Below are 57,671 nucleotides of genomic sequence, written 5' to 3'. Positions count from 1 at the left end.
GCTGGGCGCGCTCACTCTCCTCGCTCAGCCGGGAGATGCCATAGCGAGCACGCCCACGCCGGCGGACGTGCCGCTGGAACTTGAGGCCGACCGTGCCGATATCGATGCCGCCCGCGGCATCAGTATCTACACCGGAAACGCCAGCCTAACGCACGGTGAGATGCGGATCACCGGCGAGCGGATGGAGGTCCACACCGATGGTGAAGGGGCCCTTAGTCATATTGTCGTCTCTGGCTCGCCGGCAACCTTCCGTGACCTCCCTGAAGGGCAGACGCGCCCTGTCGAGGCCGAGGCCAAACAAATGGAATACCACGCCCGCGCTCCAGAGCGCGCCTTCTTCCTCGGGGGAGCAAAACTCTGGCAAGGCGATGACACCATTCATGCCGAGACGATTCGCATCAACCTCGAGACACAGATTGTCGAAGCCCTCGGCAGCGAGCAGCAACGTGCCCGCACCACCCTCTATCCCGCCAAGCGCGAGGAGCGCTAGGCGATGACAAGCGTGCTGCGTGCCGAAGGCTTGAGCAAGCAGTTCCGCGGGCGCCAGGTGCTCACCGGGGCTGGCCTAGAGGTCGGCCAAGGCGAAATCGTCGGCCTGCTCGGCCCAAACGGCGCTGGTAAGACGACCTGTTTCTATATGGTCGTCGGTCTGATCGCGGCGGACTCTGGACACATCACCCTGGATGAGCATGAGATCACCCACTTGCCCATCCACGAGCGTGCCCGTCGCGGCATCGGCTACCTGCCGCAGGAACCGTCGGTCTTTCGCAAACTCAGCGTAACCGATAACCTACTCGCCATCCTGGAGCTGCGCTCGGATCTCGACCGCCACGGGCGGAACCGGGAGATGGAGCGACTGCTGACCGATTTCGGCTTAGAACACGTTCGCGACTCACTCGGCCTTTCGCTCTCCGGGGGCGAACGTCGCCGGGTCGAGATCGCCCGTGCTCTCGCCGCTGCCCCGCGCTTTATTCTGCTTGATGAACCCTTCGCCGGTGTCGATCCGATCTCGGTCGGTGATATCCAGCGCATCATCCGACGGCTTGCAGAGCGGGGAATCGGTGTTCTGATCACCGATCATAACGTGCGCGAGACCCTTGGCATCGTACAAAGAGCGTATATCCTGAGTGGCGGTCAGATGCTGGCCGCCGGTGATGCCCAAACTATCCTCGCTGACCCACGGGTCCGTGAGGTCTATTTGGGCGAAGACTTCCGCCTGTAAACAGCCCGCGACTGAAGTCGCAGGCTTTATCGTAGGACGAGGCTATGCCCACTTGCGCCGCAAGTGCTCACCGCCTCCCTTGCGGAGATTCCATGAAACAGACGCTGCAACTGCGCATCGGTCAGCAGCTAACCATGACGCCGCAGCTACAGCAGGCGATCCGTCTGTTGCAGCTCTCGACCTTGGAGTTGCGCACCGAGATCCAGCAAGCACTGGAATCGAACGTCATGCTTGAGCTCGACGAGGAACAAGAGTGGAGCAGCGACGACGCTACCGCCACCAGCGCTGAGAGCGCTGATGAGCGATCGGCAAGTGGCAGCGAAGTGATCCCTGAAGAGCTCCCCCTCGACACCCACTGGGACGAGATTTACGACACAGGCAGCCATCTGAGCCGATCCAACGAGACGACGAGCAGCGACGATCTGTTCGAAAACCGCACCTCGGAGAGCACCGGGCTGCGCGAACATCTGCTTTGGCAGATCGAGATGGAGCGTTTCGATGCGCGCCAGCGCGCCATTGCCGAAACCATTGTCGATGCCATCAGCGAAGAGGGTTATCTGACTCAGAGCCTCGACGAACTTCAGGAGACCCTGCCAGGGGCTTGGCAGGTGACTACAGCTGAGTTAGAAGAGGTCTTGCATCAAGTTCAGCGTCTCGACCCCACCGGCGTCGGTGCCCGCAGTGTCAGCGAAGCGCTGCGTGTTCAGCTCGAGCAGCTTCCCGAAGAGACGCCTTGGCGGACTGAGGCCCACGAAGTCATCCTGCACCACTTGGAGACCGTCGCCGCACAGCAGTACGAGAGCCTGCAGCGCTCCCTGAATCTCGATGCCGAGGCGCTCGATCAAGTCATCGAGCTGATTCGCAGCCTCGATCCGCGCCCCGGCTTGCAGGTGAGCAGTTCGACCCCCGACTACGTCATCCCCGATGTGACGGTCTTTCGCCACAATGGCGCTTGGCACGTCGAGCTCAACCGCGAGATGACCCCACGGCTGCGCATCAACGCCTACTACGCCAGTCTGATTCGACGCGCCGATCGCAGCGCTGATAACCACTGTTTGCGCACTCATCTGCAGGAGGCACGCTGGCTGCTCAAGAGCCTGCGCAGCCGCAACGAGACTCTGCTCAAGGTCGCCAGCGCCATCGTCGAGCGCCAGCAAGGCTTCCTCGAACACGGCGAGGAAGCAATGCAGCCGTTGGTGTTGCGCGAGATCGCCGAGACGGTCGAGATGCACGAGTCGACCATCTCCCGCATCACCACCAATAAGTATCTGCATACCCCACGCGGGACCTATGAGTTCAAGTACTTCTTCTCCAGCCATGTGGCCACTAGCGATGGTGGCGAAGCGTCAGCAACCGCAATTCGCGCTCGTATCAAGCGGCTGATCGCCGCGGAAGACCCCCGCAAACCGCTGAGCGACAGCGCCCTCGTACGAATTCTACAGGAAGAGGAGGGAATTCAGGTGGCACGCCGCACCGTAGCCAAGTATCGTGAGGCGATGGCAATTGCCTCCTCGGCACAACGCCGCCACACACCGCGCAAGCGCACCACCACAGACCGCTATCGGTAACGGGAGAGCGGACACCAACATGGACATTGAGCAACTGATTTCTCCGGAGCGAGTTCGCTGCCTAAGTGGCCTCGAAGATAAGGAGCAGGTTCTGCAGCACGTCGGCGAGCTCATCAGCATCGCCGATCCGCAGCTGACCGGTACCGAGATCTGCGACCGCCTAATGGCCCGGGAACGGCTTGGCAGCACCGGGCTCGGCCACGGCGTTGCACTGCCGCACGCCCGCCTTGAGGGTATCGAACGAGCCGCCGGCGCCCTCGTTCGGCTCGATCACGGCATCGACTTCCAGGCCTTCGACAAGACCCCCGTTGACCTACTCTTCGTGCTCGTTGTACCTGAGCACTTCACCGATGAACACCTGCAAATCCTCGCCGCGCTTGCCGAAATGTTCAGCGATCCGGAGTTGTGCGAGCGCCTGCGCCGAACGGAAAGCGATCGTGAACTGCACGCTGCTTTGAGCGAGTGGCGCCCGGCATCCGATGCCACATGAGCACAGGTTTGCCGGTCGACAACACACCGGTGGCGACCTCAAACACACCGGTAATCCCGGGCGTTCTACTAACGAGCGCTGGTCGCGGCGTGCTGCTGACCGGACCGAGCGGCTCAGGTAAGAGCGACTGCGCACTGGCGTTACTCGCACGCGGCTATGCGCTGGTTGCCGATGACGCCGTACACCTGGAGCGATGCGGCGATCGTCTGATCGGACGGGCACCGCCGACAGCTCCGGCTGTTAGCCAGAGCGGATGCGCCACGATGCACTCTGTACAGCGGCTTCATATCCGCGATCTCGGTTTCATCGACGTCGGCGCCTGTTTTGGCCGAGGGGCGATCGCCGAGTCGGCCGCTATCGCTCTTGAGGTTGTGCTGCAGCCTGAACGTGGTGAGACGCACCCCGACTCAACGCTCTACGGTCGTCACCAACTCGGCAACCGGCTCGGCATCGAGGTGCCGCAGTACACCATCACGGCGGCACCACAACGCCCTGTGGCTGCCCTTATCGAATTAGTCTGCACTCTGTACAAGGAGCACGCGTGGCCCCCGTCCGGCTAATCATTGTCAGCGGTCTATCCGGCTCCGGTAAGAGCGTTGCGCTGCATACGCTGGAGGACGCTGGCTTCTACTGCATCGACAATCTGCCCGTAAGCTTGATTACGGACTTTGCTCGCTACGCCCTGCGCAATCCCTCACAGACGACCGACCATCAATACGCCGTCGGCATCGACGCGCGCAATCCGCGCAGCGATCTCCAATCGCTACCGGAGAGACTCAACGCGCTAGAGGGGCAAATCACCCCTGAGCTGCTCTTTCTCTATGCCGACGACGCGATTCTCATGCGTCGCTACAGCGAGACCCGGCGGCGCCATCCGCTCGCCGACCCGGATCGTCCGTTGAGCGAGGCACTGCGCCGTGAACGCCAGCTGCTTGAGCCACTGCGCGAGAGTGCCGCCTGGAGCATCGACACCTCACACCTGAATGTCCACGACTTGCGGGCACTGATCTACGCGCAGCTCGCCGGCGAGCGCCCACAGCTTGCGCTCCTGATCGAGTCGTTCGGCTTTAAGCACGGGGTGCCGAGTGACGCCGACTACGTCTTCGATGCCCGCTGTCTGCCCAATCCGCACTGGGTCCCGGAACTGCGCCCTAAAACCGGTCGAGATCCTGAAGTGCGGGCCTTTTTGGCAGACTTCCCGGAGACGGCAACGCTCTATGGCCAGATCCGCGATATGATCACCCACTGGCTGCCCACCTATCGCGATGCGGGGCGCTGCTATCTGACAATCGCAATCGGCTGCACGGGCGGGCAACACCGCTCAGTCTACTTGGCCGAGAGGCTTGCTGCTGAATTGACCGAACACTGCAACCGCTTGACCCTACGCCATCGGGAGCTATCGTGAGTGTCGGACTGCTATTGATCACCCACCGCCATCTCGGTGTTGAACTCCTTGAGACCGCGACCAGCACCCTCGGCCTCTGCCCCCTACAGACTCGTTCGCTGGAAGTCTTCGCCGAGGACGACCCACAGATCCTCGTTACCCGCGCCGTTCATCTTCTCAGGGAAGCCGACGCCGGCGACGGTGTCCTGGTCCTGACCGATGCCTACGGCTCAACTCCCGGTAATGTCGCCGTTGCCGCTGCGGAAGGCCACGCGGCGCGCGTCGTCAGTGGCCTGAACCTGCCGATGCTGCTGCGGGTTCTGAACTACCCCGATCGCCCGCTCGCCGAACTCGCGCGCGCAGCCGCCGAAGGCGGACGCAACGGCATTCTCGATCTAGGCGAACAGGAGCCGCTCGGCTCATGACCCAACAAGAGACCGTCATCTGCAACCGCCTTGGCTTACACGCCCGCGCTGCGGCGCGCTTCGTCGCAATCGCTAGCGAGTACCGCAGCGAGATTCACGTCTCTTCAGGGGATCGGCGGGTCAACGGCAAGAGCATCATGGGGCTGATGATGCTCGCAGCGGGGGTCGGAACCCGCTTAACGATTGAGGCCGATGGCGCCGACGAGCAGGAAGCGCTGACCGCGCTCTGTCAGCTGGTCGAAGAGGGCTTCGGCGAGGCGCACTAAGGCGCGCTCACCTCGCACCCACGCCTACACACGCCTTCGCCTTATCACTCACCGGCCACTGTCATCTGCTCAAGCAGGATAGACCCGGTCCGGATGTTACCGCGCCGGTCGATATCATTACCGACTGCCTGCACCTTGGCGAAGAGTTCGCGCAGCTGTCCAGCAATCGTCACTTCCTGTACCGGACGCACGATCTCCCCTCTCTCGACCCAGAAGCCGGCCGCCCCTCGGGAGTAATCCCCGGTGACCAGATTCACGCCCTGGCCCATCAACTCGGTGACCACCAAGCCACGATCGAGCTGCTGCAACAGCGCGGCAAAATCGTAACCGCCCGGACTGGGTGCGACCTCGAGATTGTGCACCCCGCCCGCATTCGCCGTCGTCTGCAGCCCCAAGCGCCGCGCCGAGTAGGCATCCAGCACATAGCGCTGCAATACGCCATCGGCGATCAGCGGTGAGTCGGCAGTAGCCACACCGTCACCATCGAAGGCAGCACTGCCGAGGGCGCGAGGCAGGTGCGGGCGCTCAACCATCTGCACCCACTCTGGGAAGAGCTGCTGCCCTTGGCTATCGAGCAGGAAGGAGGCGTGGCGGTAAAGCGCCGAGCCCCTGACCGCACCGACCAAGTGACCGATAAGACCGCGCGCTACGGGCGCCTGGAAGAGCACCGGCACTCGCTCGGTAGCCAGCGGCTTGGCCCCTAAACGGGCCACAGTGTGTTCGGCCGCACGTCTGCCAACCTGCTCGGCATCCTCAAGATCGTCGGGGCTCCGCGCGACTGTGTACCAATAGTCGCGCTGCATATCGGCCCCGCTACCAGCCACCGCCACACAGTTGATGCTGTGGCGCGACTCCGGAACCGTCGCCATAAAGCCGTGGCTGTTGGCGAAGGTATGAATCCCGCGATGGGCACTGACCCCGGCCCCTTCAGTATTGCTAATGCGGGTATCAGCGGCGAGCGCCGCCGCCTCACAAGAGCGCGCCAACTCGACTGCATCATCGGCACTCAGCGCCCACGGATGGTGCAGATCGAGATCGAGATTGGCATCCCGGTCCGCCATCAACTCCGCCGGCGCCAGCCCGTTGGCCGGATCCGCAGAGGTAAAGCGGGCGATCTCGCAAGCGCCGTGAACCGCCTCGGCAATTGCACGCTCATTGAGCTCTCCTGCCGAAGCGCTCCCCTTACGCCCGCCGAAGTAGACCACCACCCCGAGGGTCCGATCGCGATGATACTCCAGAGTATCGATCTCACCCTTGCGCACGTTGACCGATAACCCCACCCCGCTGCCCAGGGTCACCTCAGCCTGATCCGCGCCCGCCGCGCGCGCGCGCTCCAGGGCAAACGCCGCTAAAGACTCAAGCTCAGCAGCCGCCGGCAGGTTGTTATGGTTGCCGTTCTCCGTCAAGCCTTTGTGCCCCCTACCGTCATACCGTCCACCTTGAGCGTCGGCTGCCCCACGCCAACCGGCACGCTCTGCCCCTCTTTACCGCAAACGCCGATCCCGCTGTCGAGCTCCAGGTCGTTGCCGACCATGCTGACCCGGGTCAGCACCTCCGGTCCGCTACCGATCAGCGTTGCCCCCTTGACCGGGTGCTGAATCTTACCGTTTTCGATCCAGTACGCCTCACTAGCCGAGAAGACGAACTTGCCGCTCGTGATATCGACTTGCCCGCCCCCAAAGTGCACTGCATAGAGGCCACGATCAACCGAAGCGATGATCTCCTGTGGATCACTCGCACCGGCGAGCATATAGGTATTGGTCATCCTCGGCATCGGCAGGTGCGCATAGGATTCGCGCCGCGCGTTGCCAGTTCGTGCCACGCCCATCAGTCCGGCATTGAGCCGATCCTGCATGTAGCCGGTCAACACCCCGTTCTCGATCAGCGTATTGCAGCGGGTCGGATAACCTTCGTCGTCGATACTCAGGGAGCCGCGGCGATCGGGCAACGTACCATCATCGACCACAGTACACAGCGGCGAGGCGACCCGCTCGCCGACCCGGCCGGTGAAGGCCGAGGTCCCCTTGCGGTTGAAATCGCCCTCCAGACCGTGCCCGACCGCCTCGTGCAGCAAAACCCCGGGCCACCCCGGACCGAGGACCACGGGCAGCGTTCCGGCTGGCGCCTCGGCCGCCTCAAGGTTGGTTAAGGCTTGTTGCGCCGCCTCCCGGGCGTAACCCTCAACACGCTCGGCAGCGGCCAACTGTGGGTAGGTAAAACGCCCGCCACCACCGCTGACACCGCTCTCCCGACGCCCCCCCGCCGCCGCCAACACCGAGACATTGATCCGCACCAGCGGCCGAATGTCAGCCGCCCACCCACCCGCCGAGTCGACAATCAGCACGGTCTCATGGCTGCCGGCGAGCGTCACGACGACGTGCTCGATACGCGGGTCAACAGCGCGTGCGGCCGCCTCCGCCCGATGCAGCAAGGCGACCTTTTCGTCGGCACTCAGACTGGCCAACGGATCGTCAGCAGCGTAGAGCGACCGCTGTGCGGCCGCGCTGAAGGCTTGTGACCGGCTCTGCTGTCCGCCGCTGCGCGCGATGGCGCCTGCGGCGCCAGCCGCCTCAAGCAGTACCGCCAGATCGACCTCATCACAGTAAGCGAAGCCGCTCTGCTCGCCACGGATTGCACGCACGCCGACACCGCGATCGATATTGCGGCTACCCTCCCGGACGATGCCATCCTCGAGAACCCACGCCTCGCGCTGGGCGGCCTGAAAGTAGAGATCGCCGAACTCGACTCCCGGGCGCAACAAACGGCCCAGAACGCGTTCCAGACTCGCCTCATCTAAGCCTGCTGGTTCGAGCAGTTGCCTCCTCGCTTGCTGCATCGGGTCAAGATTCGTCACGGCAGTATCGACATCCATATGTGTGCTGACCTAAAGCTTACGGTGCTCAAGCGCCGGGAAACGGCCGCGTATATCGTAAAGACGATTGAGATCGACCTCGGCGGTGACCACCCCGGCACCGGTTGCGAGACTCTGCATCACCCCACCCCACGGGTCAACAACCATGCTCTCACCGTGGGTCTCGCGCCCGTTAACGTGGTAACCCCCCTGGTCGGAAGCCACCACGTAGCAGAGGTTTTCCACCGCTCGCGTCCGCACTAGCAGACTCCAGTGCGCTTCCCCGGTCACAGCGGTGAAGGCCGCCGGCACGACCGCGATCTCCATGCCACGGCGCGCCAACTCCCGAAACAGCTCGGGAAAACGTAGATCATAACAGATCGCTATCCCGATGCGCCCCAAGGGCGTATCGAGCAGCAGCGGCTCGCTACCCGCCTCCTGAACCTCGGACTCACGATAGGCCTCCCCAGGAGCAACTTCGACATCGAAGAGGTGAATCTTCTGATAACAACCCAAACGCTGACCGTCCGGCCCGTAGACCGGCGCCGCCGCACGGATGCGATCGCCCTGCGCATTGCGCAGCGGGACAGTTCCGCCGACGAGAAAGAGACCGTGACGTTTCGCCTGCGCGGCCAGGAAGTCTTGAATCATCCCTCTGCCATCGTGCTCGGCGATCTTGAGCTTATCGCTCTCATGGTACCCCATAAAGGCGAAGTTCTCGGGCAGTGCGACGAGGCGGGCTCCGGCACGTGCGGCCTTGCCAATCAACCGCGCCGCCTCCTCTAGGTTGGCCTCAACGTGCGGCCCCGAAGCCATCTGAATAGAGGCCACGGTAAATCTTCTTGCTTCACTCATCAGCGTCTCTCTCCGCCTGGCGAATCTTTTTAGTTATGCATTATATCTTAATATTATGAGGTATAGTCTGTTCCACGCAGTCTTGCCGGGATTCAGTTCAGTACCCGATTCGGTACGCGGTCCACCCTGCGTGGTCCACCCTGCGTGGTCCACCCTGCGTGGCTGGCGCGGACGCCGCCGTGGCCCAGCCTGCGGTCCACGCGACGGCCTCGGCGCTGGTGCCGCCTCGCGCTCCTCAGCTTCCGGCCGGGGTGTCTCACCGGCACGCAGCCGCTGCACCTGCGGCGCCTCCCAAGGTCCGGTGACGTGGTAGCGCAGCGCCATCGCCCGGTCGACGTCCTGTCCGACCATCCAGTCGGCCAGCAGGCCGGCAGCACCGCCGACCCCTCCCCCGAAGAGGAAACCGACGATCGGCAACGTCCCGCCGACCCGCGGCTCAACCTGGATCTGCGTATCGTAAAGGCGCGCTTGCAGATCGACCGAACCACTGATCCAGATGGGTGCTAAAGGCGCCTCAATGCGAAAACGCTCGAAGTTCGCCCGCCCATCACGGAATACCACCTGCCCATCGACCCGATCGAAGAGCACCCCTTCAGCCAGAAGATCGCCAAAATCGAGCAGCACCCGCCGCGGCAGCATATTCAACCCCAGTAGGCCAGCTAACCGTCCGGCCCCCGGTTCGACTTCGCGAATCCGACCATCGCGCATCCTCAGCTCGAGTGCTCCGTTCAACATGGGGGCAGCGAAATCGAACGGTGCCCCGGGCCAAGTCACGTCGCCGTGCACCGTCGCCCGTGCCAAATCAACCGCGACCGGAGCCTGAAAGAGACTGAGCAAACGTCCGACATCGGGGGTGCGCAATCGCCCTAAGATGCGCGTCTGCTCAGCCTCCCAGCGCCCACTCATGTCGACCTCAAGGGTTCGCCCGCGCAACCTTGCGCGCTCTAGCACCAGCGCCCCAGCTTGCGGGTGCAGTTCGAATTCCACATCACCGGCGTGGCGCTCCTGCAGCCTGAAACTGCCGATCTGCCCGCGCACAATGGGCCAATTGGCCATCTGCGGCAAGCGGCGCAGCTGCGCAAACTCCTCCTCTTCAAGCACCGGCGACGTATCCGTTGCCTCCGGGAGCGGATAGGGGATATCGAGGTGTTCGAGAATAATCTCGAGGATAGCGTCCCGTTGCGGCCAGCGCGCCTGTCCGGCAATCAGGTCGCCGTCGAGCGCCAACCACGCTCGCTCACGATCGACCTCCGCCCGCATATGTTGCACCCCGTAGTGGCGCCCAAACAGCCGTGCCTCTGCAATGGTGAGCTGGCCTCGCCAAGGCCACAGAGCGGTCGTAGTCGAAGGGTGTAACTCCGTACTACCCCTCTTTTCGGTGCTGCCGGTCGGGTCGTGCGCCCCTCCGACGGGGAGATCGGCGCCCAGAATCGAGTCTCCATAGCGCCCCCACCACGTCCACCAAGCGTCCAGATCAGCCTCATCCACCCGCCCTGAGACGGTGATCCCGAGTTCGGGCAGCCGTGGGCGCCCGGAACCAAAATGGAGACCCACCGCCTCCGGCCACGCCGTCTCGGCCGGCCGGGCGTGGAGCGTGACCAAATCCCCCAAACGTCCGGTATAGAGTGAGAGCCCTTCTTCCCCAATCCACACCTCGGCACGCAGTTCTCGGGGCGCTTCACGACTCAACCCAAAGGGCGCGGGAAAATCGAGGCTGACACCAGCCAGGTCGGAGTCGATGCGCACTCGGGCACTGCGCGCTGTCAGTGCTTCGGCAAGCGGTGGCACAACGCCAACGACTGCCGCTGTGACCACCTCGGACACCCCAGAAGGCTCGGAAAGCTCGGAAAACTCGGAAGGTAGCGTCGTGAAGACCGGGGCATCGAGCTCAATGCGCCACGCTGCGGCACCGTCTAACCACTCCCATCCCCGCTCCAGCGGTCCAATTAACGAGACTGGCGAACCGAAGGCTGCCGCTTCGACGACGGTTCGCAACTGCCCTGCGCGCGTTTGGACACCGCCGGAGAGGGTCACCGGCTCCCCACCCCACTGCCCGCTTAAGTCGATCTCGTGCAGCCCCACGCGATCGAACTGCAGACGCCCCTTTAGCTGGCTGATCTCGACGTAATCTTCAGTGTGATCGTCTGTGTGCCCGTGACCGGCAGCTTGATCGCCACCGTGACGGCCAGAGTGACGGCCAGCAGTCACTCGAACCCCATCGGCCTTGACCTCGCCAAAGTAGCTTGGCTCCTCATCCAGTGCCGAACTCAGCGGCAGCCGCACCCCCAGATCGAGCGCCAACGGCCCCTCCGCACTCAGCGCCAGCGGCGGCTCGGCCAACCACTGCCGGGCGATCGGTGATTCACTCAAGTAGCAAAGGGCCGCCGCGGCCGAACCCTCGGCGTGACCGGTCAACTCCAACAGCGCTTCGCGCAACTCGGCGATCTGCAGTTCAACTCCGTAGAGCTGCGCCCCACAGCTTTCGCCGCGATGACCGAGCAGTTCTAAACGCGTCCCGTAAAAGCGCAGCTCGGCATCCAGACCGGTAACCGAGGGCCACTCCTCCTGATAGCGCAGAGTACCGTCACGCACCGCCACCCGTGCATCGAAGACGCCACGCTCAACCCCGCTAAAGGGGTAGTCGAGCGGATAGCCCTGAAAGAGCAATTCGGCGCGCTCGACCTGACCACCTAGCAGCGCCATCTGCAACCAATCGTAGACCGGCTCCGGCAGCAACACCTCCGGCAGGTAGGGCTTCGCGGTGGTCACGGCAACCGGCTCGAAGGCGGCGTGAATTCGCAACTGTGGGTCTTGCCCCGGGGTCAGGGTAAAGCGTCCACGCCCACCGCCTTGAAGGTCGCGGTTCGCCACTCGACTGCGCTCAAGCTCGATCCAGCCGCCGCCCTGCGGCAGCACTCCGCCGGAGAACTCTGCCTGCGCTGCGCCGATCTCAAGCGGCTCACGATAGAGCCGGGGCAACCCCAGTGGCTGCTCGGCCATCCACAACTCACCGAAGAGGCGCCGCCCCTCGAACACCGCCTCCCCCTGCACCCCGCTGAGCAGCAGATAGTCGCCGATATGCACCCCGCCGTCGCTGAGTGCAAGCTCTCCCCACACGGCTTGCGGCAAGCCGGCACTGAGCTCGACCCGGAGCTGTCCGCTCAACTCGCCACGCAGCCCGGCAAAGCGCTGCGCCGGTGTAGGGGCACGCAGCTGCTCATCGAGCCGGGCCGCCACCTCGCCGATCGGCGCCAGATCGAGTGCGGCAAAGCGGGCAAAGAGGCGCGCTTGCAGCGGATCATCAAGCGGCCAGTTTGCCCGTAGCTCAAGCCCCCGTCCAAGCACGGCCTCCTCCCCTGCCACGACCAGCCCCGCTTGGGCCTCGGCGCCGCGCTGCACGATACGGCCGCGGAGACCACGCAGCGGTGACGGCGCCTGTTCGGGCTGCAGCAGCCAGATCTCGGCGTCGGTCAGTTCGATCGCATCGGGCAGGCGCAGTGTCGCTGCCGGTGCCTCACGCTGCGGCAACCCACCGATGCGCACGCTGCGATCGTCCTCTACATGCACCGCCACCCGCAGCTGCTGCAGCTTAATGGAGACCGGATAACCACCGCGCGCTGCCGTAAAAAGCGCCCCCGGGCGTGGAGCGAGCTCCAGAGCAGCGAGCTGCAACATCTCGTGCACATCGTCCGGATCACCGAGGCGAACCCGCTGCAGGGCAAGAGTCGGCCACACCCCCTGCCAGCGCAGCTGCGCCTGACCGATCTCGACCGGTCGCTCAAGCAGCTGCTCTGCGACCTCTGTTAAGGGGCGTTCCAAGGCCACTTCGCCCCAAGCCAACAGGCGCACCGCCGCCAGCAACAGCAGCACCAGTGCGCCCAGCGTGAGCAGCGCACCCGCGAACAGCCGCAGCAGAGAGCGAATGAGTGCGAGCATGGTGTCGTACATCGAATTAGGCCGGCCCGGGCGGCCGGCGTCTAGTCAGACGGGAATCACATCGAACTGATCGGGAGCGTAGAGCGACTCGACCTGCAGCTCAATCGGTCGCTCGATAAACTCCTCAAGCTGCGCCAGGCTGTTTGACTCCTCATCGAGCAGGATCTCGACCACCGCCGGAGCCGCCAGCACGATGACCCGCTGCGCCTCGAACTGCCGTACCTCGCGCAGAATCTCGCGAAAGATCTCATAAGCAACCGTCTCGGCGGTCTTCACGCTCCCCCGCCCGCTACAGGTCGGGCACGGCTCACAGGTCAGTTGCTCAAGGCTTTCGCGGGTGCGCTTGCGCGTCATCTCGACAAGACCAAGCGCGGAGACGACCCCGACCTGGGTCTTAGCGTGGTCACGTTCCAATGCCTTTTCAAGCGCCCGCAGCACCTGTCGGCGATGCTCCGGCTCGCTCATATCGATGAAATCGACGATGATGATGCCGCCGAGGTTGCGCAAGCGCAGCTGCCGAGCAATCGCCTGCGCGGCCTCTAAATTGGTCTTGAAGATCGTCTCATCGACGTTACGGTGGCCGACAAAGCCACCAGTGTTAACATCGACCGTCGTCATCGCCTCCGTCTGATCGATGATCAGGTGCCCACCCGACTTTAAATCGACGCGTCGATCAAGCGCCCGTTCGATCTCATCCTCCACCCCGTAGAGGTCGAAGATCGGCCGCTCACCGACGTAGTGCTCGGCCCGATCGGCTAGATGGGGCAGCAGATCGCTACAAAACTCACGCACGCGCTGCAGCCCCTCGCGCGAATCGACCCGCACCCGCTCTAGATCGCGGGTGGCCAGATCACGCAAGGCGCGCAGCAGCAACGGCAGATCCTCGTGCACCAAAGTGCCCGGTTGCGCCCGCTCGGCGCGCATGCGGATCGAATCCCATAGTCGTAAAAGAAAATCACGGTCGGCCGCTAACGCGTCATCGCCAACCCCTTCAGCGGCGGTGCGAAAGATCAGCCCGGCCTGCGCATCCTCCTCGGCGCCGAAGTTCTGGGCTACGGCGCGCAAGCGCGCCCGCTCGCCATCGTCCTCAATGCGCGCCGAGACCCCCACCCCCGCTGAACTCGGCGTCAGCACCAGATAGCGCGACGGGACGGTGATCTGCGTCGTTACCCGCGCCCCCTTGTTGCCGATCGGATCTTTGATCACCTGCACCAGCAACGATTGCTGCTCGCGAATGAGCTGATCGATCGGGGGCGGCGTCTCGCCGGTATCACGGCGCAGATCGGAGACGTGTAGAAAGGCGGTACGCTCCAGCCCAGCATCAATGAAGGCCGCCTGCATGCCGGGCAGCACGCGGCGCACCTGTCCAAGGTAGATGTTGCCGACGAGCCCGCGGCGGCGGGCCCGCTCTAGGTGGATCTCCTGTAGAACCCCGTTCTCGACCAGCGCCACTCGCGTCTCGCGCGGCGTGAGGTTGATCAGCAGTTCCTGGCTCACTGCGCAACGTCCGCGGGCGCCGACCACAGCCCCCGCCACGGGATCGCAAACTCATCGAGCAGCAGCGTAGTCTCGTAGAGCGGCAACCCCATCACACCGGTATAGCTGCCCTCCAGATGTTCGATAAAGACCCCACCACGCCCTTGGATGGCGTAGGCGCCGGCTTTATCGGCCGGCTCGCCGCTGGCCCAGTAGCCTTGACACTCCTGCTCATCGAGGGTGCGAAAGGTCACCTGGCTGACCGAGAGCCGGGTCGCCTCGCGATCATCGACCAACGCCACACCCGTGAGTACGCGGTGAGTCGCCCCGGAGAGGCGCATCAGCATGCGCTGAGCATCGGCCTGGTCACGCGGTTTGCCGATGATCTCGCCATCGATCACCACGGCCGTATCGGCAGCCAACGTCGGCGCTCGCTGCTCGGTGGCCGCAAAGCCGCGCCGCGCCTTCTCCAAGGCCATGCGCAGCACGAACATCTCGGCCCCCTCATCGGGCTCAGGCTGTTCGTCGACTGGGGCAACGACGGTCTCGTAGCGGACCCCGATTCGCTCAAGCAGCTCCCGACGACGCGGCGATTGAGACGCAAGAATAATGAAGGGCTCCATGGTCATCGTCCTTCTTATAGGCTAGGTAGGTCAGTGTTCACGCCGGCGGCGCGCGCGCGCTCCGACCGGTTCGACAACCGGCCTAAGCGCGATGATACGGATGGCCGCTAAGCAGCGTCCAGGCGCGATAGACTTGTTCGGCGACCAGCAGACGCACCAGCATATGCGGCAACGTCAAAGGGGATAACGACCAGCAGGCGTCAGCGCGCGCGTGCGCGGCACAACCCAGGCCGTCGGCCCCGCCGATCAACATCGCCACCTCACCCCCCTGATGGCGCCAGCGCTCGAAGTGCTCCGCCCACTGCTGCGTACTCAGCGCAGCACCGCGCTCATCGAAGACCACACAAGGCCGATCCGGTGGCACTGCGCGCAGCAACCGCTGCGTTTCGTACTCAGCGGACGCCCGATCATTACTGCTGCCACGCCCTGCGCCGGCCGGAACCTCCGTCAAACGCAGCCGCCACCCCCGGCCAAGTCGCTCGCTATACGCCTGAAACCCCTCGCGCACCCAGCGCGGCGGCTTCGTGCCGACGGCAATCAATTCGATGCGCACGCCTAGTGCACATCCGTATCGACGGCCGGATCCATCTCCCAGATCCGCTCCAGGCGGTAAAATTCGCGGCTCTCCGCGGTCATGACGTGGACGACGGCATCGCCAAGGTCGACCAGCACCCACTCGGAACCGGGCTCATCCCCTTCGATGCCGAGAATATGGATCCCGTACTCCTTGGCCCGATCGATCACATTGCGGGCAATCGCTTGGATATGGCGCCCGGATGTGCCAGTCGTCACCACAATCAGGTCGGTCATCGGCGTGCGCTCGCGAACATCGATCACGACCGTCTCTCGGGCCTTGATGTCATCGAGGGCTTCGCGGACGATGGTCTCGATTGCTAATACGCTCATCAGTGGATCTGCACTCGTCTTTGCGTCCCCATCCATAGGGTCCAATGGTTCATTCAGTCACACAACTTGTGGGTAGCCGTACAGCGCCTCGCCGACGATGCGTTGCCGCACCGGCTCCGGCAAGAGGTAGCGCACCGAACGACCACTGGCCAGGGCGCTGCGAATCGCCGTCGCCGAGATCGCCAGCGGCGTCACCGGGTGGAAGTAGATCCGTCCCGGTGCAGCAGTGTGCAGGTGTTGGGGATCGCGACAACGCCGTACCGCCACCTCGGAGGCCAAAGCGGCAGGGAGCGGATGGTGGCTCCCGGGACGCTCGGTGACGACCAGGTGAGCGTAGTCAAAGAGTCGGCGCCAGCGCGACCACGCCGGCAGGCCCACGAAGCTGTCGTAGCCCAGGATCAGCAGCAGCACCGCCGGCTGCCCCGCCGCTTGCTCTTCGGCAGCGATTGCTGCCCCCGCCGCTCGCTCCTCGGCGGCGATCGCAGCTAGGGTGTCGACCGTGTAGGAGGGGCCGGCACGCTCAAGCTCGCGGGTATCGAGGGTGGCGATCGGATGCCCAGAGAGGGCCAGGGCAATGAGTTCGGCACGCAGCTGCGCCGAGAGCCGCGGGCGCGCTCGGTGCGGCGGGGTACGCGCCGGGATCAGCCGCAATTCATCGAGCTGCAACGCCTCGGCGACCTCCTCGGCGGGGCGCAAATGGCCGAAGTGGATCGGATCGAAGGTCCCACCCAGGATACCGATTCGGCGCACGCGCTCAGTCGCCATGCTAACGGCGCACCTGCCCGTCGCCGAGGACGATGTACTTCTCGGTCGTCAGCCCCTCGAGACCGACCGGCCCCCGTGCGTGCAGCTTATCGGTGCTGATGCCGATCTCCGCCCCGAGTCCGTACTCGTAGCCGTCGGCAAAGCGCGTCGAGGCGTTGACCATCACCGAGCTGGAGTCGACCTCACGCAAGAAGCGCTGCGCCTTGGTGTAGTTCTGCGTCACGATAGCCTCGGTGTGGGCCGAGCTGTAGCGCTCGATGTGGGCCAGTGCTGCATCGAGATCGTCGACCACGGCGATGCTCAGGATCGGCCCCAAATACTCCGTCGCCCAATCCTCCTCGCTCGCCGGGTGCGCCGTCGGGACTAGGGCGCAGGTCCGCGCACAACCGCGCAGTTCGATACCGGCGTCGGTCATCTGCCGGGCGATCTCCGGGAGCATCCGCTCGGCAACGGCGGCGGCGACGAGCAACGTCTCCATGGTATTGCAGGTGCCGAGGCGCTGCGTCTTGGCGTTGACGGCGATCGCCACCGCCTGATCGAAATCGGCCTCATCATCAATATAGACGTGACAGATGCCGTCGAGGTGCTTGATCACCGGCACCCGTGCCTCGTTGCTGATCCGCTCGACCAGTGACTTACCACCGCGCGGCACCAGCACATCGACATACTCCGGCATCTGAATCAGCGCCCTGACCGCATCGCGATCGGTCGTCGCAATCACTTGCGCACCGTCCCCTGGCAAGCCCGCCTGCTCAAGACCGGCGCGGACCTGCTCGGCGATCGCCCGATTGGAGCGAATCGCCTCCGAGCCGCCGCGCAGGATCGCTGCGTTCCCCGATTTAATGCAGAGTCCGGCAGCGTCGGCCGTCACATTCGGGCGCGACTCGTAGATGATGCCGATCACCCCGAGCGGGACGCGCATCTTACCGACCTGAATCCCCGAGGGGCGAGCGGCAAGATCACGCACCGCACCGACTGGATCGGGCAGTGCGGCGATCTCACGTAAGCCGTCGGCCATCGCCTGGATGCGCTCCGGAGTCAGCTCCATTCGGTCGATCAAGGCCGCCTCAAGACCGGCTTCACGGGCAGCGGCCAGATCCTCGGCATTGGCCTGGGCGATCGCCTCGGCGTGGGCCTCGATGCGCGCGGCCATGGCGTGCAGAGCGTTGTTGCGCGCGGCGGTGGAGGAGCGCGCCAAGAGACGACTGGCTGCGCGCGCGCGCTGACCGACCTCGTGCACCATCGCGGTGATCGAGCCTGCAGCGGAAGTTTCAGTACTCATGCACCCTCTCCTGAGTTATCGATTTGCTACCTTATTCAGCCACCTTATTGATTCGGCGACCTTTCAGCTACCCTTCGCAGTCGCTGCACAATCGCCCTGGGCGTATGCTGGACTTATGCTGGGCTTATGGTAGCAAAGCCGCCGAGCCGCCCCCCCACCCCAAAAAATAAAATTCAGCCGAGCGCTCGCGCCAGCCGCAAGACCAGCGCACGCAGTTCCTCTTGCGGACGCCCCGGGGGCACCCCCTTGATGGCGCAATCGACGCGGTGGCAGCGGCGCAACAGCTGCCGCCAAGTCGCCAACGGCAACCGACGCGCTGCCCGCTGCAGCCGCTCGGCCCGCCACCTCCAGATCCGCTCACGCGTCAACACCGCCTGCTCGGCACCAGCGGCGAGGCGCGCGGCCACCCGAATATCGCGCGCCAACGCCCAGAGGATCAGCTGCGGCGCCACCCGCTCGGCGTAGAGACCGTTTAAGATCCGCTGCGCCCGCACCAACTCGCCGGCGAGTGCGGCATCGGCCAAGTCATCGACGCCGTAACGGGCGCTATCGGCCAGGGCCTGCCGCGCGGTCGGACCATCGACCGGCCCCTTACCGACCAACAGGCGCAACTTCTCGATCGCCTGGTCAGCGGCCAGCAGATTGCCCTCGGCCAAGTCGCTGATCGTCGCCACCGCCTCACGCTCGGGGATCAACCCAGCGGCGCGCAAACGCTGCTCAACCCACTGCGGCATTTTACCCGCTGACAGCGGCCAGCAGTAGACAAAGATTCCGGCCGCGGCCAACGCCTTCACCCACGCCGACTCCCGAGCGGCCCGTTCGAGCCGGCCACAAGTCACCAGCAGCACGGTGTCGGCAGGCGGCTTCTTACAATAATCCTGCAGTGCCGCCGATCCGGCAGAGCCCGGTTTAGCGCTCGCCATACGCAACTCCAGCAGCCGCCGCTCGCCGAAGAGCGACAGGGTCGCCGCAGTATCGTAGAGTCGTCGCCAGTCGAAGTTTGTCTCGACCTCAAGCACTTCGCGGGCGCTATACCCAGCCTGCCGTGCCGCAGCCCGCACCGCGTCACCCGCCTCGCGCTGCAACAGCGGCTCCTCACCGGCGATCAGACAGACCGCCGGGAGCTGCGTTTTAAGCCGCCGATAGAGTGCTTCGGGATGCTCGGGTTTAGACACGACCTAGAGCGCCTGGATGCGAAGCAAAATCATGCGCAGCGCATCGCGGCGCAACTCCTCTTCGAGTTCGTCTTCACGCTGGCGCCGGGCATCGGCCCCGCCGGCCGGCTCAGCAAAGGTCCGGGAACTCTCAAAACGTTGACGACTCAGGCGCCGCTCGCCGTCGACAGCGCTGACGCTGTAGTCGATCCGGTAGTAAAGGCGGTAGTCCTGGGCATCGCCACCGACGCCGACCGCTCCCGTCTCACGCTCCCGCTCCTGATCGTGGAGGGTCAACACCCAGTCGGCCTCGCCACGGCTTGAAACGTAGCGACCGCCGGCAAGTTCAATGGCACGCCTTGCCTCGCTGTAGAGCGAGGCGCTGCCGACCTCATCAGCGAGATAGACGCCCTGGCCGTCGAGCGATGCCCCGGCACCTGAGCCCCGCAGCTGCCAGCCACAAGCAGTCAGCCACGGCAGCGCCAGCGGCAGCAGCAGCAACGCCACCGCCATGCAGCGCCACCCTGCACAGCGATCGGCACCACCAGCGCTACGGCCAAGGCCGTCGCCGCCAATTCTGCCTCGACTGCCTCGACTGCCTCGACTGCTATCCATCCTACTGCGCGACCACATTGATCAACTTCTCCGGCACCAGGACGACCTTCTTGATCGCCTTCCCTTCGATAAAGCGCTGTACGTTCGCCTCGGCTAGAGCGGCCTCGCGCGCCGTCGCCTCATCGGCGCCGACCGGCAGGGTGACGTGGCCACGCAGTTTGCCGTTGACCTGCACCACCAGCTCGACCTCGGCCCGTGCCAGCGCCTGCTCATCGGCCTGCGGCCACGGCGCATCGACCACCGGGGTGGTATGGCCGAGTGCCGACCACAGATGGTGGCTCAGATGCGGGGTGATCGGTGCGAGGATCAGCACGGCCGCCTCCACCCCCTCGCGGACGATCCGCCGCGTCACCGGGTCGGCCTCCCCCACCGCCTTAGCGAGGGCGTTAGAGAGTTCCATAACGGCGGCGATCGCCGTGTTGAAGGTAAAGCGCTTACCGATATCGTCGCTCGCCTTGACGATCGTCTCGTGGACCTTGCGGCGCAGTGCCTGCTGCTCACTATCGAGCGAGGCCGTGCTGAGCGGCTCGCCATCGGCCGGCAGATCACCGTGCGCCAGGTGATCGCGCACCAAGGCGTAGAGACGACGAAGGAAGCGCGCCGCCCCTTCGACCCCGCTATCAGACCACTCGAGCGACTGTTCGGGGGGGGCGGCAAACATGGTGAAAAGACGCACCGTATCGGCGCCGAAGCGATCGACGAGGGCCTGCGGGTCGACCGTATTGCCCTTCGACTTCGACATCTTCACGCCCTCTTTGAGCACCATCCCCTGCGTCAACAGGCGGGTAAAGGGCTCATCGGAGTGCAGCAACCCCTCATCGCGCAGCACCTTATGGAAAAAGCGCGCATAGAGCAGGTGCAACACGGCGTGCTCGACACCACCGATGTACTGATGCACCGGCGTCCACTGATCGGCGCGCTCATCGAGCATGGCCTGATGCTGATCGGGGCAGGCGAAGCGGGCGAAGTACCACGACGACTCCATAAAGGTATCGAAGGTGTCGGTCTCGCGCTCGGCCGCCGCCCCGCACTGCGGGCACGTCGTGGCGTAGAACTCCGGCATGCTGCGCAGCGGCGAGCCGCCCCCGCTCAGATCGACTTGCTCGGGCAGCACCACCGGCAACTCCGCCTCCGGGACCGGCACGATCCCGCAGTGCGGGCAGTGGATCATCGGGATCGGCGCCCCCCAGTAGCGCTGTCGCGACACCCCCCAGTCGCGCAGTCGGAACTGGATGCGGCGCTCGCCCTGACCGGCGGCCTCGAGCCGTTCGGCGATCGCCGCGCTCGCACGCTCCGACGGCATGCCGCTAAAGGGCCCGGAGTCGACGAGCACACCAGGGGCAGTAAAGGCCCCTTCGCTGATATCGAGATCGCTGCCATCCCCCGGGTAGACGACCGGCTCGATCGGCAGCCCATAGGCGCGCGCAAAGGCCCAGTCGCGCTGATCGTGCGCCGGCACCGCCATCACCGCCCCCGAGCCGTAGCCCATCAGCACGAAGTTCGCGACCCAGATCGGGATCGGCTGACCAGTCAGCGGGTGGATCGCCGTTAACCCAGTATCGGCGCCACGCTTTTCGCGGGTCGCCAGATCCGCCTCGGCAGTACCGCCGGTGCGCGCCTCGGCGACCAGCTCGGCGATCTGCGGGTTGCTCTCCGCCAGCTCAAGACTGAGTGGGTGCTCGGGCGCCAACCCCATATAGGTGACGCCGTAGAGCGTATCGGGGCGAGTCGTAAAAACCGTCAGCTGCTCGTCACGACCGGTGATGGCAAAGCGCAGCTCAACCCCCTCCGAGCGGCCGATCCAGTTGCGCTGCATGTTGCAGACCTGTGTCGGCCAGCCGGGCAGCGCATCGAGCCCAGAGAGCAATTCATCGGCGTAGTCGGTAATGCGCAGAAACCATTGCGGGATCTCACGCTGCTCGACCAGCGCCCCGGAGCGCCAGCCCCGCCCGTCGATCACCTGCTCGTTGGCCAGCACCGTCTGATCGACCGGATCCCAGTTGACCACGGCCGTCCTCCGGTAGACCAACCCCTTTTGATAGAGGCGAATAAAGAGCCACTGCTCCCAGCGGTAGTAGTCGGGATCACAAGTCGCCAGCTCGCGCTGCCAGTCGTAGCCAAAGCCGAGGCGCTGCAACTGCTCACGCATCGCGGCGATGTTCTCGCGGGTCCACGCTGCCGGCGCCACACCGCGCTCAATCGCCGCGTTCTCGGCCGGCAGACCGAAGGCGTCCCAGCCCATCGGCTGCAGGACGTTATGGCCCTGCATCCGCTTATAGCGGCTGACCACATCGCCGATGGTGTAGTTGCGGACGTGGCCCATGTGCAGCCGCCCACTCGGATAGGGAAACATCGAGAGACAGTAGTACTTCGGACGCGGGTCGTCCTCGTGGGCGCGGAAGGTCTGCTTCTCCTCCCAGTAGGCTTGCGCTGCGGCTTCAATGCGGTGCGGTTGATACTGCTCTTCCATTGCGTTGGGTTCTCGTGCGTTGGGTTCTCGGCTTACGCTTCTCGGTGTAGTGTCGGTGTAGTGGAAGTGTGGTGGTGAGTGTGAGTGACAAGGTGTCGAGCACCTAAGGATAACGCACGGCGAGTTGCAACCGAAGGGAAGGGATCGCAAAACGTGATCGGTATACGCGATCGGAGCCTAGCACTGCAGTGCGCTTCGCCACATCGCCGCGTGCACCACGTGCCAGACGCGAGGTGCACACTGCAAAGCGCCCGGTGCAGCGTGCTGCAAAGTACCAGCCCGCAACGCGCCAACAGCACCGTGCCCGGTGCAACACGCTTCGCCAGAGTGGTATTCTTGCTAGCTAGGGGCCTTCGCGACAAAAGATCAGCGACCCGCGCCGAGGGGCGCGGCTTGATTCGAGCAGCCCACCCGATTAGCGCCCCGGAGCGGTCTGGGAGCCGTTGCAGGAGGAATCGATAGATGACGGACGTCGGATCACCCGATCAAGAGCGCCTACGCACCGGCTACGAGCGCATGCTGGCACATCTGCGCGAGCGCTTCGCCGCCGCCGATAAAGAGGTCCCCTCCTTCGCCGAGGCGGTCACCGAGACGCAACAACAGATGGTCGAAGCCGGCGAACTCAGTGCTGCAGAGGCGGAGCAGGTCGCCCGCTACCTACGCCGCGATGCCGAAGAGGCCGGGGCGTGGCTGGCGCAGCGGGCCGACGACGATCCGCACCTCGGTGACTGGCTGCGCATGGATCTGCAGATGCTAGAGAGCTGGCTATGGGACGCCTTCTCCTCCATCGCCGATCGCACCAAACTGGAGCTGCAAGGCTTTACGACAACCGGGGAGCCGAGCCTCTATCACACCGGCGAGGTCTGCGGCCCGGGCACTCTACAGTGCCTCGCCTGCGGGCGCGAGATCACTTTCACCCGTCCCGACCCGATCCCGCGCTGCCCCGGCTGCGAGCAACGTGACTTTGTGCGGATCGGCGGTGGCAGCGATACCGGGGAGACGGCTTAAGACCTCCCCGGGACGGCATTAGACGGTGGCTGTACGGGCATGGATCGTCCGCCCAATCCCTTCTCAATTCGGCGTCAGCCGGTCTGTGCCCGCATGGGCGTCCAGTCGCCCTCGTGCAGCTGGCTGCCCCGCCGCGGGCGCCACTAATCAACCCCACAGAACTATCAGTTTTTCTGATCGCCAGCGTTAGAAACTCGCATGGTTCGCGCATCGTGTTACGATTTGCGCGGTCGCAATCTAGCGTGCCTGGACGGCTCGCCCGCGTACTACAGCAGACGGGCCGGGCTCAAACTGCTCCTCGCTGTAGAGTGTTTTAGGCTCCGGAACGAAATGAAGGGAATCGCATCGTAAGCGCTATAGGGTAGGCCGCCATGCTGCTCACGCTCTCAAGGCTGCGGCGCCTTACCGTTCGCGCCCGCATCCTCATCCTGGTCACCCTGCTCCCCGCCGGTCTCCTCACGGCCGGTCTGATGGCGACGCTAGACGCCCGCAGCCAAGCCATGGCGGAGCGGAAAAATGCCGCCCGTTACGTCGTTGAAAGCGCCGCCACCCTGGTGGAGTCGTACGCAGCGCGTGCCGCCCGTGGTGATCTTACCCAGGAGCAAGCCCAGAAGCGCGCCGTAGAGGCGATTGAGGCCATGCGCTATAGCCACTACGACGATGGCTCGCGCGAGTATCTGTGGATCAACGATCGCGAACCCCGCATGATTGTTCACCCGATCATGCCCGAACTCAACGGGCGCTACGTCGGCGACTTTCAAGACAGCGCCGAAAACCGCCTCTTTGCCGCCTTTGTCGAGATTGTCGACGATCGGGGCAGCGGCTATTACCGCTATCGTTGGCCGCTGCCGGGCGATCCGAACGGTCGCGAAGCGGAGAAGATCTCCTACGTACAGGGGATTGATGCGTGGGACTGGATCGTCGGCTCCGGGGTCTATGTGGAGCGCATCAACCAGGCGGCGTGGGCCTTTGCGGCACGCTTTGCCGGCGTAACCGCGGCGCTGACTGCCCTCTTTCTCGCCGGTGCGCTGCTCATTGCACGCAGCATCACGCAGCCGCTGCGGCGTGCCGAATGCGGCGTCAAAGAGATGGCGAGCGATCTGACCTCTTCACAGCACCTGAATGCGCACGGCAACGATGAGATCACCACCTTAGAGCGGGGGGTGAATCAGCTCATCACTGCGCTGCGGCAGAGTAGCGAGGAGACCGAGCGGGCCCGCCGCACAGCCGAACGCGCCAGCCAAGCCAAATCGGAGTTTCTCTCGGTGATGAGCCATGAGCTGCGCACCCCGCTCAACGCCATGCTCGGGTTCGCTCAACTGCTGGAGCGGGAGGGGGAGATATCATCGGCTCAGCGCCGCGAACACGCCCACCACATCTTCAGAGCCGGCAGCCACCTACACGACCTGCTCGGTGATATCCTCGATTTCGGTGCGCTTGAGACCGAAGCGCTGACGCTTCACGCCGAGGCCGTAGTCATTGCCGCGCTCTGCGAGGAGAGTATAGCGCTACTGCGCCCTGTCGCCGCTGAACGCGGGATTGAGCTTCGCCTTAGCCTCCCAGAACGGCCCGAGACTCTTGTCCACGGCGACCCGGTGCGTATCAAACAGATCCTCAGCAACTTGATCTTAAACGGCATCAAGTACAACCACCGCGGTGGCCACGTCACCCTACGCTGCCGCGCGACCGATCAGGCAGCACTTCTTGAGATCGAAGACGACGGCGACGGTATCGCCCCGGAGATGCAAGAGCGCATCTTCATCGCCTTCGACCGCGCTGGCCGTCAGCACGGCAACATCCCTGGGGTCGGCCTTGGGCTAAGCTTCTCGAAGCAACTCGCGGAGCGGATGGACGGCGATTTGGAGCTATCCAGTAGCACCGCGGGGCGCGGCAGCACCTTCTGCCTGCGTTTGCCGCTAGCGGCTAAGATCAGCGGCGATGGCCAACCGGTCACCCACACCGCCCCCTTCACCGCTACCGATCATCCCCGCGCAGACCGTAGTGATCCCTCCCCAAGGCCGATCAGCGTAGAGGGATCGCGCACCGCCCCCAAGTGGACAGCCCGATCCGCCCCCTTGCGGGTATTGCACATCGAGGATCAGGAGCTCAATCGGCTGCTGGTCCGCGGACTGCTGAGTAAATACCCTACAGTCTGCCTCCGTGAGGCGGATACCGGCGCCAGCGGCCTAGCGGCACTACAACGCGAAAAGCCGGACGTGGTTCTGCTCGATCTGCACTTAGGAGATTGCCACGGTACCGAGATCCTCTGGGCAATTCGCCGCGATCCGCAGCTAGCCGCCATCCGAGTCATCGCGGTTACTGCCGACACCCGTAGCATCGACCCCGCCGCGGCCGCGGCATTCGATGCCGTAATCGGCAAGCCCCTCCAACTCACCGACCTCGAACAAGCCCTGATCTTCGATACGCCGTCGATCCCGGGGCGCTGAGCACCTGGCATTCGGCAGCGGGGGGGTGATCATCGCTTGGTCGACTTTGCCAAACAGCACCCAGCGTTTGTCCTTCGGGACTCTGCCACACTGCAGAAGCATGGCGGTGGCGAGGGCTTTTCCTGGGAGCGCCGGCGTCCTCGCCGGCATTCTTCTCATGCATGCCGGCGAGGACGCCGGCGTTCCCAGGCGGCGACCGCTACCCTCCGCTCAGTGGCGGGCTTGTGGACCAGTGAATGATCAAGGCCGCAGCGGGCAGCGGGAGTAGGAAGTTTGGAGGCTTTTTGGCAAAGTGGACCCAACGATGATCGCCCCATGGGGGTGTAATGGCGACGCGGACGGAGTGTTGAGGGGCGGATGAACAAAATTATAGCAAGGGCAGTACCGGAGGTAAAACCTGGGCGGGGCTCGATAACGGGCTTTGCTGGCTTTGCCAGCCTTACTAGCTTCGGAGACTCCGCCAGTTCAACCCTCTCAACTCGCTCCATCCGCCATTCAAGGGGCGCCGTAGCAGCCATGGTGCTCGGCTGGGCGCTTGCTGGAGCGACAGGCTGCGAAAGCCTGAGTGAAAGCCTGGGGCTGTCACAGACCGAACGTGACGCCGAGCAGACGGCCGCCTCAACCCCGCTGCCACCGCTCGATCTCTTCGCGATGACCGATCCCGAGCAACTGCGAGTCGCTGAACGCTTGAGTGAACTCGAGTTCGGCCCGCCGATGCAGATCACCGCCTTCTACCCTAATCAGGCCAATCGGCTGTGGCTGTCGAATGCCGGCGAGGGGGCTCAGCCACGCAGCGGCTACCACGAAGGGGCAGCAACGGCAGGCCACGAGGGGTGGCAGACCTTCGAGCCCGGCAGCCCAACCGGCTGCTGGAACTGCCACGCCGACCCGGAGTACGGCCACGGCGGGATCGCCGAGGAGTGGGAGTGGGCCGCGTTCAGCCCCTTCGAGATGGATGTCGATCTCAACGCAGCAACCACGGACTACGACAAGCCGGGCACGCGATCGCTGGAACTGCGCGCCGCGCGCGACGACGACTACCTCTATATTCACGCCTCTTGGCTCTCCACGACCGATGCCAGCGGTCGCGGTAGCGGCGAACCGGGACCGAACATCACCCACCAGACCTATCGCTGGAGTGCCGATGCGCAGGCCTTCGGCGATCGAGGGACGCAACGCAACGCCGGCCCTGAGCGCGCCGATCCGGTCAGCCCCGACGATCTCGCGGCACACGGGCGTTTTGACTACGAAGAGCGCTTTGTAGCCATGAGCGCACCGGCGGCGCAGCCCGTAACCGACGCCTTTGCCGGGGGCGAGAGCGGCAACTTCAACGCCCACGGCTGTTTCATGGCCTGCCACAACGATCTGCGCAACATGCCCGGTGCCCACGAGCCGAGCGCCGACGACGTCGCCGGCACACTCCTTGAGGGACGCTCCGATCTGCGCCACTACACCCTCAATAGCCGCAACCTAGAGGGCCAGGAGCCCGATGCCTATCAAGTCGCCGAGCGGCTGGCCACCCGCTACGCGGGCAACAACACAGAGGCGCTTGCCGACTCGTTGGCGCAGGGGCGTTTTCTCGATCTCTTCCAAGTGCGCACGGGGCGATCGGCGCCAATGGGTCACGCCTCGGCAGACTACGTCTACCACTATCGCCTGGGCAATAACGCACACGTTGAAGCGGATGAACGATTCGCCGCAAGCGGCCGCAGCAACTGGCGTAACCAGGACCCCGGCGATGGGGTCGAGGGCGACGGTTACCTTCGTTACCTCTACGACCCGCGGGAGACCGGGTTTTGGGGGCTCAGTGAGGACGATTTCGCCGAGCAGCGGCGTGAAGGAGCGGGGCCGCTGATCGTCGAACCAGGCCACCCACGCAACAACGCCATCGATCTGGCCAAGGATGACCACCTGATCGCTTGGGACGGCGAGGCGTATATCCTGCAGGAGGACTTCGGCCCCCACGGGAGCGCCGGTGACGCCTTGAGCGACGTCCTAGAAGACGGAATCTTGATCCCCAGGCGGGTCCTGCAGGAGGCCGAGGGGGCGCAGAGCCGCGCTTGGGCCTTTACCGGCTGGAGCAAGACTGACGACGGGACGGGCCGTTACGACGTCGTCGTGGTGCGCCCGCTCGAAGCCAAAACGCGCGACGGGCAACTGATCACCGATCACGACCTGGGAGAGGCGCTCGAGGAGGCCGGACTGACCTTCGGCTTCGGCATCCACGATGATCACGTCGGAAATCGCAGCCACTACGTCACCCTTCCGGTCGGGTTGGTCGCCGAAGGGAGCGAAACCGCTTACTTAGAGGCCGTAGCGTCGCTCTACGACACCGACCCCGACGGTCTGCGCGGGCGGCTGCCGCTGATTAGGGTCGCTAGAAACGAGTGAGCGTGACCCGATTAGCGCTCACGCGACTCCCGAAGCGCCTCAAGAATGTTTGAGGTCGTGACTCCCGTGCTTACTCCAGGCACGTCAAACGGTGACTTTGACTCCTTGCGCTTCGCGCGGAGTGAAAATGTGCTGCCGTCCTTTCTCCTGATCTCCACCTCTTCTCGCTGAGCTAGGGCCAGCAATTTCGACAAGTTTTGCCGGGCTTCAGAATACGTAAACACCCTCATCATGTTGACTCCAGTAATGTGACCCCGATCTCTGCTGCCACCTGCTTTATACGGCGATCAAGAGTCAGTAATGGGCACGATCGTTCCCTTGCGCATTGCAGGAAATATGCGTCATAGGCGTAAATACTTTGCTCCAGAGCAAGCCGCAGCGAACTATGTATGTCCGTGGACACCAACCGAACAGGGATGCGTCCCACCGACCTCTCAGCCTCCAGGGCCTCTGATTCGGTAAGTTGGCGTCGCTTAACCATTGCCGAAAGCGCGTTCCCGACCTCATACGGCAAGATTTCAGGCGCCAACGCCGACACACCGGTCGTGAGCGTGATGATCCGGTCTTTCTCTGGCTCGTTCAGAGCAACCGCAAGAAAGATGTTCGTGTCGGCGACGATGTCCATATAGACAATTGTACGATAGGCAGTTGGACTGGCCTAGGCCTACCGTGCCGAACTGTGCGCGATGCGCTCGCCGCGCAGGGCGATGGCGGTCTCGCCGCTGACCACGATGCGCTCACCCCAGATGCACAGCGCCCCCGTCGCACTCACGGTGACGCCGGCCGACTGCGCAGCATTGGCCAGCGTCACCGTACCTTGGATGCTCGTCAGTGCGACCCCGGCGCCGGCCCGCACTACCATGGCACCATTTGGGGCTGCGGCAGTTACGTCACCGGCTGTAGCAGTAAACTCCATCCCGTGCTCAGCGTGCCCGCTTACGCTGTCGCTGACATCGACGGTGAGCGCACGGCCGCTGCGCCACGCCAAATCCTGCCCGGCGCTGCCGGTGACGCCGACGCCCCCAGTGGTGACGCTGCCAGCGGCACTGCCAGCGAGGCGATAACGGACGTTCGCTGCCGATTCGTTATACGCCGAACCGTTGTGGAGCTGCAGGTGTTCGCAGCCTGTGACCCGCAGCTGATAGTCACCACCACACGACTCGCTCTGGTCGATCGCACTCTCCAGCCTCAGCGCACCGTCGCGACAGCGCAGGTGCACGCGATCGGCACCCATACCCTGACCGCCCTGCCCTCTCTGACCATCCGATCCGCCCTGCCCCGCCGCCATCTCCAGGCAGTTCGCCTGCTGCGGGCCGTGGAGCAGTAGCCGTGAGCCGGCGGCCGCGGTCAAACCGGCACCGTGGAGGCTCAACCCCTGTCCAGCCGCTGTGACATAGCCGCCATCGCGCCCATAGCTGCGACCCGCCAGGTGCCGCTCTTGATCGGTCGGGATCACCCCTAAGATGATCGGCAGATCGGGGTCGTGATTGAAACAGGAGACGAGGATGTGATGACCGGGCAGCAACGGCGTCTGCCAGCCGGCCCGCTGCACCGCCGGGGCGGCGTAGGGCACTAAACGTGGCAGCGCCGCCCCGGCGACAGCGGCCTGGGTAACGGCAGGCGGCACGCCTGGCAGACGCACGGCAACACCGCCGTAGCCGGTCGGAGCGCCGACGACCTCAGCCTGCATCACCAGCGGGCGCGGCTGTGGCGGCGGCTCGGGTGGACGGTAGTGCAGCACTTGCGCCGCATTCAGCTCCGGGAGAGCGGTGATCTCGGCCGTGTAACAATCACCCACAGCGCCATCGATGCGCAGTCGATGGCGCACCGCCGTGATCAAATGACGCCCCTCGACACCTGACCGCAGCGCCCCGGCAGCATCGTCGCACTCTCCTTCAATACAGACGTTCAGCCCAGCGCTAAGATCGGCACACGGCCCCCAGGCATGCACTTGATAGGCGGCGGCCTGCGCCCGCTCCGCCCGCACTCGCTGCAGCCAGACCGCCTCTTCGTAGCAATCGGTGCGCGCCGCAGCACGCATCTCGACCGCCGCCGGCGTCGGCGGGGCACGACGGACAAGACGCACGCCGGCCAGGTCGTAGCCTGGATGCGAGCGATTCGCCACAGCGCCCTTTTCCTCACCAGAGGCCCTTTCACCGCCATCGTCTGCAGCCTCATCGACTCCGACCAGCGCCGCTGCAACCGCCCCCGGAGGGGCAACCCGCAGCGGTCTGCGGCGTACCGGCAAATCGGCCGAGTCGACGACGAAGCGCAGCCGCTCATCTCCATCGTCGCTCAATTGATCGCCCGACTTGCAAGCCGATCTGTCGCCCCATTTCTGGTCCCATTCCTGGCCCAATCCATGGCCCGATTTTTGGCCCGATTCGTCTCCCAGTCCACCGCCCGACACCGCTTCCTGTCCAGCACATTGCCCGGAACCTGAAGCACCAGCACCTGACCCAGCGCCAATCCACGCATAATAGATACCGAGTCGCGCCAGGAGTCGCTGCAGCAGCGCCCAGCGGCTCTCGTCGGCTTGCAAGACGTAGCGACGCGCGGAGAGCTCAGGCGGCACCCGCCACTCGATCGCCGTCTTCGGGTAGCCGACCTCCGCCAGCACACTCGGCACCCAGGTGGCCAGATCGACCGGGCTATAGAGGCGCTGCTCACTCGCGCCATCAAGCAGCACCAGACGCGGCTCGATGATCGCCGTGAAACGACGCGCCGTGCATCCCGAGGCAGCAGCAGTATACCGATGGGGCTGCTGCCCCGTGAGTGGGCCAAGGGCCAACTCAGGCTCGCTGTCACCACTGCACCAGTAGGTCACCACACCGCTCACCTGGCGCTGACCGCAGTCGCCGTTGCCCCAACTCAGCAGCGCCGGCGATCCCACGACCGACTCTGTGGGCACCTTCGCGGACGAAGCCCCGGACGAAGCTGCAGACGAAGCCGCGGAGAAATCCGCGCAAGCGCCGCTTTGATCAGACGGCGCCCCCGCCAGCGCGTCAGCCGCCGCCAGCACGCCGGTCACCCGATAGTGAAAGGGCTCTCCCAGCGCTTCGTAACCCTCCATCGTCTCTACGGCGTAGTGCTGCTGACCGATGGTCAACCCTCCCCAAACCTCTGCTGCCCGCCTCACGCCCCGTTCTCCACAATTTCGTCGGCCTGCAGCACGATCTGCTGCTGAGCGCTCAGCGTCACTTCGAGGCCGCTGATCCGTATCTCACCGTCGGCCCCGATATAGATACCGCCGTGGGCATTGCCGATCGTCAACACTCCGTCGCCATCACTGATCACCGCCACATCGTGCGCGGCGCGCAGCGACAGATCGCCATCCGCCGCGGTAATCGCGAGATCGCCTGCTGCGCTTTGCAGACTCACGCCCTGACCGGCCTCGACGTTCACGGTTGTCGCGGCTGACAGCGTCGCTGCACCCGCAGCGGTCTGCCACGTCAAATCACCCGCTGTCGTCGTCACCTGCCAATCGCCGGCCGCCTGCCACGACAACGCACCACCACCGACCTCGACCGAGTAATCGCCACCGATCTGTGCCGTGTAGCTGCCAGCAACATCGAGCCGTCGATCAGCGCCACACACCACCGCCAGCGAACCGCCACAGCTGAGTGCTAGATCACCCTGCGGGGCGCGCAGCACCAACCGCGCTGCCGATCCCGTAGCGGACGACCCCGTAGCGGACGCGCCCGCACGCCCTGTTTGATTCTCGGTCTTGGCGGCTGTGTCACCGCTCTTAGCGCCCGTCTGGGTGCCCGTCTTACTGCCTATCTCGCCCTCCGCGTTGTCCTCGCCGCCCACCTTACCGACTGGCCTCTCTACCACCTCTGCAGCGATCGCCTCCCCAGCAACCTCACTCAAATCGCCACCCGCACCACCGGCCTCCATCAGCAGCTCCCCGGCGCTCGCCGCGGCAACCAGATGTAGCCGCTCGCCGCCCGGTCGATCGTCGCAGCTGAGCCGATGCCCAGCCGGGGTACATAACAGGTGCTCGTAGGGATTGAGGCCGGTGACCGGTAGCGGCTGCTGTTCACTGCCGAGAGCCCCGAGGACCACCGGCTGTTCGGCATCCCCGTCAAGGCCGGCGACTGCGACCTGGGTTCGCGGCAGCAACGGCCAGTGCATCCCGTAGCCGCGTCCGCCGTACGGCTGCAGCGACGGCACCGGGGGACTGGCAGTAGCGGGCGAAGCGTCGCTGCCGTCCAAGGCAAAACGCAGCCGATAGGCACCACTGCGATCGAGATGGGCTTGCCCGGGGGTCGTCCCCTCGATCTCGGCCAGCATCAAGCCACCCTGTACCGGAGGTGCGTAGTGCGCCCCGCGCCTTGGAGCCGCCACAAAAGAGGCTCGCCACTCCTGCTCTGGGTCCACCCCCGGATTCAGCCCCGGACCAAAACCTCTCCGGAGCGACGGCAGCAGAGCCATCACCGCCAGCGCCGATTCGCCGGCAAAGACCGGCAGCAACTGCGCGCGACAGACAAAACTCGCTCGTCCACAACCGGTACCGCCGTGCATGGCGGCCGCCTGATCCCCGGACTGCGCGACGTGAAGGACGCGGTAGGAGTCGTTGAGCGACGGATCTGGATGATCGGTCAACTGCAAGATCATGCCCGGTGCCAAACAGCAGTTGGTCTCGATCTCGACGCCGCCTAGCGTCTGCGGTGCATCGCCCGTCACCGCCAGTGCACTCCAGCGCCGCAGTGCATAAACACTCTTTCCGACCCCTTGCACTTGACCGCTGTGGCGATGGTACGACAGCGCCACCGTGCCACCCTCCAACGCAGTGAGATCGTCACCAAGCACCACGCTGACCCCCTCCTCCTGCTGCCGCAGCAGCAACCATAGGCCGGCCTGCGCAAGGAGCCGCTGCAGCAGTTCCCAGTCGCTTTCGTGGCTCTGGATTGAGAGCGGTCGTCGCCGCTCCTCGCCCGTGACCACGCTGACGACCTCTGCCCACGACGGCAGCCGTTCGGTGAGCAGCTGGCGTGCCGCTTCACTGGCCGTGGCGTTGCGCAGCACGCGCTGAGGAAAGTGACCGCAGAGCGCGTACAACGGCGAGCGCAGCTGCAACTCCAAACAACTCAGAGCGGTCGGCTGTGCAACCTCGGTACAGGCGGTGATGAGACCGTGAATGACGGACGGCTGCGGCGCTAAAGCGACCGCAAGGCTGGCCCTCTGCCCTAGCCACCCACTCGGGTCGAGCAGGTGGTTACTGGCGATCCGCACCCGATAGCAGGCGTCGAGATCGAACCCGGCCTCGCCGGCAAACAGCTCGACCTCGACATGATCGGGCGGCACGCCGGGGAGCTGGATGCGAAAGCGTCGGTGCTCGTGAGGGGCGGTGAGGGCATTGAAAGCGGTGGGTGTAGTAGGCGCGGCAGGTGCGATAGGCGATGCAAGACCCAGATCCATGGGGTGTGACTCCTTGTGATTCGAGAGGCATTCTTAATGCAGCCGTTGATACTAGCAGGAGCGCCGGCGTCCTCGCCGGCATTCCTCTCAATTTCTGCCGACGGGGACGTCGGCGTTCCCGGGGAAAGCGCTCGACCATTGCCATGCTTCAGCAGTGTGACAGCGTCCCGGAGGGCAAAAATTGGGTACGGATCAAAGCGCGTCGATAGACGGCGCCGCTACGCTCACCGAGACAGGTCGTAAAGCCGAGCCCGATTGATGCACCGGCAACTGCGCTTGATGTATCCGAAGCAGGTGTATCCGGAGAATCCCCTAGGCGCCAGCGCCGACAAGGCCCCGCTGGTGCTCTGGCAACATATTCGACTGCGTTCGTCGCCCCCAGATAGCGACGCAGGCCGTACCGTAAGCGCTGAAACGGCGTCCCTTGCGGATGGAGCATCGCCAGCGCTGCCGGATCGGGCAGTCTCACGTCGATCCGCGGATACCCGCCGGCAACCGCGACGTGCTCCCCCAAGGCGAAGTCCTCACCGAGGGTGAGGCCCGTCTGCGCACCAAGCACCCTACGCGCACCCAGGGCCGTCTGCACACCTGGGCGTGATCCCGCTCGATCGCCTCTGGACGTGATTCCACGCCGATCAGGCCGGCCTCCAGAGGCATTTGCAGGCACTGAAGGCACCGCCTGGCGCTGAACGCTGCACCCCGTTACGGTGACATCCAACACCCCACTCAACCGCTGTACCAGACGGCGCAGACCGGCGGCGGTTGGCCGCCGCTGGTGGAAGAGATCGAGCCCTCCGGGGGCCTCCGGAACCGCACCGAGGGAGCCACCCAAGGTGGCCAGGGCTCGCATCCACGGCGGCTGCGGTGCTGTCACCGTACCTAATGCGCCGAGTGCGCTGGATGCGCCTGGTGCGCCTGGTGCGCCTGAAGCGCCTGAAGCGCCTGAAGCGCCTGAAGCGCCTGAAGCGCCTGAAGCGCCCAGCGTGGGCCGTTGATCGACCGCCCGCCAAGTGGTGATCAAGGCAGCATAGACTGCATCATTGAGCCAATAGAGCAGATCGCGCACCGCAGCTCCGGTCGGATCGTCGCTCAGCGCCCGTTCTAACCAATAGTGCGGCAGTGGAGAGTCGCTGCCACAAAGCGCGAAACAGTTCACTTCCAAGCGCCAACGAGCGGCTGTGGCAGCCGTTGCCGGCATCAGGCTCGTGCGGCGAACTTCGCCGGCGGGGAAGCTGAGCAGCGGACTCGGCTGCACCCGATAGGAGACGCCAGCATCCTCGAAGAGGCGCACCTGCGCCCGCAACGTCTCAAGCTGCAGGGCCGACGGCAGAGGGCCGGGATCTGAGCCGAGGGCGACACCACCAGCGGCGTTGACACCGGCGCCCGCATCCGCATCAGCGCTCACGCCCAATAGGGCCGGTAAAAGCGCGGCCAACTCAGGAGACGCTGGTACAGCGCTCGAAGAGGTCATCGTAGGTACCGCAGCATCGGAAGATAGCACCGGATAGATGACCTCAGGCCGGAGCGCCTGTCCGACCACCAGCGCATCGCCACTCTCGGTGCCAATGCTGATGTCGGTGCCGGTGCCGGTGCCGGTGCCGGTCACTGCCGCAGTGACCGATCGACTCCCCAGAACAGCACCACCCCCCAAGAGGTTCGACTCTTCCCCACGCTCACCTGTCATCGCTCCGACGACCTCCTGCACGGGGTGCAGGTGTGCTATTTCCAAGTGTTCACCCGGCATCGGTCCAGCACTCCGCCTCGCCGCTCGGGGAACCGATCAGCTGCAACTCGACGTAGCGACCGAGCGGGGCCCACTCACAGAGCACGGCGTGCAGCCGCTCACCCAGCAGCAGTACCCGTGAAGGATCGGCGAGTTGGCGCTCATCGTAGGTCAGCCGCACCACCACCCCCTGCTCCAGCACCCCACGTCGCCAACGACTCACCGGTGCGCACTCGGCCGCCCCTAAGGCGGCCACTGTCCCCCGCGCTGCGGCGTTAGCACTGCGCAGCAGCTGTGCCACCAGACCGCGCAAGTGCAAACCGCTCGCCAATCGCTCCAAATCGGCCCGCAGCAAAACAGCCAGGGCCTGGACCTCCGCCGCTGTGGTCGGCGCCGGATAGAAGGGGGTTGGCCGACGCAAGTTGGTCACCGTCACCCCTTCAGCGACCCCCGGCCCCCAGCTTGTCACCTCCCCTCGCCCAAGATGCAGGCGCGGTAGCGGGCCGTGCGAGCAGAGCACCGAGCAGGAGAGCGTCTGCGTCGCAGCGGCAGCCGGCAACTCAATCAGCGGCTCGCCGAGACCACCGCCGCGATCGCGCCGCATCACTCGAAAGAGTGCCGCCTCACTCGCCCCGCCCAACCCCCATGAAGCGATCGGGGTATAGGGAAGCTGTGCCCCACTGTTGGCATCACGACCCTGCACCGAGATCACACGGTGGACGACCCGCGCCCCAGGACCATCGCCGTGGCTGCGCACCGGGGCCAAACGCATCCCGGGGGCTAGGCGCACCGGTTCGGCCTCAACCGGCCACAGATTGACCGCCGGCACACAGCCGTAACGCAGCAGATTGGTGCGCTGCGCCGCGGCGACGGGCGCAGCACAGGCGAGGTCCAGGACGATCTCAATCCCCGCGCAGGCGCTCGGATAGTCGAGCGTCTCGAGTCCATTCAGGTTGACGAAGAGCAGCTGCTCGCTGGCGTGAAAGAGATCTTGCAGCCGTCCCAGGGCGGGGTTTTCGGCCAGCGGCGAAGCGGCCAGCTGACCGCGCTCATACGGCAGGGCGGCGGTGACAGGGGCGGCGACGTGCAGCTGCTGACTGCCAAAGCGGCCAGCAGCACCGCTGTAACCACCGGTCGTGCCCTCAGCGAACGAACCAGCGCGCAGACCAGGGAGCGGGAACGGATGGACAGTCACCCGCTCGACCTTACGCAGCAAGGCAGCGCGCAGCGCCTCGGCCAGCGCCGGCTCCGCATCGATCCACAGCGGAAGCTCGCGCAGCGCCTGCGGCTCGGCAAAGAGATTAGGGTGGCCGTGCAGGCGCAAGTGCAGTGAACTCCCCCCGGTCGGCACGTCAATCCAGCGCGACTGCTCAAGCGTCAAGGCACGAATATGCAACGGGCGCAGAGTAGCAAACGGGATCCTGACCCCACCGGCGGCCGCGATCGGTTCAGAGTAAGCCAGTGCCCCGAGCGGCACCTCGGCCTCGGCCAACCGCTCAGGATCGAGCCCGACTTGCAAGACGGTCGTACTCGGATAGGGCTCGATCAGCTCGGGGGCGATCTCCTCAAGGAGCTGCTCATGAACCACCGATAGCGACTGTTCGACCTCCTGACGCACTCCGGCCGTCAGATAGGCGACCCCTTCGAGGAGGCGCTCGACGTAGGGGTCGCGATCGTGCACCTCATCAAGGTTGAGCATACGCGCCTGCTCCGGGTGGGCCCGAGCCAACTCGGCCCCGCCCTCAATCAACCGCCGCATCTCCTGCGCGAAGGCCTCTTGCATCCTCATTTAGTGCGCCTCCGCAGCGGTTTTGCGGTTGTCACGAGCGGTTACATGATCGGTTGAGCTCAACGCCTGCACGGAGCCGTTGCCGCAGAAGCCGAAGCACGCTCCGAGGGTGGTGTCGTCGGACAACTCAGCGGTTACGACGATCTCGACGACGTGCTGCCCCCGCGCCCGCGGCATGCGAGCGAGCACCTCAACGCTGCGCACCCGCGGTTCAAAGCGCAAAATGAGCGCCTGAATCTGCGCTGCGAGCCAGGGCGCTCGGTAATCGAAGTCGGCATCAATCGCCGGCGGCGCCGCAACACCGTACTCCGGCATGTGAACCAGACTGCCGCGCCGCGCGCTGAGCAGGCGTTGAATGTGGTGGTGTACGCTCGCCCCAAGACCGGGCAGCTCATCAGGATCGACGGTTTCAAAGATATCGAGCAATCCGGCTCCGCTCATTGCGCCTCCTTGGCATTGGCAACCTTGGCGTTGGCTGTCTATCTGCGCGTTGTCTGCGCTACTCCGCTACTTCGCTGCTTGCACTCGCCGCTGTTTCGGCCGAGAGCCCCTTCATGAGTGCGGGCCTTCCACCCGCCGGGCCTTGCGGCTCTGCTCCGCTCCGCTGCATTGCGTTGCATTGCGTTGCGTTGCGTTGCGTTGCGGAACTCACCACAGCACCGCTTTACAGCACCGCTTACCGTCCTTCAGTCCACGAGTCGGAGAACTCGATGTTGCCGTCGATGTAGGCCCAGGTAATGCGCCCGTAGCGGATCGCCACTTGCTCCATGTGCGGGAAACGCTCCTTGTCATACTCCTTGACGTTGTGCATCACCGGCTTGACCGAGGTGATCTTGACGTCGTTGAGGGTGTGGCGGAAGTACTCTTTTTCATTGCCGGTCTCATCGATCTGATACCAGCTCAGCACCAGCTCCTCGAGCGTCTGCCCCTTGCTGCACGCCTTGTAGAGGTAGGGCGAGGAGGCATCGAAGGCCTTCGTCAAGACGAACGCCTCGTGTTTGCGGGTACCGGTCAGCGCCCCAGTATCGTTATCGGTCGGGATGCGCAGTTCGTGTTCGAAGCCGAGCACTTCGATACTGCCCTCACGATCCATGACGCTGACCGAGCCCTCGATCTCGTTGCCTTGATCGTCCGTGAGCCACATATATGCAGGCATTGCCATTTTTTACTGCTCCTTCCGTGTGCGTTCCGTGAGCTTTCCGTGGGTGCGATTCCATCGCAATTGATGTTGCCTTCGTGTAGCGAGACCGGCGGCCGGCTTCAATCTCAGCTTCAGCTTCAGCTTCAGCTCCAGTACCAGCTTCTCTTAAGCCACTCCCTGGCCAAAGTCAGCCACTCCCTGGCTAAAGAACGTAAGCCCTCGCCCGCCGCCGGATCTCGCCTCTTTCGAGCAACCGGCCGGTTAGGCCGGCAGCTGCGAAACCAGTGAGAGCTTCAGATCGATACCCTCAATTTGAAAGTGCGGCATCACCGCCATGCTGACCCGGAAGAACCCTGGGTTCTCCGCGACCTCCTCGACCTGGACGATCCCTTCCCGAAGCGGCCGAGTCGCCACCAGAGTCGGATCGGGGTTCTGCATCTTGGTGACCAGGGTCTGCAGCCAGTCGTTCAGCTCGTGCTCCAGGTCCTGACGGCTCTTCGCCGTGCCGATGTTTTCGCGCTGGAGCACCTTTAAGTAGTGCGCCAACCGCGAGACGAGAAAGATATAGGGCAGGCGGGCGTTGATCCGGGCGTTCGCCGTCGCGACCGTATCGGCGAACTGCGCCGGCCGCTGCGCCGAGTTGGCCGAGAAGAAGCAAGCGTGGTCACTGTTCTTATAGAAGCTCAGCGGGATAAAGCCCTCGTCGGCCAGCTCGAGCTCTTTATTCTCGGAGATCAGCGCCTCGGTCGGGATCTTGATTTGGGTCCCACGACCTAGATCGAAGCGGTGCAGCGGCAGCTGCTCAAGCCGCCCACCGGCCTCGGGGCCGCGGATGTTAACGGTCCAACCGTGCTCCTTAAACGAGCGCGCCATGTTCGCAGCGAAGGCGAAACTGGCGTTGCCCCACAGGTACTTTTCGTGATCGAGACCGCTGACCGTCTCGGTGTAGTCGAAGCTGCGCACCGGGTTGTCCTCGCCGTAGGGCAGTCGCAGCAAGAAACGCGGCAGGGTCAAGCCGACGTAGCGCGCATCGGCGGTCTCCCGGAATCCGCGCCAGCGCGCATACTCGGCCTTATCGAGGTAGCTGGAGATATCGGGGATCTTGACCACTTCGTCGATCGACGGCTTACCGAAGAACGACTTCCCGGCGGCGGCGATAAAAGGGCAGTGGCTCGCCGCGGCGATCCGCGACAGTTCGCTGAGCAGGGTAATATCGGCCGCTGAGCAGCCGATCTCGTAGTCGGAGATCATCGCCGCGACCGGCTCGCCGCCCGGGGTGTCGTACTCCTGCACATAGACGTGCTGGTAGAGACCCGACTGCGTAATGTCGGTGACATCCTCGAGTTCCTCGACCAGATCGGCCTTGGAGAGATCGAGCAGTTCAAGCTTGACGTTGGCCTTCGGGTCGCTGCGCTCGACGAGAAAGCGCAGGCTGCGCCACGCCGCCTCGATCCGCTGAAACTCGGGGTGGTGGAAGACTGCATCGAGCTGTTCGCTGACCGCCGCATCAATCCGGGCGATGTACTCATCGAGCAGACTCTTATCGATGCGCTCGACCGGCGAGGCACTCTCTCCGGCGAGATCGAGAAAGACGTGCAGCGCCGCCGTCAGCCGGCTCTCAAGCGGAATATCCGCCATGACGGTGGCGTCTTTGAAGGTGCCGATCTCGAGGGTACCGGTGACCGGCTCGATGGCGGCGAGGGCGCAGAGGCGTGAGTAACTGGCGACTGGGTCAGTGGCGACTGGGTCAGTGGCGACTGAGTCAATGGCGACTGAGTCAGTGGCGACTGGCACACTCGGCTCCACCTTGGCCATCGTTGTGGCTGTGGCCGTAGCCGTCTCTGCTGGCGCCATCACCTGAGGCGCAGGGATTGCGGTAGCGGTAGCGGTCGACTGGGGCGGTGCAGGGCTCGCCAAACGGCCTTCCGGATGGGGTGCTGCCTGGCTCAGGGTGCGCTCGGCGGTCAAATCCATGACGGTGCTCTCCGTGTTCATTGCGATTGCGGAAGAATGTCGGTGCTTGCGGGCAGATCGGCGCTCGCGGGCGCATCGCCAGTGTTGGCGGCAGCGGTGGTGTTGGCGGCATTGGCGGCAACGGTGGCACCGGCGGGGGCAGCATTGCCAGCAGGGGCAGCAGCGTCAGCGACGTCAGCAGGGTCGGTGGTGGCCGTTGCATCATCTGGCGCTGCGGCTTCACCCCCCGGCCACGCAGCACTCTCCAGCGGTGCAATGCGCATCAACTCGCCGCGAACCGCTGCCAGCTCCTGCTGATTGCGCACGATGCGTTCAAGCTCACGACGAAACTTGGCGTTATCGAGGACGTTGGAGCGCAGATCTTTAAGCAGATTGCGCATCGCCAACAGGTTATCGACCTGCGGAATGGCGCGGGCGACGGCCTCCGGGCCGAAGGCCTCGAAACGGTCAAAGGTCAGATCGACGCCGACCTGGCTGCCATCCTTGGCAAAGGTGTTGTCGACGCGGATCTGTAAACGCGGGCAGAGACTGGCCAGCACCGCATCAAGATTGTGCTTATCGACCCGGATGCGTTCGCGCTCGGCAATCCGGCCTTCGGCCCCGCCGTTGCTGTAGTCGCCCAGCAGCAGCAGCTTCAGCGGCAACTCGAGGGTCTTTTTCGCCTGCCCACTTTGGACGTCAACCGTGATGTTGACGCGTGATTTCGGAACTTCCTGTTGATAACTGCCCATCGGGCTCACCTCTCCTTGGTGGTTTGCTACGCGGTTCCTTGGGGTCCTTAGTTGGTGCTGCACCGCTACACGGCTACACGGCTACACGGCTACACGGCTCCTTGGTAGGTGCCACCACGGCTCGTTGGTTAACGCTGGATAGTGCCATACGCCTCCTCAAGCCGTTGTCACCTCAATGCGGGCCTGGACGTGCAGCGTCAGTTGCGCGCCCTCACCGGCGGTCAGGGTTGCGGTCGCCGGCACACTCGTCGGGTGCACGGTTGAACTCGCCGCTGAACTCGGACTAGAGCCCGGATTTGGGCCTGGGTTTGGGCTTGAGTTTAGGGTTGGGGTCAGATCCGGAGCTGGATTGGCTGTCAGCGCTGCAAACCACGCCTGCTCGCCCGCCGGCAACAGCGGGGTGCCGTCGACGAAGGTCAGTTGTACCAGCTCCGGAAAGCGCTCGGCGAGCCCGCGACTCTCATGGCGCAACCGGGCAGCTAGATCGGCGCGCTCCATGCCTTGCGCGGCCCGCTCAGCTGCCGCCTGGATGCCCAAGTGGAGATGCCCGCCCGGTTCCAGAAAGGCGCGCTCAGCCGCTAAGAAGGCGCCCTGCCAGTCACGCCCTTCTAGGGCCGTATGAATCGCCTGCAGCGAGGGCGCCCGCGGCGGCTCGAAAGGCAGGCGGCCGGCGGTGGCCAGCGCGCCCAACTCCCCTAAGCCGCCCCACTTCCAGGCACGGCTCAGCGCCACCATGCGCCCCCACTCTTGACGCTCGCGCAGGTAGTCGAGGATGACTCGCAGCTGTCTTCCCAAGCTGCGTTCGCTGTCAGGGGGCTCGTCCGATTGACCAATCGACTCTTGCGACGACTCTAAAACACTCTTTGCGCCGATTGCGGAGCCCTGACTGGTTGCCCTGCCCGCTGCCCCTTCGCCACCCCCATCCGGCTTGCCACCGTCCGGTTCGCCACCAGCACCGGAAGCGTCGACACTCGCAATGTCACGGGGGTTACTGGGGTTACCGGGGTTACCGGAGGCAAGAGGGGCACCAGAAGAATCGCCCGAAGCACTCCCTGCCGCAGACCAGGCCGATTGCGCAGAGAATGAGGCTACAGCGGCAGACTCGCTTGCCCCCCTCATCCGATCGACTGCCGGCGCGCTGCGGTAGCGCGCAATGACATCACGCAGCGCCCTGAGGCTTGGCGGCTCTGGCGACTCGGCAAAGTGGGTGGCAATCACTTGCTCCACTGCCGCCACCTCGCTGCTCAGTGCCGCCAGTTCGGCACTGCTCGCCGCCTGCTCCGCCGCCTGCCTCAAAAAGGCGAGCAAGCGCTGCTGACTCAGCCACTCGATCGCCGCCCGCTGCCCCTGTTCACGCTGCGGATAGAGCTCAGCGGCAAAGCGTACAAGGGTCTCGCGCAGAGCTGCCAAACCGGCTCTCAGCCCAGTCACGCCGTGCTGCTGGAGCGCACTCAGACAGAGATAGCCGAGCACCCGCAGATCTTTGCCCTCCGTTGCCAGCAGGGCGATGGCCTCCTCGGCAACCCAGGCAAAATCGGTACCGTCGAGACGCTGCAGCTCCTGCTGCAGACGCATGAAACGCAGCCCGTGCTTCGGATCGCTAGGGGCCGCCGCCACCCCCGCCGGTAAGGGTGCCAAGACGGCAGCCGGCAAGTCGTAAGGGCCAAAACACTCTTGTGAGTCGGTTAGGATCGTTGTTTCCATGCTCTTCACCGCACCACCCACCCCGGCAGCGTCCACCGCGACCTGGCCAAGGCGGCACTGCCGAGCGCCATCCAGGCAAGTAGAGCGTAGAAGTGCGAGAGCAGGATGAGAAAAGCACGGGGGAAGCTGCGTAGCGGCAGCAGTCCGCCTAAGAGAGGTATCGGACGCATGAGGCGTTCCATCGCCATACTCCTTGATCCTTGATCTTCACCGATCCTTGATCGGTTCACGTTCCCTGGCCGATCTTCCTGATCTGGCCCGAAAGGGACGGTTCACAAGTGTAGCCGCTAACCTGCAGCTGTCAAGCCTCCCGTTAAAGTGCACCGATACGCCTTAGCGCGTCCGCGCGGCGTGACTTGTTATGGATCTGGGGAACCGGGTGGAACCGGGGGCCGGGGGGAACCGGGACAAGCAACCCTGATACCACCGAACAGCCCGGGGGCGGCGCTCAGGCGGCCCCGTATCCGCCCCCACCGGGAGTCTCGATAACGATCTGGTCACCCGCCCCGAGCTCCCGGATGGCGGTGCCCGGCAGCTCCTCGACGCTGCCGTCGCTGCGCTCGACGGCATTGCGCCCGCACGCCGCGTCTCCGCCTCCGGCCAGCCCGAAGGGCGGCACCCGACGCCGGTTCATCAGCGTAACCACCGTCATCGGCTCGAGGAAGCGCAGCCGCCGGATTACACCATCCCCGCCGGGATACGCCCCGGCGCCGCCGCTGCCGTGGCGGATGGCGAAACGCTCGACGCGCACCGGGTAGCGCCACTCGAGGACCTCCGGGTCGGTCAGGCGCGAGTTGGTCATGTGCGTGTGCACCGCCGAGCTGCCGGCGAATCCCGGCCCGGCCCCGGCACCGCCACAGAGGGTCTCGTAGTACTGGTGGCGCTGGTTGCCGAAGGTCAGGTTGTTCATGGTGCCCTGGCTGGCGGCCATTGCCCCCAATGCCCCGTAGAGGGCATCGGTGACCGCCTGGGAGGTCTCCACGTTGCCAGCGACCACAGCCGCCGGATGGCGCGGGTTGAGCATCGAGCCCTCCGGCACGACGATCTCCAGCGGTTGCAGGCAGCCGTCGTTGAGCGGGATGTCGTCATCGACCAGCGTGCGGAAGACGTAGAGCGTCGCCGCCCGGGTGATGGCCAGCGGCGCATTGAAGTTGCTCTGCGTCAGCTGCTCCGACGTCCCGGCAAAGTCGATACGCACCCGGCGGGCGGCGTGATCAGGGCGCACCGCCACGCAGATCTGCGCCCCATTGTCCATCTCGACGGTGAAGTCACCGTCGCTGAGCCCATCGATGATCCGGCGCACATGCTCAGCGGCGTTCTCCTGGACGAACCCCATGTAGGCCTGGACCACCGGCAGGCCGAACTGTTCGACCATGCGCCGCAGCTCCGTCACGCCCTTCTCGTTGGCAGCGATCTGCGCCTTCAGGTCGGCGACGTTCTGCGCCACGTTGCGCGCCGGATACGGCCCGGCGCTCATTGCCGCGGTGAACGCCTCTTCCAGCAAGCGCCCCTCGGCGACGACCTGGAGGTTGTTGATGAGCACCCCCTCCTCGCTCACGCAGGTGGAGTCCGCCGGCATCGACCCCGGCGTGCGACCGCCTACATCGGCGTGGTGGCCGCGGCTGGCGCAGAAGAAGAGCAGCTCGTCGCCATCCGCGGAGAAGACCGGCGTCACCGCCGTGAGATCCGGCAGGTGAGTGCCGCCGTGGTACGGGTCGTTGAGCAGGTAGACATCGCCGGGACGCATGCTCGCGCCACGGGCGCGCAGGATGGCGCGCACCGATTCCGACATCGAGCCGAGGTGGACCGGGATGTGCGGCGCGTTGGCCACCAGGTTCGCCTCGGCATCAAAGAGCGCGCAGGAGAAGTCGAGCCGCTCCTTGATGTTCACCGACTGCGCGGTGCCGGCGAGCGTCGTCCCCATCTGCTCGGCGATGGAGCGGAAGAGGTTGTTGAAGACCTCAAGCAGCACCGGATCGGGACGGCGGGTGTCCACCCGCGTCGTCTGCGCCGGCGCCACCTCCCCGGCGGTCACCGAGCGGCGCAGGATCAGATGATCGCAGGCGGTGACCTCGCCCTCCCAGCCGGCATCGATCACCGTGGTGGCGTTCTCCTCCTGGAGGATCGCCGGTCCCGGGATGTGCATGCCCGGCACCAGGTCGGCGCGGGCGTAGACCGGTTGCTCGACCATCTGCTGCCCGTCCCAGGCCTGCACCCGGGCCAACGGCTGCGGCAATTCGGCCGGCGACGGCGCCTCGTCGCCTGGGGGCTCCACGGCCGCAGCGCGGTGGATCGCCTCGACGCTGAGCGCCTCAATCACCCGCGGGCGCTCCTCCAGTACAAAGCCAAAGCGCTGCCGGTGCACCCGGGCGAAGGCCTCGTCCAGGGCGGCCAGATCCGTACCACCGGGGACGACCAGCGCGGTGTCGGTGCCGGCGTAGCGGATGTGTGCCTGCACGCGCACCGTCGCTGCAGCGGCGGCCAGCCCCTGCTCGGCCAGCTCGGCCCGCACCTCGGCGGTGAGCTCGTCGATGACGCGCTCAAGCAGCGGCGCGCTGGCCGGCTCCAACGGCGCCTCCACGCTGCGCTGGGCCATGGCGGTGATATCGGCCAGGCCCATGCCGTAGGCCGAGAGCACACCCGCGAGCGGATGGATGAAGACGGTGCGGATGCCCAGGCAGTCGGCCACGGCACAGGCGTGCTGACCGCCGGCGCCGCCGAAGCAGTTGAGGGCGTAGCGGGTCACATCGTGGCCGCGCTGTACCGAGATGCGCTTGATCGCCTGCGCCATGTTCTCCACGGCGATGCGCCGGAAGCCGGCGGCGACCGCCACCGGATCGCGGGCGTCACCCGTCTCGGCGCGGATTCGCTCGGCGAGTTCGGCAAAGCCCTGGCGAACCCCGTCGGCATCCAGCGGCTGATCAGCCTCAGGACCGAAGAGGTGCGGGAAGAACGCCGGCCGGATCAGGCCAAGCAGGACGTTGCAGTCGGTGACGGTCAACGGGCCACCCCGGCGATAGGCCGCTGGTCCCGGATCGGCGCCAGCGGAGTCCGGGCCGACCCGATACTTCATGCCGTCGAAGTGGCAGATGGAGCCACCGCCAGCAGCGACGGTGTGAATCTGCATCATCGGCGCGCGGATGCGGTTGCCGGCGATCTCGGTCTCGAAGGTGCGCTCATAGGCGCCGTCGTAGTGGGCTACGTCGGTCGATGTCCCACCCATGTCGAAGCTGATCAGCCGCTCGAACCCGGCCATCGCCGCCGTGCGCACCGCCCCGACGATCCCGCCGGCCGGACCCGAGAGGATGGCGTCCTTGCCCTGAAAGTGCGCCGCGCTGGTCAACCCACCGTTAGACTGCATGAACAGCAACGGCACATCGCCCAGCTCCGCGGCCAGGCGGTCGACGTAGCGGCGCAGCACCGGCGAGAGGTAGGCATCCACCACGGCGGTGTCACCGCGGCCAACGATCTTCATCACAGCGGCGGCCTCCGCACTGGTGGAGACCTGCGTAAAACCCACCTCGCGGGCGATGCGCGCCACCGCCTGCTCGTGCCCAGCATCCCGCCAGGCGTGCATGAGCACCACCGCCAGCGCCCGGTAGCCGGCACCGTGGGCGGCGGCCAGGCGCTCGCGCACGCAGGCCTCATCCAGCGGGCGGACCACCGCGCCGTCGGCACCCAGGCGCTCGGGGACCTCCAGGACCTCCGAGTAGAGCATCTGCGGCAGGCGCACCCGGCGGTCGAAGAGATCCGGGCGGTGCTGATAGCCGATGCGCAACTGATCGGCGAACCCCTCGGTGATGGCGAGCACGGTGGGCTCGCCGCGGTGCTCAAGCAGGGCGTTGGTCGCCACCGTGGTGCCCATGCGCACCGCCTCAATCCGCTCGGCCGGGATCGGGGCGTCAGCAGGGAGGCCAAGGATGGCGCGGATCCCGTGGAGGGCCGCGTCGCTGTACTGCTCCGGGTTCTCGGAGAGGAACTTGCGGGCGATCAGACGCCCATCGGGGACACGGGCGATGACATCGGTGAAGGTGCCGCCCCGGTCGATCCAGAACTGCCAGCGCTCTACCATCGCTCGGCTGTCCGCCATGGCCTACTCCTGCGACCCAAAAGACCGGAGGGTGCCTCGAAAAACCCCACCGTTTGCCACTAACCCATTGATAATAAATGCTAAAAACGAGATCTTTAGAAGATCTCATCCGTCCCTTTTAGGATATCGAATCCCAGTGCCTCCAGCCAACAGAGGGCGGCCTGTTCGACCATTGCTTCATTCACGGCGTTGCTCCGATGAGCGTTGCGCAGAACAGCGAAAAGCTGCGTGAGGTTGAACGCACTGGGTCAACAACCTGCCCCAGCGCACGGGCCGCTTCTACTTTCCGCAGTCCAGTCTCGAAATAGCGGTGCCGCTGAAGAATCCGCTCAAAAGCCTCCCAGGTGCCGCCCGTAATCGCATCAGGATCACGAAATCCTTGCCGATTGGGAATGTTGGCCGGCACCCGCGAATAGACTTCGCGTACCGCCTCCCAATCACCAAAATACCAGGCCTCCAATTCCTCTATAGCAATCCGATTAACGACTTGCCATCGGTCATCACCCGTCGCGGTTCGGCTACGAAGGCCCGCACTGGCACTGATCGAGTCCAGCCGGTCCTTAAGCTGATGACAGTCGTCTTCGTCTCGATCAACGACCACGACAACCCGATAGTTCTCCGGCAACCACGCGGCATAACCCCGCAGGCGGTTTTGCAATTTACCCAGCAAATCCTTTTTACCCTGGAAGGGATACACTCGAAAGCTTCGATCTTGTGGCAACAACCGGGGTAGTAAGCTGTTCAGAAAGGCTTCCATGGAAGGCTCTTCCACCAGAAGTTCGAAGTGCAGTGCGGACATTATGATTGCCCTCCAACAGGCCGGGTGGGACCGCCCTGGTTGGTCAGTGGATCCCCCACACCAAGCTGACCCTCCATCCACAGATGCCCGAGCAGTGCACCCTCGGCCATAAACTCGCTCACACCCGGCAGATCCGCGGCCCGTCGGGCCTGCGTATAACCTTGTTCATTCCGCCACAGCACGCGCACCTCCTCCGGTTTGAGGGCGTTCAAGAAGAAGGGAGAGTGGCTCGTCGCCAGCAACTGCGTTCTCGCGGTGGCCGCCCGACACTCCTCGGCCAATTCGGGCAGCAGGCGGGGATGGAGGAAATTCTCCGGCTCCTCAATCCCGATAAAGGGTGGCGGCGCCGGGTCGTAAAGAAGGACTAGGTAGGCCAGCATCTTGAGCGTGCCGTCAGAGGCGAAGCGGGCCAACACTGGATGACTGAACGGAGCGTCCTTGATCTGCAGCAGCAGCCGGCCGTCCGGCATGGTCTCGGACAACACCCGCTCGACGCGGGGAACACGTTGCCGCAGCACTTCGAAGATTTGTTCCAATTGGTCGGGATGCCGTTCGGACAGATACTGGACAACATTGGCGAGATTATCCCCGCTTTTGCTCAACTGCTCTGCTGGCCCCGATTCTGGTTGTCCGCGGGTACTATCGGCCGACAGATAGGAGACATACCAGCCGGTAATGAAAGTGCGCAGTGCCGAGACCCGCGGATGTTCGGCAAATTGGCCCAACGCATTGACCGCCAGCAGATCAGGCGCATTCAGCGGCACCTCAATACGCTGGTCGTCCTCATCCGGTAACTCACCGCTAACTGCTTGTCCCCGTCCTTCCCTGTAATCCAAGAACCGGAACGGCTTGCCATAACTGCCACGCCTCCACTGTAGCCACTCCTCAATCACTACCGGCCTGCCGTCCTTCTCATCGACAGCCAAATGGTATGTAATCAGCGGATAGTTCGGCTCTCGATATTTGATCTCGATGGTGACCGGCCCGTCACTACACCGAGTTTTCAACTCCTTCGCCCGCCCACGTTTGTCCCAGGCGCGGCGAAGACCGGATTCGAAGCACTCCGACAGAAAGGCGAAAACATCAAACACAGTAGTCTTGCCACTGCCATTGGGCCCCAGCAGCACGGTTAGCGGTGTGAGCTGTTTGAATTCGACATCCTTGAGCGCTCGAAAATTGCGTACCTTGAGATATTCAATTCTGGCGGGAGGATTTTTTTGTATACTGTTCATGCTGTTGTTATGCATTGTTGTTCTCCCCTGCTTGCAACCGCTCATAAACCTCATCTAACAGATGCTCCCCGGCCACGCGCCTAAAATCCTCATCATTCATGAGGCGACCGAAAATTTCCTCGTTGCCGTCCATGCGCTCGATGAACAGGTTCTCCAGCATGCGGTTGAAGACGTAGGCGAAGTTGTCGCGGGTGTTGGCTTGAGCGGCTTCGCGTAGGGTGTCGTTTTCGACGGCGCTTGCGGCGATCTGGTCGAAAAAAAGCTGGTCGGCGGGGGTGAACTCTGTGCCGAAGCGTTCGTTGAGCTTGCCGATCAGGGTGGAGAGTTCCACTTCGTCATCCTCGGCCTTGCCGGTGCCCACCTCAGTGGGCCCGTACAACGCTTTCGCTTCACCCACGCCCAGGTCGATGGCGCCCTCGCTGATCTTCTGCAGCCGGTAGTATTTCAGCGAAACCTCGTCTTCCAGCTCGAACACGGTGTCACCAGCACGCCGAGGCAGCTTGTGGAGCAGAAAGCGGGCGTAGCTGTAGAGCTTTTCCAAACTGCTGTCCTGATAGGGGATGATCTGTGCTAGGAAGGCGTAGAGGTTGCGAAAGCTGGCGAGCTGGCCCTTGAACTGATCCTGATGGTCGTCGTCCAGTTCCTGATAGCGCTCCACAGCCTGATCGAGAAGGGCGTTGATCTTCTGGTGATCCCGTGCGGTGGGTTCGTTGCGATTCTTGTACCAGATCTCGGCGAAAGCGTTGACCTCATCGCTGGTGAAGACCTGGTGCTCTTCTAGCCGGTGCTGTAAGTCGTAGAGCTGGTGGGGGTCGCTGGGCTCCCCGGCGGGAGTGACTTCGTAGTAGGGTTTAAAGGCTTCAAAGATCTCCGCCGGCTCGTTGACGAAATCGAGCACAAAGGTGTCTTCCTTGCCGGGGGCGGTCCGGTTAAGACGGGAGAGCGTCTGCACCGCCTGAATGCCCGCCAGCCGGCGGTCCACATACATGGTGTGCAGCAGCGGCTGGTCAAAGCCGGTCTGGTACTTCTCCGCCACCAGCAGCACCTGGTAGTGCTCGGAGGCGAAACGGTCCGGCAGCTCGGACTCCTTAATGCCCTCGTTCATGCCCACTTCGGTGTAGGACTGATCGGGGAAATCCGGGTCGGTGACGCTGCCGGAGAAGGCGACCAGCGAGCGAATGCCGGTGATGTCGTGGTCCCGGATATACTTGTCGAAGGCCAGCTTGTAGCGCACCGCGTGCAGGCGCGAGGCGGTGACTACCATCGCCTTGGCCCGGCCCCCGATGCGGTGGCGGGTGTTGTGGCGGAAGTGCTCGACAATCACCTCCACCTTCTGGGCGATGTTGTACGGGTGCAGCGACATGAAGCGTGCCAGCGCCCGGGCGGCCTTGCGCTTCGGCACTCGCGGATCGTCCTCGATCGACTTAATCAGCCCGTAGTAGGTCTTGTAGGTGGTGTAGTGCTCCAGCACATCCATGATGAAGCCTTCCTCGATGGCCTGACGCATGGAGTAGAGGTGAAACGGCGGCTGGCCGTCCGGGCCGGGCTCGTTGAAGACCGCCTGGGTCTTGAATTTGGGTGTGGCGGTGAAGGCGAAGAAGCTGATATTGGGTTGGCGCGGGCGCTTGAGCATCTCCTTGAACAGTTCCCGCCGCGCCTCCTCGGAGAGCTCTTCCTCCTCCGCATCCAGAAACTCCTCGGCAATGGCCGATTCGATACCGTCGCGGTTGAGCACCTTGCGCAGCTCCATGGCCGTCTCGCCGGACTGGGAGCTGTGGGCTTCGTCCACGATGACCGCGAAGCGCTTGCCGCCGGTGTTGAGCGCTACCGCCTCGCCCTTCTTGGCGAGGGTCTCCATGGCCTGGGTGATGAAGGGGAACTTCTGGATGGTGGAGATGATGATCGGCACGCCGGATGAGAGCGCCTGGGCGAGTTGCTGGGTGTTCTCGTCGATCTTCTGCACCACCCCCTGCTTGTGCTCGAACTGGTAGATGGTGTTCTGCAACTGCTGGTCCAGCACCCGGCGGTCGGTGATCACCACCACGGTATCGAAGACCTTGTTGTCCTCGGCATCGTGCAGACTGGAGAGCCGATGGGCCAGCCAGGCGATGGAGTTGGACTTGCCCGACCCCGCCGAGTGCTGCACCAGATAGTTGTGCCCCGGCCCCTTCTCGCGTGCGGAGTCGATCAGCTTGCGCACCGCGTCGAGTTGGTGATAGCGGGGGAAGATCAGGGTTTCCTTCTTGTGGCGTTTAACGCCCTTTTTGGTGGTGACCTTACTCTCGCTGACCTCCAGGTGCAGAAAGCGGGCGAGGATGTCCATCAGGCTGTCGCGGGTTAGCACCTGCTCCCACAGATACCCGGTGCGGTAACCACCGTCCTGGGCAGGTGGATTGCCGGCGCCGAAATTGTGACCGCGGTTGAAGGGCAGAAAGCGGGTGTCGTCGCCGATCAGGCGGGTGGTCATGAAGGCCTGGTCCGGGTCCACGGCGAAATGGACCAGTGAGCGCTCCTTGAAGCGGAAGATGGGCTCGGCGGGGTCGCGGTCGCGCCGGTATTGGCGCATGGCGTCGTCCACCGTCTGCCCGGTCATGGGGTTCTTCAGCTCCAGCGTCACCACCGGCAGGCCATTGACCGACAGCACCATGTCCAGCGATTTCTTCGGGTGCTTCTCGCTGAAATGCACCTGCCGGGTCACCCGCAGGCGGTTATGGCCGTACGCCTCGGCCGCGTCCGGGTTCATGCCGGTATTCGGCGCGAAATAGGCCAGGCGGAAGGTCTTGCCGAAGCACTTGAAGCCGTGGCGCAGCACATGCAAGGCATTCTTGGAGGCCAGCTCCTTGACCAGCGCGCCCAGCAGCACCTCCCCCGCCTTGTCGCCGTGCAGCTTGACCAGCGATTGCCAGCGCTCGGGCTGGCTGGCGGAGACGAAGGCAATGACTTCCTCCGGGAACAGCGCCCGCACCGGATCGAAACCGCCAGGATCGCCGCGCTCGTAGCCACCCTGCTCGATCAGCGACTGCTCCATGGCCTGTTCGAAGTAGATTTCCTGGTGCATGGCTTATTCCTGTTCCGGCCTCGTCTGGCTACACTAACGCTCACGGACTGGGAGTGCCCGGTCGGCGTTATGGCCCCGGCGGGTTCGCAGGGGCCTTTCGTTTTTTCGGCCTGCCTTTCAGTCCACCTTGATCTGGCCGGTGACGGCGTTGGTGATTAGGGCGGAGCGGTACTCTTGAAGCTTTTCGATTGCTTCATTAACTCTCGCTTCTAGATTCTTCAACCTATCCCGCTCGGCCAGCACAAAATCGACAACTTCCAACTGCTCTCTTACCGGTGGAACAGGCCCTACAAGTCGCCTGATATCATCCATCCCAATGGTCCGGACGGTCGATCCAAATTCCAGGCTGTGCAAATAGTCTCGCATAGCCTCGAACACGAATAGCAAGTAGTCTTTATCAATCTTCTCGCTGGGTATCCACGCAATGAGGTGTTGCGAAACTGCCATTTCCACCTCTGTAATTGAAACAAGACCAACTGTGGCATCACGCGTAAAAATCACGGTACCGGCCGGCAGTAGTCGAGCTGATGAACCTGCTAACCCTGCTTTGTTTATGTATGTGTGTGTCTGGCTAATGTAATCGTTATCGGCTAGTAATTTTGTGTCTCTCAAAGATACCCAGGGAATATCACAATCCACCCAGAACTCCGGCTTCGACTTGCTTGGAGTGTGGCCGCTTTCGAGTTGAGTGATATTTTTCAGCCGCGCAACATCCCAATGCGCCGGAATCTCCCCCAGCCACTCGATGCCGCTGTCTTTCATGGGGGCATCGGGGTTCAGGCCCTTGGTGACGGCGCGGGTGATCAGGGCGGTGCGCTTTTCGGCCAGCCGGTCGAGCAGGCGGTGCTTTTTGGCGATCAGGGTGTCGATCTCGGCGGTCTTGCGGTCGAGGAAGGCGGCGATTTTTTGTTGTTGGTCCTGACTTGGCCATGCCCAAGGTATTTTCGTGATCTCTGCTGGGTCACAGCGCTGATGGCTGCGTGTCACTGACTGGACAAATGACGCAAGGCGGTCCGTGACCTTTTGGCTTTTCCAGACATAGAACATGTAGTTCAGGTCGGCTTCCCATGGAATAAGCGGCACGAACTCCGTGGAGGCAACCGTTAGATAGTCTGGGTGAGGCTCAGCAACGGCAACCGTTGCCTTTCGAGGGTTCAGCTTCGACACAAGAACCTGAGGCTCATTAATAATCAATTTGCCACTATCAATCGATTCTCCTTCTTCAACGGCACCCGCGCCCGTAGCCTGAACGGTGGGAATCGCGAAATGGTAAACATCCCTATTCTCCAGTTCTGAGGGACTGATCTGGAGCTTGCGGCTTTTGATAACAAAATCAGCGCGGCGTACCTGCCATTCCGACGGCACTTTGCCGAGCCATGGGTTACCCGTTTCTTTATAGCTTTCGTAATGTTGCTTCGTCATGACTGGTCGCCCTGCCGTTTAATCTTCTCCTCCAGCGCCTCCAGTTCCCGCAACTCCTCGGCATCGGCCGCCAGCGCCTCGTCCCGCCGCCGCTGGGCGTCGAACTGCTCGTAGCGCTGGTGGGCGATCTGTTCCATGCGGTCACGGCTGATGCTGCCTGCCCCGTCGAGGACGGGCCGCTCGTTGAATTCCAGCAGCCGGTCCACATTGTGGCGCCAGTAGTCCAGGGTCAGGTCCTTACGCTCCTTGGCGCGCAGTTCGGCCTGTTCGAGGAAGATCACCACCAGGCGGTTGAGGGTGTCCACCTCGTCGGCGGTGAGGTAGTTCTTGGCGATGGTGACATCCTGCTTGCGCACCCGCGCGCCCTTCCAACTGGTCAGCGCCATATTGGGGGAATCGGCGTCGGCGCGCCGGACCACGATTTCAGCAGCGGTGTGGCCGGTGACCGCGTAGAGCAGCTTGTTCTGCACCTCGGCGAAGAAGGTCTGCGCGTCGCGGTCGTCGGGCCGGTAGTCGCTGGACAGGGCGAACAGATCGCGCACCTTCTGGTAGAAACGCTTCTCCGAGGCGCGGATATCGCGGATGCGGGCCAGCAGCTCGTCGAAGTAGTCCCAGCCACCGGGCTCCTTCAGGCGCTCGTCGTTCATAACGAAGCCCTTGACCAGGTACTCCTCCAGATGAGCGGTGGCCCACTGGCGGAACTGGGTGCCCCGGGGGGACTGAACCCGGTATCCGACAGCCAGAATCATTGGCAGGCTGTAAAATTTGACCGTTCGGCGCACCTGGCGGCCGCCTTCCTGGCGAACTATTAAGTCATCCTTAATAGTTGCCCCCTCCTCTAACTCCCTCTCTCTGAGGATGTTCCGGATGTGGGTATTGATGTTGGGCACGGAGGTGTCGAAGAGATCCGCCATCTCCGCCTGGGTCAGCCAGACGGTCTGGCCCTCGGCGCGGAGCTGGATCTCCGCCCGGCCATCCTCGCTGCGGTAGAGAATCAGTTCGCCCGCGCTCATGCCGTCACCTTTTTCAGCATCTCCAGTATCTCGCCTTCCAGGCTCTGGATATCCTGCTCGATTTCCTCCAGCGGGCGGGGCGGTTCGTAGACATAGAAATGCCGGTTGATGGGGATTTCATAGCCCACCTTCGTTTTGCTGTGATCGATCCAGGCATCGTCGACGAAGGGCAGAACCTCGCGGGCCAGGTAGGCCTCGCAGTGGTCGCGGACGAGATCGAGCAGCTTGCTGTTGTCGGCGTCCTTGTCGTAGCCGATGGGCAGCGGTAGCGGAACGTCGGCAGGCAACGGCACGATCTCGGTGTCGCGCAGTTCGGTATCCGGCTCGGGGTTACCCTTGCTGTCCCGGCAGATGGCGGCTTCGGGGTCGCGCTCGGACAGGGCGTTGAGGATGGCCTTCTTGATCGGCGCAGGCAGTTTCTCGCCGGCCTCCTTGAAGGCGGCCTTGAGCAGCGGTTCGAACTCGGCGCGGTCGGTATGGAGCCGGCCATACAGCCCTTCCAGAATACTGATGATGCGCTGCTGGGTGGCCTCGCCGGCCTTCACTTCGGCCTCCATCTCGGCCTGGTTCTTGCGTTTTTTGCTCGTGGCAAGGTTGATGAAGGCGGTCTCCTGCCACAGGCGCTCGATGCGCTCGGCGCTGGCCTGGAAGTTGAGCCGCAGGGGGCACTCCACGGTGACTTTCAGGTAGCCGAAGTCGCGGTTGTCGAAGACCTTCGAGCAGACCCGCTCGCTCTGTTCGCCGTTCAGACCCACCCGGCAGGTGGCGCCATCGGTGAACTCGGCGTAGAGGCGGGTCAGCTCCTCGATGTGCTCATCGCCCAGCTCGTTGCGCTTGTTGCCCAGGCTCTTTTTCATCTTGCGGTAGTGGCGGGTGCCGTCGATAAGCTGCACCTTGCCCTTGCGCTCGTCGGACTTGCGGTTGCTGACCAGCCAGATGTAAGTGTAGATGCCGGTGTTGTAGAAGAGCTGATCCGGCAGGGCAATGATGGCATCGAGCCAGTCTTTCTCAATGATCCAGCGGCGGATGTTGCTCTCGCTGGGGCCGGGCTCGCCGTTGAACAGGGGCGAGCCGTTGAAGACGATGGCGATCTTGGAGCCCTCGCCGCCTTTTTCAGGGCTGGGCTTCATTTTGCTGAGCATGTGCAGCAGAAACAGGGTAGCGCCGTCGTTGATGCGCGGCAGGCCGGGGCCGAAGCGACCGCTGAAGCCCAGTTCCTTGTGCTCTTTCTTCACATAGTCTTCCTGGGGCTTCCACTCCACGCCGAAGGGCGGGTTCGCCAGCATGTAGTGGAAGGTCTTGTCCGGGTGGCCATCGCCGGTTTCGCCGTCGCCCAGGGTGTCACCAAAGGCAATGTTGTCCACCGGCTCGTCCTTGATCAGCAGATCTGAACGGCAGATGGCCCAGGATTCCTCGTTGTACTCCTGCCCGTAGAGCGCCAGGTGGGCCTGGGGGTTTTGCTCGGTGATGTACTCCTCGGAGACCGACAGCATGCCGCCGGTACCGGCGGTGGGATCGTAGATGGTGCGGGCAATGCCAGGGGTGTAGACCTCCTCGTCTTCGGTGTAGAGCAGGTGGGCCATCAGGCGGATCACCTCGCGCGGGGTGAAGTGGTCCCCGGCCTCCTCGTTGGCCTGCTCGTTGAACTTTCGCACCAGCTCCTCGAAGACATAGCCCATGTCGTGGTTTCTGACCCGATCCGGGTGCAGATCAATGCGCGGGTCGGCAAACTCCTTGACGATCAGATAGAGCCGGTTGGCCTTGTCCAGCTTCTCAATCTCCGACTCGAAGCCGAAGGCTTCGAAGATGGCCCGGGCGGACTCGGAAAAGCCGTTGATGTAGCAGGTGAGATTGGTGGCGATGTTCTCCGGGTCCGCCAGCAGCTTTTCGAAGGTGTAGGGGCTGATGTTGTAGAGCGGATGCTGACGCCCCTGGCTGGCCTTGCGCGCGAGAACCTTGTGCAGGGCATCCCCCTCCAGGCCGCGGGCTTGCAGCTTCTCGTATTCCTTCAGCACCTGCTCCTTGGTGGGCGCCAGCACGCAGTCCAGGCGACGCAACACCGTCATGGGCAGCATCACTTTCCGATACTGCGGCGGCCGGTAGGGGCCGCGGAGCTTGTTGGCGATCTCGAAGACGAAGTTGATAAGGTTGGTGGTGTTGATGGTCATTATCCCTTATTGCGTGTCTGCGCTGAAGATTCGATGGTGCTTGTCAAAACCGAGCCTGGTAAACGATGCGTAACGGCAAAGCGCACCGGCGCGCTTTAGCGCGTCCGCGTGACGCGACTGGTTATGCCCTGCGATCTGCGGGTGAGCCCGAATTCCAGGGTCGAATATTACTCAGCTGCTCGGCCAAAGCATCTTCAGTCACCTCAGTATCGTAAGCAGCTTGCGCCCGAAGCCAATAGCCATTGGATAGTCCAAAGAAACGACAGAGTCGTAGATCCGTATCGGCGGTTATAGAGCGCTTCCCAGCAATGATTTGTCCAATACGCTGAGCCGGCACTCCAATTTCTTTGGCAAGTCGATACTGAGAGATCCCCATAGGCTCAAGAAACTCTTCTTTTAGCAGCTCGCCAGGCGTTACAGGATCAATATCGCGCATAAGTCACCCCCTAATGGTAATCAACGATTTCGACATCTTCCGCGCCAGCTTTCGTCCACCGGAAGCACAATCGAAATTGCTGGTTAATCCGGATGCTGTACTGGCCTCGGCGATCACCACTCAACGCTTCCAACCTGTTGCCGGGCGGTACCTTAAGGTCCTCCAGCTGGTTTGCGACTTGAAGCTGGCGGAGCTTCCTCAGCGCAACCCGCTCAAAATTCACAAAGCGTTTGACGCGCTGCCCGCTGGCCAGCTTCTCGGTATCCCTACATTTGAACGAGATGATCATGACTCAATAGTGACGCTCCGCGTTAATAACGTCAAGCGTCGCCATGGCAAGATGGTGCAACTGAGACGGGCATCTCACGGTAGATGGCGGTCAGTATCCGAGCACAGGCCGCTTGCACCAGCCTGTCCTCCACCGCCGTGCCACGGCCTGAGGACTCCGCCGGACCTCCGCACCCTCGCCATTGCGGGTGCTCCATGTTGCCTTCGGGCGCGTTAAAACCGTTCCTAAAACCATAGAAAACCATTCCTACGGACGTAAGCCGAACAGTGCTGCTTACGATTAGCGGGTTGGAATCGCGCCAACCGCCGGCGAATGGATCGCCGCCCGCGCCGTGCCCGGAGGGGTCGGTGGCGAGCGGGATCGGTCGATTGACCGACCGCCGACACGGTACATCCGTCGCTGCTCACGGGCGACCTCTCTCCAAAACGCCCAGACGTGCCGCCCCCGATTCCTTGCAGGTAGGGGGCGGGCGGTTCTGGCGCGGCGATTGGGTCGCTCCGAGAGGTTCAGGGCGCGCCGCGCGATGACGAGCGCGGCAGCGTGA

The 57,671-nt window shown here is 64.0% G+C and carries 45 protein-coding genes (1 of these 45 running past the window's edge); 11 read left to right on the top strand and 34 right to left on the bottom strand.

What is annotated here, in order from left to right; all coding sequences use genetic code 11:
* The 8 genes from lptA to CKO15_RS02040 form a co-directional block, all read left to right on the top strand.
* Positions 1-490, top strand: partial view of a lipopolysaccharide transport periplasmic protein LptA gene (gene lptA / locus CKO15_RS02075; protein WP_200192036.1) — the 3' portion only. It extends 2 nt beyond the left edge of the window; only the last 490 of its 492 coding nucleotides appear in the window; only part of the start codon is in view: it crosses the left edge, with 1 base visible at position 1; its stop codon occupies positions 488-490.
* 3 nt (positions 491-493) lie between these two features.
* Positions 494-1,222 carry an LPS export ABC transporter ATP-binding protein gene (gene lptB / locus CKO15_RS02070; RefSeq protein WP_200192034.1) on the top strand — a complete coding sequence of 243 codons (729 nt, stop codon included), beginning with the start codon at positions 494-496 and terminating at the stop codon, positions 1,220-1,222.
* A 92-nt stretch (positions 1,223-1,314) separates the two neighbouring features.
* The gene (locus CKO15_RS02065; protein ID WP_200192032.1) at positions 1,315-2,790 is read left to right on the top strand and encodes an RNA polymerase factor sigma-54; all 1,476 of its coding nucleotides are present in this window, start codon (positions 1,315-1,317) and stop codon (positions 2,788-2,790) included.
* Between the two features lie 19 nt (positions 2,791-2,809).
* Positions 2,810-3,280 (top strand): PTS sugar transporter subunit IIA, encoded by a 471-nt coding sequence (locus CKO15_RS02060; RefSeq protein WP_200192030.1) that lies wholly within the window; start codon positions 2,810-2,812, stop codon positions 3,278-3,280.
* On the top strand, positions 3,277-3,840 hold the full coding sequence (locus CKO15_RS02055; protein ID WP_200192028.1) for an HPr kinase/phosphorylase: 564 nt from the start codon (positions 3,277-3,279) through the stop codon (positions 3,838-3,840). The genes CKO15_RS02060 and CKO15_RS02055 overlap by 4 nt, the downstream gene beginning before the upstream one ends.
* Complete coding sequence (gene rapZ / locus CKO15_RS02050) at positions 3,822-4,685, top strand: RNase adapter RapZ (RefSeq protein WP_200192026.1); 864 nt, start codon at positions 3,822-3,824, stop codon at positions 4,683-4,685. The genes CKO15_RS02055 and rapZ overlap by 19 nt, the downstream gene beginning before the upstream one ends.
* Positions 4,682-5,089 (top strand): PTS sugar transporter subunit IIA domain-containing protein, encoded by a 408-nt coding sequence (locus CKO15_RS02045; protein WP_200192024.1) that lies wholly within the window; start codon positions 4,682-4,684, stop codon positions 5,087-5,089. Before rapZ ends, CKO15_RS02045 begins: the two co-directional genes overlap by 4 nt.
* The gene (locus tag CKO15_RS02040; RefSeq protein WP_200192022.1) at positions 5,086-5,355 is read left to right on the top strand and encodes an HPr family phosphocarrier protein; all 270 of its coding nucleotides are present in this window, start codon (positions 5,086-5,088) and stop codon (positions 5,353-5,355) included. The genes CKO15_RS02045 and CKO15_RS02040 overlap by 4 nt, the downstream gene beginning before the upstream one ends.
* 44 nt (positions 5,356-5,399) lie before the next feature.
* On the opposite strand, the gene pmbA is transcribed toward CKO15_RS02040, so the two are convergent.
* The 13 genes from pmbA to leuS all read right to left on the bottom strand — a co-directional run bounded on the left by pmbA (position 5,400) and on the right by leuS (position 22,288).
* The gene (pmbA, locus tag CKO15_RS02035; RefSeq protein WP_242464497.1) at positions 5,400-6,761 is read right to left on the bottom strand and encodes a metalloprotease PmbA; all 1,362 of its coding nucleotides are present in this window, start codon (positions 6,759-6,761) and stop codon (positions 5,400-5,402) included.
* The gene (gene tldD / locus CKO15_RS02030) at positions 6,758-8,227 is read right to left on the bottom strand and encodes a metalloprotease TldD (protein WP_200192020.1); all 1,470 of its coding nucleotides are present in this window, start codon (positions 8,225-8,227) and stop codon (positions 6,758-6,760) included. Before tldD ends, pmbA begins: the two co-directional genes overlap by 4 nt.
* 12 nt (positions 8,228-8,239) lie before the next feature.
* Positions 8,240-9,061, bottom strand: coding sequence for a carbon-nitrogen hydrolase family protein (locus CKO15_RS02025; protein WP_200192018.1), 822 nt, complete (start codon positions 9,059-9,061; stop codon positions 8,240-8,242).
* Positions 9,062-9,094: 33 nt separating this feature from the next.
* Positions 9,095-12,997, bottom strand: a complete 3,903-nt coding sequence (locus CKO15_RS02020; protein ID WP_200192016.1) for a YhdP family phospholipid transporter — start codon at positions 12,995-12,997, stop codon at positions 9,095-9,097.
* A 45-nt stretch (positions 12,998-13,042) separates the two neighbouring features.
* Positions 13,043-14,494: a ribonuclease G gene (gene rng / locus CKO15_RS02015; RefSeq protein ID WP_200192014.1), complete on the bottom strand. Its 1,452-nt coding sequence runs from the start codon at positions 14,492-14,494 to the stop codon at positions 13,043-13,045.
* Positions 14,491-15,096 (bottom strand): Maf family protein, encoded by a 606-nt coding sequence (locus tag CKO15_RS02010; protein ID WP_274600100.1) that lies wholly within the window; start codon positions 15,094-15,096, stop codon positions 14,491-14,493. Before CKO15_RS02010 ends, rng begins: the two co-directional genes overlap by 4 nt.
* Positions 15,097-15,178: 82 nt before the next feature.
* Positions 15,179-15,649, bottom strand: coding sequence for a 23S rRNA (pseudouridine(1915)-N(3))-methyltransferase RlmH (gene rlmH / locus CKO15_RS02005; RefSeq protein WP_200192010.1), 471 nt, complete (start codon positions 15,647-15,649; stop codon positions 15,179-15,181).
* A gap of 2 nt (positions 15,650-15,651) precedes the next feature.
* The gene (gene rsfS / locus CKO15_RS02000) at positions 15,652-16,002 is read right to left on the bottom strand and encodes a ribosome silencing factor (RefSeq protein ID WP_200192008.1); all 351 of its coding nucleotides are present in this window, start codon (positions 16,000-16,002) and stop codon (positions 15,652-15,654) included.
* A 57-nt stretch (positions 16,003-16,059) separates the two neighbouring features.
* Positions 16,060-16,767 (bottom strand): nicotinate-nucleotide adenylyltransferase, encoded by a 708-nt coding sequence (gene nadD / locus CKO15_RS01995; RefSeq protein WP_200192006.1) that lies wholly within the window; start codon positions 16,765-16,767, stop codon positions 16,060-16,062.
* 1 nt (position 16,768) lies between these two features.
* Positions 16,769-18,049, bottom strand: a complete 1,281-nt coding sequence (locus tag CKO15_RS01990) for a glutamate-5-semialdehyde dehydrogenase (protein ID WP_200192004.1) — start codon at positions 18,047-18,049, stop codon at positions 16,769-16,771.
* Between the two features lie 173 nt (positions 18,050-18,222).
* Positions 18,223-19,224 (bottom strand): DNA polymerase III subunit delta, encoded by a 1,002-nt coding sequence (gene holA, locus CKO15_RS01985; protein WP_200192002.1) that lies wholly within the window; start codon positions 19,222-19,224, stop codon positions 18,223-18,225.
* Positions 19,225-19,227: 3 nt separating this feature from the next.
* The gene (locus tag CKO15_RS01980; RefSeq protein ID WP_200192000.1) at positions 19,228-19,818 is read right to left on the bottom strand and encodes an LPS-assembly lipoprotein LptE; all 591 of its coding nucleotides are present in this window, start codon (positions 19,816-19,818) and stop codon (positions 19,228-19,230) included.
* Between the two features lies 1 nt (position 19,819).
* On the bottom strand, positions 19,820-22,288 hold the full coding sequence (gene leuS, locus CKO15_RS01975; protein WP_200191998.1) for a leucine--tRNA ligase: 2,469 nt from the start codon (positions 22,286-22,288) through the stop codon (positions 19,820-19,822).
* A gap of 462 nt (positions 22,289-22,750) precedes the next feature.
* Here leuS and CKO15_RS01970 point away from each other — a divergent pair, with 462 nt between their 5' ends.
* The 3 genes from CKO15_RS01970 to CKO15_RS01960 all read left to right on the top strand — a co-directional run bounded on the left by CKO15_RS01970 (position 22,751) and on the right by CKO15_RS01960 (position 28,134).
* Positions 22,751-23,296: a zinc ribbon-containing protein gene (locus CKO15_RS01970; protein WP_200191996.1), complete on the top strand. Its 546-nt coding sequence runs from the start codon at positions 22,751-22,753 to the stop codon at positions 23,294-23,296.
* A gap of 371 nt (positions 23,297-23,667) precedes the next feature.
* Complete coding sequence (locus tag CKO15_RS01965) at positions 23,668-25,743, top strand: hybrid sensor histidine kinase/response regulator (protein ID WP_200191994.1); 2,076 nt, start codon at positions 23,668-23,670, stop codon at positions 25,741-25,743.
* Positions 25,744-26,259: 516 nt separating this feature from the next.
* Positions 26,260-28,134: an ethylbenzene dehydrogenase-related protein gene (locus CKO15_RS01960; protein ID WP_200191992.1), complete on the top strand. Its 1,875-nt coding sequence runs from the start codon at positions 26,260-26,262 to the stop codon at positions 28,132-28,134.
* A 229-nt stretch (positions 28,135-28,363) separates the two neighbouring features.
* Here CKO15_RS01960 and CKO15_RS01955 read toward each other — a convergent pair whose 3' ends face one another.
* The 21 genes from CKO15_RS01955 to CKO15_RS13930 all read right to left on the bottom strand — a co-directional run.
* Complete coding sequence (locus tag CKO15_RS01955; RefSeq protein ID WP_200191990.1) at positions 28,364-28,759, bottom strand: type II toxin-antitoxin system VapC family toxin; 396 nt, start codon at positions 28,757-28,759, stop codon at positions 28,364-28,366.
* Positions 28,760-28,798: 39 nt separating this feature from the next.
* On the bottom strand, positions 28,799-31,273 hold the full coding sequence (locus CKO15_RS01950; protein WP_200191988.1) for a contractile injection system protein, VgrG/Pvc8 family: 2,475 nt from the start codon (positions 31,271-31,273) through the stop codon (positions 28,799-28,801).
* A complete protein-coding gene (locus CKO15_RS01945; protein ID WP_200191986.1) occupies positions 31,270-33,558 on the bottom strand; it encodes a contractile injection system protein, VgrG/Pvc8 family in 2,289 nt (762 codons plus the stop codon). Before CKO15_RS01945 ends, CKO15_RS01950 begins: the two co-directional genes overlap by 4 nt.
* A 148-nt stretch (positions 33,559-33,706) precedes the next feature.
* Positions 33,707-35,302, bottom strand: coding sequence for a type VI secretion system baseplate subunit TssG (locus tag CKO15_RS01940; protein WP_200191984.1), 1,596 nt, complete (start codon positions 35,300-35,302; stop codon positions 33,707-33,709).
* Positions 35,292-37,070: a type VI secretion system baseplate subunit TssF gene (locus tag CKO15_RS01935; RefSeq protein WP_200191982.1), complete on the bottom strand. Its 1,779-nt coding sequence runs from the start codon at positions 37,068-37,070 to the stop codon at positions 35,292-35,294. Before CKO15_RS01935 ends, CKO15_RS01940 begins: the two co-directional genes overlap by 11 nt.
* Entirely contained in the window at positions 37,071-37,511 is a 441-nt protein-coding gene (gene tssE, locus CKO15_RS01930) for a type VI secretion system baseplate subunit TssE (protein WP_200191980.1), read from the bottom strand.
* 235 nt (positions 37,512-37,746) lie between these two features.
* Positions 37,747-38,232 (bottom strand): Hcp family type VI secretion system effector, encoded by a 486-nt coding sequence (locus tag CKO15_RS01925; RefSeq protein WP_200191978.1) that lies wholly within the window; start codon positions 38,230-38,232, stop codon positions 37,747-37,749.
* A gap of 240 nt (positions 38,233-38,472) precedes the next feature.
* On the bottom strand, positions 38,473-40,185 hold the full coding sequence (tssC, locus tag CKO15_RS01920) for a type VI secretion system contractile sheath large subunit (protein WP_242464496.1): 1,713 nt from the start codon (positions 40,183-40,185) through the stop codon (positions 38,473-38,475).
* Positions 40,186-40,202: 17 nt separating this feature from the next.
* Entirely contained in the window at positions 40,203-40,916 is a 714-nt protein-coding gene (tssB, locus tag CKO15_RS01915; protein ID WP_200191976.1) for a type VI secretion system contractile sheath small subunit, read from the bottom strand.
* A 156-nt stretch (positions 40,917-41,072) separates the two neighbouring features.
* Entirely contained in the window at positions 41,073-42,620 is a 1,548-nt protein-coding gene (locus tag CKO15_RS01910; RefSeq protein WP_200191973.1) for a TssA family type VI secretion system protein, read from the bottom strand.
* Positions 42,621-42,625: 5 nt separating this feature from the next.
* A complete protein-coding gene (locus CKO15_RS01905; protein ID WP_200191971.1) occupies positions 42,626-42,802 on the bottom strand; it encodes a hypothetical protein in 177 nt (58 codons plus the stop codon).
* Positions 42,803-43,068: 266 nt separating this feature from the next.
* Positions 43,069-46,710 carry a hydantoinase B/oxoprolinase family protein gene (locus CKO15_RS01900; RefSeq protein ID WP_200191968.1) on the bottom strand — a complete coding sequence of 1,214 codons (3,642 nt, stop codon included), beginning with the start codon at positions 46,708-46,710 and terminating at the stop codon, positions 43,069-43,071.
* Between the two features lie 181 nt (positions 46,711-46,891).
* Positions 46,892-47,509 (bottom strand): DUF4276 family protein, encoded by a 618-nt coding sequence (locus CKO15_RS01895; protein ID WP_200191966.1) that lies wholly within the window; start codon positions 47,507-47,509, stop codon positions 46,892-46,894.
* Positions 47,509-48,756: an AAA family ATPase gene (locus CKO15_RS01890; protein WP_242464495.1), complete on the bottom strand. Its 1,248-nt coding sequence runs from the start codon at positions 48,754-48,756 to the stop codon at positions 47,509-47,511. Before CKO15_RS01890 ends, CKO15_RS01895 begins: the two co-directional genes overlap by 1 nt.
* Positions 48,749-51,799: a type I restriction endonuclease subunit R gene (locus CKO15_RS01885; protein ID WP_200191964.1), complete on the bottom strand. Its 3,051-nt coding sequence runs from the start codon at positions 51,797-51,799 to the stop codon at positions 48,749-48,751. The genes CKO15_RS01890 and CKO15_RS01885 overlap by 8 nt, the downstream gene beginning before the upstream one ends.
* A gap of 117 nt (positions 51,800-51,916) precedes the next feature.
* A complete protein-coding gene (locus CKO15_RS01880; protein ID WP_200191962.1) occupies positions 51,917-53,221 on the bottom strand; it encodes a restriction endonuclease subunit S in 1,305 nt (434 codons plus the stop codon).
* Positions 53,218-54,234 (bottom strand): virulence RhuM family protein, encoded by a 1,017-nt coding sequence (locus CKO15_RS01875; RefSeq protein WP_200191960.1) that lies wholly within the window; start codon positions 54,232-54,234, stop codon positions 53,218-53,220. The genes CKO15_RS01880 and CKO15_RS01875 overlap by 4 nt, the downstream gene beginning before the upstream one ends.
* Positions 54,231-56,402, bottom strand: coding sequence for a type I restriction-modification system subunit M (locus CKO15_RS01870; protein ID WP_200191958.1), 2,172 nt, complete (start codon positions 56,400-56,402; stop codon positions 54,231-54,233). The genes CKO15_RS01875 and CKO15_RS01870 overlap by 4 nt, the downstream gene beginning before the upstream one ends.
* Before the next feature lie 121 nt (positions 56,403-56,523).
* Positions 56,524-56,838 carry a HigA family addiction module antitoxin gene (locus tag CKO15_RS01865; protein WP_096409114.1) on the bottom strand — a complete coding sequence of 105 codons (315 nt, stop codon included), beginning with the start codon at positions 56,836-56,838 and terminating at the stop codon, positions 56,524-56,526.
* Positions 56,839-56,848: 10 nt separating this feature from the next.
* Complete coding sequence (locus CKO15_RS01860; protein WP_200191956.1) at positions 56,849-57,127, bottom strand: type II toxin-antitoxin system RelE/ParE family toxin; 279 nt, start codon at positions 57,125-57,127, stop codon at positions 56,849-56,851.
* Between the two features lie 279 nt (positions 57,128-57,406).
* The coding region (locus CKO15_RS13930) for a hypothetical protein (protein ID WP_207123769.1) at positions 57,407-57,671 on the bottom strand (265 nt) is incomplete at its 5' end.

The sequence above is a fragment of the Halorhodospira abdelmalekii genome, from assembly GCF_016583625.1.
Lineage (GTDB): Bacteria > Pseudomonadota > Gammaproteobacteria > Nitrococcales > Halorhodospiraceae > Halorhodospira > Halorhodospira abdelmalekii.
The sequence above is the reverse complement of the archived record's forward strand: the minus strand, read 5'-3'. Positions and strand labels throughout refer to the sequence as shown.

Excerpts from the sequence above, each read along its gene's own strand:
- lptB (WP_200192034.1), top strand. The coding sequence starts at position 494 with ATGACAAGCGTGCTGCGTGCCGAAGGCTTGAGCAAGCAGTTCCGCGGG.
- CKO15_RS02065 (WP_200192032.1), top strand. The coding sequence starts at position 1,315 with ATGAAACAGACGCTGCAACTGCGCATCGGTCAGCAGCTAACCATGACG.
- CKO15_RS02060 (WP_200192030.1), top strand. The coding sequence starts at position 2,810 with ATGGACATTGAGCAACTGATTTCTCCGGAGCGAGTTCGCTGCCTAAGT.
- CKO15_RS02055 (WP_200192028.1), top strand. The coding sequence starts at position 3,277 with ATGAGCACAGGTTTGCCGGTCGACAACACACCGGTGGCGACCTCAAAC.
- CKO15_RS02040 (WP_200192022.1), top strand. The coding sequence starts at position 5,086 with ATGACCCAACAAGAGACCGTCATCTGCAACCGCCTTGGCTTACACGCC.
- tldD (WP_200192020.1), bottom strand. The coding sequence starts at position 8,227 with ATGGATGTCGATACTGCCGTGACGAATCTTGACCCGATGCAGCAAGCG.
- CKO15_RS02025 (WP_200192018.1), bottom strand. The coding sequence starts at position 9,061 with ATGAGTGAAGCAAGAAGATTTACCGTGGCCTCTATTCAGATGGCTTCG.
- CKO15_RS02020 (WP_200192016.1), bottom strand. The coding sequence starts at position 12,997 with ATGCTCGCACTCATTCGCTCTCTGCTGCGGCTGTTCGCGGGTGCGCTG.
- CKO15_RS02010 (WP_274600100.1), bottom strand. The coding sequence starts at position 15,096 with ATGGAGCCCTTCATTATTCTTGCGTCTCAATCGCCGCGTCGTCGGGAG.
- rsfS (WP_200192008.1), bottom strand. The coding sequence starts at position 16,002 with ATGAGCGTATTAGCAATCGAGACCATCGTCCGCGAAGCCCTCGATGAC.
- nadD (WP_200192006.1), bottom strand. The coding sequence starts at position 16,767 with ATGGCGACTGAGCGCGTGCGCCGAATCGGTATCCTGGGTGGGACCTTC.
- CKO15_RS01990 (WP_200192004.1), bottom strand. The coding sequence starts at position 18,049 with ATGAGTACTGAAACTTCCGCTGCAGGCTCGATCACCGCGATGGTGCAC.
- CKO15_RS01980 (WP_200192000.1), bottom strand. The coding sequence starts at position 19,818 with ATGGATAGCAGTCGAGGCAGTCGAGGCAGTCGAGGCAGAATTGGCGGC.
- leuS (WP_200191998.1), bottom strand. The coding sequence starts at position 22,288 with ATGGAAGAGCAGTATCAACCGCACCGCATTGAAGCCGCAGCGCAAGCC.
- CKO15_RS01970 (WP_200191996.1), top strand. The coding sequence starts at position 22,751 with ATGACGGACGTCGGATCACCCGATCAAGAGCGCCTACGCACCGGCTAC.
- CKO15_RS01965 (WP_200191994.1), top strand. The coding sequence starts at position 23,668 with ATGCTGCTCACGCTCTCAAGGCTGCGGCGCCTTACCGTTCGCGCCCGC.
- CKO15_RS01960 (WP_200191992.1), top strand. The coding sequence starts at position 26,260 with ATGGTGCTCGGCTGGGCGCTTGCTGGAGCGACAGGCTGCGAAAGCCTG.
- CKO15_RS01955 (WP_200191990.1), bottom strand. The coding sequence starts at position 28,759 with ATGGACATCGTCGCCGACACGAACATCTTTCTTGCGGTTGCTCTGAAC.
- CKO15_RS01945 (WP_200191986.1), bottom strand. The coding sequence starts at position 33,558 with ATGGATCTGGGTCTTGCATCGCCTATCGCACCTGCCGCGCCTACTACA.
- CKO15_RS01940 (WP_200191984.1), bottom strand. The coding sequence starts at position 35,302 with ATGCCGGGTGAACACTTGGAAATAGCACACCTGCACCCCGTGCAGGAG.
- CKO15_RS01935 (WP_200191982.1), bottom strand. The coding sequence starts at position 37,070 with ATGAGGATGCAAGAGGCCTTCGCGCAGGAGATGCGGCGGTTGATTGAG.
- tssE (WP_200191980.1), bottom strand. The coding sequence starts at position 37,511 with ATGAGCGGAGCCGGATTGCTCGATATCTTTGAAACCGTCGATCCTGAT.
- CKO15_RS01925 (WP_200191978.1), bottom strand. The coding sequence starts at position 38,232 with ATGGCAATGCCTGCATATATGTGGCTCACGGACGATCAAGGCAACGAG.
- tssC (WP_242464496.1), bottom strand. The coding sequence starts at position 40,185 with ATGGATTTGACCGCCGAGCGCACCCTGAGCCAGGCAGCACCCCATCCG.
- tssB (WP_200191976.1), bottom strand. The coding sequence starts at position 40,916 with ATGGGCAGTTATCAACAGGAAGTTCCGAAATCACGCGTCAACATCACG.
- CKO15_RS01910 (WP_200191973.1), bottom strand. The coding sequence starts at position 42,620 with ATGGAAACAACGATCCTAACCGACTCACAAGAGTGTTTTGGCCCTTAC.
- CKO15_RS01905 (WP_200191971.1), bottom strand. The coding sequence starts at position 42,802 with ATGGAACGCCTCATGCGTCCGATACCTCTCTTAGGCGGACTGCTGCCG.
- CKO15_RS01900 (WP_200191968.1), bottom strand. The coding sequence starts at position 46,710 with ATGGCGGACAGCCGAGCGATGGTAGAGCGCTGGCAGTTCTGGATCGAC.
- CKO15_RS01895 (WP_200191966.1), bottom strand. The coding sequence starts at position 47,509 with ATGTCCGCACTGCACTTCGAACTTCTGGTGGAAGAGCCTTCCATGGAA.
- CKO15_RS01890 (WP_242464495.1), bottom strand. The coding sequence starts at position 48,756 with ATGCATAACAACAGCATGAACAGTATACAAAAAAATCCTCCCGCCAGA.
- CKO15_RS01885 (WP_200191964.1), bottom strand. The coding sequence starts at position 51,799 with ATGCACCAGGAAATCTACTTCGAACAGGCCATGGAGCAGTCGCTGATC.
- CKO15_RS01880 (WP_200191962.1), bottom strand. The coding sequence starts at position 53,221 with ATGACGAAGCAACATTACGAAAGCTATAAAGAAACGGGTAACCCATGG.
- CKO15_RS01875 (WP_200191960.1), bottom strand. The coding sequence starts at position 54,234 with ATGAGCGCGGGCGAACTGATTCTCTACCGCAGCGAGGATGGCCGGGCG.
- CKO15_RS01870 (WP_200191958.1), bottom strand. The coding sequence starts at position 56,402 with ATGACCATCAACACCACCAACCTTATCAACTTCGTCTTCGAGATCGCC.
- CKO15_RS01865 (WP_096409114.1), bottom strand. The coding sequence starts at position 56,838 with ATGCGCGATATTGATCCTGTAACGCCTGGCGAGCTGCTAAAAGAAGAG.
- CKO15_RS01860 (WP_200191956.1), bottom strand. The coding sequence starts at position 57,127 with ATGATCATCTCGTTCAAATGTAGGGATACCGAGAAGCTGGCCAGCGGG.